Raw genomic sequence first — 51,200 nt, 5'->3', positions numbered from 1 at the left:
CGCCCATCAGAGCACGCCGGGCATTCTTGCCCAGGCCCTTGAAGCCGTCTTCACCGATTCCCACGATCGTCAGCCAGGGTGACATCTATATTCCTCAAAACGTGGCGTTCCGACGGGCAGACTTTTCATGCCGCCGGACAAAGCAGGCATAATACCGCGCCTTCGCCCGCGAAGCGCCTCTGCCACGCAACCGGTCAGCCCCTTGAACGAACGCCCGATGTCCACTGCCTTACGCCCCTCGGCCTGCCCGGGGTTGCTGCGTATCGTCCAGGCACTGGACGGCGGTATCTGTCGGATCAAGCTAGATGGCGGTTCGATCAGTGCCGATCAGGCCGATGCGGTGGCCGCTGCCGCCGAAGCGTTTGCGAGCGGTGCGATCGAAGCGACCAATCGCGGCAACCTGCAGATTCGCGGCATCGGTGCGCAATCGGCGGCGCTGATCGAGCGCTTGCTGGCCGCTGGCCTCGGGCCAAAGAACGCTGCCGGCGACGATGTGCGCAATCTGATGCTCAGCCCGGCCGCCGGCATCGATCGGCAGATGCTGATCGACACGCGCTCGCTCGCAGGGCAAATCCTCGACACCTTGCAAAGCCATCCGCGCTTCCATGAGTTGAGCGCCAAGTTCGCCGTGCAGCTCGATGGCGGCGAAGCGCTGGCGATGCTCGAACATCCGCACGATCTGTGGCTGTCGGCATTCGAGCGTGACGGCGAAGTCCTCTGGGCATTCGGTCTGGCCGGTTGCCCGACCGATCGCCCTCTCGGCGCTGTGACTCAGGACAACGCTCACGCGCTGGTGGTCGCCGCGCTGGAACTGTTCCTCGACCTGGCCCGGCCAGAGCAAACACGGATGCGCCATCTGCTCGATGAGTTGCCCAGGCTCGCGTTTCTGGAATCGTTGCGCGAGCGCGTATCGCTCAAGGCAATCAGCAATTGGCAGCGCCCGGCGTCGGCAGACGCGCTGCACATCGGCGCTCATCAGCAGAACACGCAAGGCCGCTGCTACGTCGTCGCGGTGCCGCCACTGGGCCGTCTCGATCCGGCGATGCTGCGTGGCGCGGCGCAACTGGCCCGACAGTCTGGCGATGGCAGTCTGCGCTTCACGCCGTGGCAGAGCCTGCTGCTGCCGAACGTGAAAGCCACGGATACCGACAACGTGCTTGAGCAGTTGCGGGCGTTGGGCCTGCTGACGACCGACGCCGAACCGCTGACAAGGCTGATCGCCTGCACCGGCGCCGATGGCTGCGGCAAAGGTCTTGCCGACACCAAGCAGGATGCCCGGCAACTGGCACCTTTGCTGCCCGCAGGGCTCAGCGTGCACCTGTCGGGCTGCTCGCGCTCCTGCGCCGCCGCCCACTGCGCGCCAGCCACGCTGCTGGCCGTCGCCCCCGGTCATTACGACCTCTATTTTCGCGATGCAGCACAGCCCGGATTCGGCACGCTGCACGCCTGCAACCTTACTATTGAAGCGGCCGCGACCCTGCTCGACGCCCGCTCCCGGAGCCCCCTTGATGCTTGATTACATCCGCGACGGTCAGGAGATCTATCGCAACTCCTTCGCGATCATTCGCCGCGAGGCCAATCTGGCGCGCATTCCCGCCGATCTGGAAAAACTTGCGGTGCGGGTGATCCACGCCTGCGGCATGGTCGAGGCCATCGACGGTCTGCAATTCTCCGAGGGCGCGGGCAAGGCCGGGCGCGATGCTCTGGCGGCCGGTGCGCCGATTCTCTGCGACGCGCGGATGGTTTCCGAAGGCGTGACCCGCGCGCGCCTGCCGGCCAATAACCAAGTGATCTGCACTTTGCGCGACGACAGTGTGCCGGAGCTCGCCCGTGAGCTGGGCAACACCCGCTCGGCCGCCGCGCTGGAGCTGTGGCGCCCGCACCTCGAAGGCAGTGTGGTGGTGATCGGCAACGCACCAACCGCGCTGTTCTACTTGCTGGAAATGCTCGACGCCGGCGCGCCAAAACCGGCACTGATCCTCGGCTTCCCCGTGGGTTTTGTCGGCGCTGCCGAATCGAAAGCGGCACTGGCCGCCGACAGTCGCGGCGTGCCGTTCGTGATCATGCAAGGCCGCTTGGGCGGCAGCGCCATGGCCGCCGCCGCCGTCAATGCCCTCGCTACGGAGATCGAATGATGCAGGCCAAAGGACGTCTGATCGGCCTCGGTGTCGGCCCCGGTGATCCGGAACTGATCACTGTCAAAGCCTTGCGCCTGTTGCGCGAATCGCCAGTGGTCGCGTATTTCGTGGCCAAGGGCAAGAAGGGCAATGCGTTCGGCATCATCGAGGCGCATCTGGTCGAGGCGCAGAACCTGCTGCCGCTGGTCTATCCAGTGACCACCGAGGCATTGCCGGCACCGCTGTCGTATGAGCAGGTCATCAGCGATTTCTACGACGAAGCCGCTGTGGCGGTCGCCGAGCATCTGGATGCCGGCCGCGACGTGGCGGTGATCTGCGAAGGCGACCCGTTCTTCTACGGCTCCTACATGTACCTGCATGACCGCCTCGCCAGCCGTTATGAGGCTGAAGTCGTGCCCGGCGTGTGCTCGATGCTCGGCGGCGCTTCGGTGCTGGGAGCGCCGCTGGTGTATCGCAATCAGAGCCTGTCGGTGCTTTCCGGCGTACTGCCTCACGAAGAACTGAAGCGGCGTCTGGCCGATGCCGATGCGGCGGTGATCATGAAACTGGGGCGCAACTTTCCCAAGGTGCGTCAGGTGCTGGAAGAACTCGGCCTCGCCGAGCGCGCGCTGTATGTCGAGCGCGCGACCATGGCCAATCAGAAGATCGTGCCGATGGATCAGGTCGAGCCGATGTCCTCGCCGTACTTCTCGCTGATCATCGTCCCGGGCGAACGGTGGCAAGGTTGATGAGCCAAGCGACTCCCGCCATCGTCATTCTCGGCCAGGGCAGCCTCGCCACGGCGCGGCGCATTCAGCAGGTCTATCCGGCGGCGCAGGTCCATGGCCTTGCCGGACGGGTTGAAGGCGCCGACAGCCGCTATGAGGAATTCGGCGCGACCCTGCGCGCGTTGTATCAACAGGACACGCCGATCATCGCCCTGTGCGCAGCCGGCATTGTGATTCGCACGCTGGCGCCGCTGTTGCTGGAGAAAGGCGCCGAACCCGCCGTGCTGGCGGTGGCCGAAGACGGCAGCGCGGTGGTGCCGTTGCTCGGTGGCCTCGGCGGGGTCAACGTCATGGCCCGGGAGATTGCGGCGGCGCTGCAAGTCGCGCCGGCGATCACCACCAGCGGCGAATTGCGCTTTGGCACCTGCCTGCTCAATCCGCCGAGCGGCTATGCACTGGCGGATCTGGAATCGGGCAAACGCTTCGTTTCCGATCTGCTCGCCGGGCACAGCGTGCGCATCGAAGGCGCGGCGCCGTGGCTGGATCAGGCGCAGTTGCCGCAGGATCCGCAGGCGCAGCGGTCGATTCATGTAAGCAGTGCGCAGCGGGTGGCCAACGCCGATGAATTGCTGATTTACCCGCGCAGTGTGGCAGTGGCGGTGAGTGCTGAGGTGGCGGATCTGCCGAACGCCATTCGCGCTGCTTTGCAACAGGCCAGCGTCGCCGTGCCGGCACTGGCGTGTCTGGTGGCAGCGGACGCTGAAATGGCCGCATCGAATCTGCGCGAGGCTGCGCTCGAGTTGGGCGTGCCGCTGCGCTTCGTCGCAGCGCAAAACGATCTTCAGGCGTTGGCCCGAGTTGCAGTGCCTGCGGCGAAGGTGATCAGCGCAGAACATCTGGCGATCGCGATTGCCGAGCAACCGCTGGACGTGTCGCAAATCGGCCGTCCACGCGGTCGCCTCGCGGTCATTGGCCTCGGCCCCGGCGCCGCCGAACTGATGGTGCCCGCGGTGAAAGCCGAACTGGCCCGCGCCACCGATGTACTGGGCTATGAAACCTACGTGCGCATGGCCGGCCCGTTCCGCGACGATCAGGTGCAGCACTGCACCGACAACCGTGAAGAAATGCAGCGTGCCCGCCATGCCTTCAGGCTCGCCGCCGAAGGCCGCTCGGTGATCGTGGTTTCCTCGGGCGACCCGGGGGTATTCGCCATGGCCGCTGCGGTGCTCGAAGCCCTGCACGAATCGGACGATCCGGCGTGGCACAGCGTCGATCTGGAAATCCTCCCGGGCGTCTCCGCCTCGCTGGCCACAGCGGCTCAGGCCGGTGCGCCGCTGGGCCACGACTTCTGCGTGATGTCAATGTCGGACAACCTCAAGCCCTGGGCGATCATTGAGAAACGTCTGGATCTGGCCGCCGAAGCGGATCTGGCCCTGGCGTTCTACAACCCGATTTCCCGGGCGCGCCCGTGGCAACTGGGCCGGGCGCTGGAGATCGTTGCACAGCACCGCTCGCCTGAAACACCGGTGGTGCTCGGTCGGGACATCGGCCGACCGGGGCAGACGCTGCGCACCACGACGCTGGGCGCGTTGACGCCGGAACAGGTGGACATGCGCACGATGGTGCTGATCGGCTCTTCGACCACCTGCACGTTTGCTCGTGCCGGGGGCGGTGATTGGGTTTATACGCCGCGCTGGTACGGGGACAAGCCGCTTTGCTGAACCTGGCGCCGAGGCAAGTTGTAAACAAGTTGCCTCGGCGTGACATCCAGTCAAACATCACTGGCAGGTTCTTCAGTCTTCAACTGAGCGCTGCAAGCGTTGGTCAGGCTGTTGACAGCGTGCGAGTAATAACCCCAGCATGAACTTATATATTTCCGGATCATGCGCATAAGCAACTACATCGTTGGTGTATGTTTCCCGGGAAATTATTTGAGTCTTGTGCTTTTTGAAGTCGCCTCGCCGACAGCATAACTTCATTCGGATTCTTTAATTGAATCAGGTGAAGTCTTATGGGTGTCATGGAACAGTATGTTGGCGAGTCGGGTTTCATTTCCGCTGAAGACTTCTCAACGCTGAAACGAAACTTCAAGGAGTTCTCCGCTTCTGCCGACTATTTACAACTGGTTGAGATATACGAGCGCGGGGGGCAGGCGGCGAGCCTTGCGGAAAAACTGCAGGCAATAACCCTCTTTCTCGCCTGTTTTGATCGCTTGGCCAACCGCAAGTCGGCGCGTGGCTCCACGGCCGTTTACACAGTGGCAAACAGACTGCGCGGTTATGCGGTGCGCTTGACGAAGACTGTGAGCATGCTCAGCGACGCAGCCCCGCCAGTGCCGAAAATCATGCATTTTGTCTGGGTCGGCGGCAGTGAAGTTGGCAGTATCCAGCGTGATTACATGAACATTTGGCGCCAGGTTCTGGCCGCCGAGGATTACCGGTTCAGTCTCTGGTACGACAGTGACGCCTTGCTCGCGTACGAGATGAACCGGGTCATTACCGACAGCGCCAGAGTCGATGCGATGGAATCGGGCGGTGACACAATCAGCAAGCCCGCTGTATTGGCAAAGATGATCGAAGATCGTGCGCGGGTATTGAAGCGCGAGATGTTCGAGTTCCTGCAACAACCGCAATGGCGAGGCGACGCCGATCAGGCCCGTATCGAGCTGATGGTGTGCGCTTACGGTAAAGACCGTGCGACTCTGGAAAACTTTCGCCAACACTGCCTGCAAACCCATCAGCAAATGGCGGGCGACGACTTGCAGTTGCGTGATGTTCGCCGGGAGTTTGCCGGGCATTTTCTGGAAGATATCTATCAGCGTGAAGTGGCCATGCGCGGCAACTTTGCAGCGGCCAGTGATGTTGTGCGCTTGCAGGCTCAATACCAGGAGGGCGGTCGTTACAGTGACATGGATTACTTGCCGCCGTTGGTTGAAAAGCTGGGCGATGTCGATATCAGCAGTTACAACGCAGAACAACGTATTGGCGTGTTGCAGGTGTTGCTCAATAACGATGAAACATTGATGCCGGGTCGCGATCGTCAGCGTTATCTCGACAGAATCGGCACCATTGCCGCTGCGGATCTGGCAGCGTTGCAGACGTTTGCTCGCAATAAACACCGACCTGGCGAAATCTTTGTCGCCCCGCAAGAGCACTCGGCGCCGCTAGATGCGATGCGTCTTGGCACTGCTCATGGTATCCCCGTGGCGGGAGAAATGAATGCGCATATTCTGGCCCACGCGGAAAGTGGCATGACCATGGCGTACATGCAGATGATCCGCCTCAATTATGACTGTCTGCTGGAGGTCGAGCGTCGCGTGATTACCGATAGCATCGATACGACAGACGCAGGGCGGCTGGTCGCGGTTATTCAGAACGTGGTGAATGAAGCACTCGCGCAGCAGAAGTTTCCGGCTTCAACGATCCATTTCGCCGCTGGCAGACTCATCGAAGCTATCCATTCCTATTATCAGGACGGCATCAGAGTCGGCGCTCGCAGCACGATCACTCTTACCGGGCCGGGTGCCGCCGCAGCCGGGTTGACCAAATACATTGAAGAGTATCTGCTGCCTGAGCAGATCGATGGCATTCGCAATCATCTGAAGTTGGTTGACGGCTACAACGTGTTCACCGAAGAGGAAATGATTTCCGGCTGGACGGTTAATGACGATGAGACGCAATGGCTGGCCAATGAGCAGGAGAAATGGCGCAGCGGCAAACTCAAGTCGCGTTATACCGGCCAGCTGGCGGATCTGCTCAAGCCGCAACAGACGCTGACGTTCAAGCAGGGCTGGCCGGTGGTGGGCGGTAAACCGGTGTTGCTGACGGCGGTCTTGCAGCAATGGATCGATGACCTGGGCGAACCTTTTGTCTACGCCATGCGCGAAAAAATCAGCGGTGACATCACCTTCACCGATGCTGTTTCCATCGGCTTCGAAACGCGTCAGTTGATCCGTGCGCAAACGGTAAGCGAGTTGCCGGTTTCCCATGGCGCCGAAACGTCCAGCAATCTCAACGAATTGTTCAGCCGAATCGCCCACGACTCGCTGCCGCTGGAGCAACTGAGTCCGTTGGTGCGGGTCCTGCTCGGGGGGATTTTCGGCGCGGCCAGTCTCGACGAGGCGGGCTTCGCGGCTGCCTGGCAAACTACCCGCGAGCTTGCCGTTGAAACCGACGGCGACGGCACGTTCGCGCGTTTTGACGCCATCGAAAAAGCCATTCGTCAGCGCCAGGGGCCGGCCCTCGAGGCCGCCCTGATGCGCGGCGCGGCGCATCCCTTGCTGACGGCGCGCGAGCTCAAGGTCCAGGCGCTCTTCGAACCGCTGACGGTGCGGCAGTGGGGCATACGTATCGGGCAAATCAATCGCACCGCGCAGCGCGAGTACCGCACCCGGATCCTTGAGCGCAGCGCGCAGGTGCGCGAAGTGTTCGTCGGCGCAGGAGCCCTTTGCGCCAGGCAATTGCCGCAGGATTTGCTGATGCAGACGATCAGCGACCCCGGGCGCCGCTGTTACCCGCTGGCGCTGTTGACGGGCGCGGCGTTGGTGGCAGGCGAGTCAGCCGAGCGCACACTGGTGGGGCGTGCCGCCACGGCAGATATTCACCCTGAACAAACCGGCTCAAGGGCTTTGCTCAGTGCGCTGAATGAACTGCGCAGCTTGCCGACCAGCGCCATCGGCGAGGCGCGCGGCCTGCAAAATCTGGACACGCTGATGCAAACGCTGGAGGCGAAGGATGCGTCTACCGTTCTGCTGCTCGACACCGGTGATCACGCGTTGCTGATGGCCAAAGTGCAGGTGGACGGCCAGTTCGTTTACCGCTTCTATGACCCGAACTTTGCCATCTATGCGTTCGCTGAAGGTGCCCATGCCAAGCTCGCCGTGGAGCGTTATCTGGGCGCAGGCGACAGTGCGCTGGCGAAGCTTTATGGACTGGGCGACATGGCCGGGGCGAAGTTCAACGTGATCGAACTGAACACCGAGGTGATCGCCGCACGCAGGCTCTCGTCGGGGTTGCGCGTGGACACTTTTCTGCACTCGCCTTCGAGCGACTCGCGCCGTGCTTCGGTCTGGGCCAGGCAAGCGCTGGCGCGCCAGCGGTCGCTCAGCGAAAACGCGCGGATGGGCGCAAGCCTGGCGCACGTGGATGCGCGTTACTGGGCACAGGCATTCAGCGATGCCACGCAGCAGTTGCGCAGTGCCCACTCGCTCGGGGGGGAATATCTGCCGCTGCTGGATACCCTCAAGCCCCAGGCGGACGGCACTTTTTCGCTGACCCTGGCCGACGCGCAGAAACCGCATCAGACACGAATGGCAAGCACTGCCGATCCGCGCTTCGAGCAGCTCAAGCAGCATCTGGAACGAATGGTCAAAGCCACAAAAGCCGCTGCTCCTGGCGAATCTGACGGCGGCAGCCGCCTGAGTTTCGCCTTTGCGCTCCAGACCCTGATCACTGAAATGCGTTATCGCGAATACCAGGCCGGCGATCAAGTGCCCGCCTTGTCGATCGCGCTGCAAGTGCAGACCTACGTCAGTTATGCGCAACTGGGTTTCGCCGTGGTCAGCGATAGCGCTCAGGTGATCAATCTGGTGCGACAAGTGGCCGCCAGTGAACAGGCACTGCGCCTGAGCCAGTCAGCGCTGGCCGGCCGGGTACTCGGGGCGGCAGCCACCGGTGTCGGCTTTGCATTTTCGCTGGTCAACATCGGCTTCGACATTTACAACCTTTCGCTGGCGGAGAATTACGAGCAGCGTTCGCGCTTATCTACGTCGCTGGCATTCAATGTCGCGGCGTTGGGGCTGGATATTGTCGCACTGGCCGCCGGTGGAGCAGTGGGCGCAGCGGCGGCTGTCCTGTCCGTGCCGCTGCTGGGTGTCGGCATCGGTGCGACGGCCATTGCCAGCAACCTGGGGCAGATCGCCGACAAGGCCACCGAGGTCGGCAATCATTTGCGTGCCATCCACAACGCTTATCAGCCAGGCGCTTTCAGGTTGACCGACGGGGTGTTGCACTTCCCGGCCGAAGCCGTGATTACCCACCTCGATCTGCAAGACCGACAGGTGCGTTTCGACAGTCAGCGGTTTTATCCGTGGAGCGGTGGCCCATTTGAATTGCCGCAGTACAACGATGATCCGAAACTGGTCCATCTTTCCCTGAACATTCGCCAGGCCTTTGGCCTGCCCGAGCGTGCAGCGCTGAACCTGCAGGCTGATACTGTGCTGTTGCCCTGCACGCCGCTGTGTTACTACGGCTACGAATACCAGTTGGGCGGTGCCGGCCATGTCTACGAGCCCCTGCCGGGCGAACAGGTCGAACCGCGCAGTGCCAGTGAACGTCCCGAGCCGAGCTGGTTTTCGCATTTCAACTCGTTGGGAGCGCTGGGCGATGCGCTGAGGGTAGAGCTGGACGAGCGCATCCACACCCGCTACCCGCAATTGCGCAACCGCCTGGCAGACAAGCTGGAATATGACGAACACGGCAGACAGCACTTTTACCTGCACAGCACGCCGTCGCTCAAACACATTCTCTACAAGCTCCTTCCTGTCTACAAACCGACGACGATCAGCGTGCAACTGGATGATCAGGTTCGCCAGATAGCGGTTGCGACCCTGCCCGATGAATGGCGGCAGAAACTCTCCTACGAAATTTCCGCTCCGCCAGGGCACCGTCAGCTGCGCCTGACTCCTGGTTTGAAGCAGGTGACATTGACCGGTTACGGCAAATGGCGGGTGCATGCGCCTTGGGTCAGTGTCGAGCAGGTCAGTTTCGGCACCACACCTTCACCGGAAGGTGATGGCGCGCGACTTTATCTGGCGGGGCGCCATTTGACGGTCGACGCTATCGTGCTGTCGGCTTTCGAGGGAACGATCGAGCTGGCCGGCGGCGAGTTGTTTGAGCTGGACTGGCAACGCAATGCATTGCGCCTGGTCTGCGTTACTCTCGGCGATACCAACAACTCAGGCGAAGTGATGGCCCGCCTGGGCAAACTGGATCGTGAACAACGTCTCACTGCGGGCTACCTGGCGCTTCAGCGATTCAACGTGCCGTTGCAACCCGCCACCCGCCCGCTGCGCACAACGGCCTACTACGACGTCGCGCAAAAGCGCCTGTTGTACGCGCGGGACGTACCGGTTGACGTCCACGAAGGCTTGTTGCTGGGTGCCGCCACCGCTGATCACGCGTGGTTCTATCACCCCGATCACGCTACGGTCTGGCGCGTCGATGCGATCAGCGGCCTGGTCGTGCGCCGCTATCGTTTACTGAGCGTCAAGTCCGCCACGAAAATCACCGCTTTCAGGCAACTCGCGGACGGCACTTTGCGTGTCTCGCAACAGTTGATTGAACGAAAGGACGTGAACGTACGCACCACGCTTGAATTTCATCTGACCGATCAGGCCGTGACGCTCACAGATATGAAGATGTGGACGGACGATCTGCAAGACTCTTTCCTGAAGCCGGAGCCGGGCACCAGAACAGCGTTTTTGCGCTACCGCCAGAAGACACGTCGCGCCTACGCTGACGGGGCCACGACCATGGCCTCGGCGATCCGCACCTGGACCTGCGCGCCCTATCTGCATGTTCAAGCTTATTGCCTCGATAAACTGCTCGAGCGAGCGTGGATCGGGGTCCGTAACGGTCGATACTTCGGGGCTGACACCGTCAGCGACACAGACCGAGTGCTGCTGATGCCCACATCGTCTGATCCGGGCACCGCGCTGCTGTTCTACAGCAAGCAAAGCCGCATGCTCAGCCACGGCATCGAACTGTCCGACAACGTTTTCTGGCACAAGGCGCTGGCCAGGGACGTGGTCGATCTCAGGCGCATCGGCTACCGCTACCTGGCTACCCTGAACGATGGTCGATTGTTCGAAATCGACCTTAACGCCAGGGACGATAACTGGCTGTCCGAAATCGACGGAAACGTTCTGCAATTCGTTGGCCTCAGCCAGCGTTGGCTGCAACACAATCCCGACTGGCTGGCAGCGCTGCCGCCGCTGGCCAAGGAATACAGCGGTGCAGCGTTTGCGATTGTTGGCCTGCACGCTCAGGCCGGGCAGCCATTTCTGGCCGCCTGGTGCATTGACGAAAAGCTCGTACTGATGGATGCCAGGAGTAGCGGCGAGCTGACCTTGTTGGGGTTGACGCCGGACCGCGAGGCCGTCTGGCTGCTGAATGCGGAAGCCGGAACATTGTGGCGCCAGAGGCTGGTGTCATTCGAAGAAGCCCGCGAGGCGTTCGGTGGCACCAGCGTTGTCCGGCATCGGCAGACGTTGCCACGGGCCGAACCGGTCTGGTCTTCGTGGCTGTTCAGCGAAGTGTTGCCCCACGGCAATGGTTTGCTCGGTCGCACGCGAGACGGCGTGACGCTGCAACTGCAAGATCGGCAACCGGCACGAATTGTCGGCACGGAAAACCACTGGTCGCACGTTCCCGGACAGACCTCTGAACAATTGCGCGAACGCCTGAAGCAACTGCTGGATGGACATGCCCATGCTGCGTTTCTGCCCGTGGAAAATACCGGTGATCGCTATCAGTACTACGCGCCGGCGCTCGACAAGCTTTTTGTGGTGAGCGCAAGGGACGATGGCAAATGGGCGACTTTTCTCGGTACGCACAATGGTGCCGATCCGCTGTTGTTCGACCCGATCGACGGGTTGATCTTCAGCGCCGCAACGGCGGACCGCTTATGGTTGCCGAACAGCTTCGCTCAGCGTGACGACAACGTCATGTCGCTACAGGTAAGCGATGACCTTACCGATGTGCAGCGATTGCTTGTCGACGGCGTGGACACGTTGATCCTGACCTTCGGTTCGAGCACGGAGGGTTATCGTATTTCGACTGAAAGCTGGCAGCGTCTGGATTGCGTTGTTGTCGATGCACGGCGTCCATCGGCAGTGCAGGCGGCGGAGCCGGGCCTGCTGGTGCTGGATCTGGATGAATGCGGGCATTTTCTGATATCGAAGGTCGATGCCGATATGCTGTTTGCCGATCCGGACAGTGGCCACACGCTGATCGTCCGCCACGCCGAAGAGCAGGGTGCCTGTGAGCTGGCGCTCAGGGTGGCCGGTCGCCCCTGCCAGTTCGCCTTGACGCAGTGGATGCGGGCATTCGCAGCAGTGCAGGGCAGCGATGCAACTGTCAGTTTGTCAGCGGTGGTTGAGCAGTTGTCCTGACGGGGCCTTTCACCTGGGCGATAAAAAACGCCGCGGACGTTAACGTCCGCGGCGTTTTGTTTTGCATTCGGCCATACGGTGCTCGCTCAAGGCACCAGATACCCCTTCACGCCGGTAAAAATGATCTGCGCGGCCAGCGCGCAAACAAACAACCCCATCAAGCGGCTGACAATCTGCAAACCCTGATCACCGAGAATCCGCTCGATGCGATTGGACAGGTACAGCACCACACCGACAGTGAAACTGGCCAGGGCGATACTCATGATCGCGGTGAGCTTGTCGTCCCAGTGCGGCTGGCTGACGCCCATCACCAGCAAGGCGCCGATGGTGCCGGGGCCGACCGTCAGCGGAATGGTCAGCGGCACGATGGTCACGTCCTGCTGGACATTGTCGGCCTGCACCGCCGGTTTGCCCTGAGCCATGCCCAGCGCGGAAATGAACAACACGCTGCCGGCGCCAATGCGGAAGGCGTCCACGGTGATGCCGAAGACATCGAAAATCACTCGCCCGAACAGATACAGCAGAACACTGGAAATCAGCGTCGCGAGGGCGACCTTCCAGGCCAGGCGCCGCTGTTCCTTGCGCGAATAGCCGCGGGTCAGGCTGATAAAGCAGGACAACACGAAGAACGGGCTGTAGAGCACCAGCATCTTCAGGTAAACGCTGAACAACACATGGAGCATGATGCAAGCTCACTGGCGATGGAGTCGGGGGGAGTCTATCAGGCACCGGACAATCTGTCGGTTTACGACGGCTGGGTCGTGGCCCGGTTCTGCTGATCGCGTTCGGCGACCCAATGCTCGATCAGTTCACGCAGTTGCGACAGCTCAACCGGTTTCGACATGTGCCCGTCCATGCCGGCCTGGCGGGCACGTTCCTTGTGTTCGGCGAGAATGTGCGCGGTGAGGGCGACGATCGGTGTGCGGATGCGCTGATTGCTGACTTCCCAGGCGCGCAGTTGCTGCGTCGCGGAGAAGCCATCGAGGATCGGCATTTCACAATCCATCAGCACCAGGTCGTAACGCTGGGCCTTCATCGCTTGCAGCGCTTCTTCGCCGTTGCTCGCGGTGTCCGGTTGCAGGTTGAGCTTGCCGAGCATGCCGCGGATCACTTTGGTCGAGATGGTGTTGTCTTCGGCGACGAGGATGCGGAAGTCGCTCGGCACTTTCGCCGCTGTGGCCGCCGTAACCACTTGCGGCTGGAACACCACCTGGCCCTTGTTGCGTTGATTGAGCTCGTCCGCCAGCGTGGTCTTGAGCGTATAACCGGCCACTGGTTTGGCCAGAATCCGTTTGATCCCGGAATTGCGCGCAATGATCTTGCTCGGCGCGTTGCTGATGCCGGTGAGCATGATCAGCAGAATGTCGTGGTTCAGGCTCGGGTCTTCCTTGATCTTCGCCGCCAGTTGCATGCCGGTCATGCCGGGCATGTTCTGGTCGAGCAGGACCACGTCGAAGTAATCGCGCAGGTGCGCCTTGGTGCGCAGCAGCGCCAGCGCTTCCTTGCCCGACGGTACGGCGCTGACATTCAGGCCCCAGGCGCTGCATTGCTGTACCAGCACTTTGCGGCAGGTGTCGTTATCGTCGACCACCAATACCCGCGCGCCTTGCAGCGGGCTGTCCAGATCGGACGTCGGATGTTCGAGGCGATCCGGGTCCAGTGGCAGGGTCAGCCACAAAGTGCTGCCCTGAGTGGCGCCGCTCTTGATGCCGAACTCGCCTTGCATCAGACGAATCAGTTGGCGCGCAATCACCAGGCCAAGATTGCCGCCCAGGCGATTGGCCGAGAGGAAGTGCTTGCTGTGCAATTCGGCGTGCAGCAGCGCCTCGCGCTCTTCCGGCTCCATCGGCACGCCGCTGTCCTGCACGGCGATGCGCAGGCGCGGTTTGCTGCTGCGCTCGTCCAGTGCAACGACGATCAGCACCTCGCCTTCTTCGGTTTTCTTCAGGGCGTTTTCCAGCAGGCTCAGCAATGTCTGGCGCAGGCGCGTCGGATCGCCGCTGATCACCCGTGGCACTTGCGGCTGGATGAAACTGATCAGCTCGACGTTCTGTTGCTCGGCCTTGGCCCGGTAGATGCTCAGGCAATCATCGATCAGGGCGTTGAGGTCGAACTGCACGTCATCGAGTTCGATCTGCCCGGATTCGAGCTTGGAGATGTCGAGGATCTCGTTGATCAGCGTCAGCAGTTCGTTGCCGGCGCTGTGGATGGTTTGCACGTAATCGCGTTGCTTGACCGACAGCGGCGTACCCAGCAGCAGCTCGGTCATGCCCAGTACACCGTTCATCGGCGTGCGGATTTCGTGGCTGATCTTGGCGAGGAATTCGGCTTTGGCGTTGATTTCGGCGTTGCTTGCCGCGAGGTCGCGGCTGATGCTGAAACGGCTTTCGGTGATGCTGCGCTGTCGCTCGCCCAGAGCGATGCTCATCAGCAGGCCGCTGATGCAGATGAACACCATCAGCGTCATGATCAGGCCTTGCGGCGTGACCAGTGTCAGCCCCAGCAGCGCCGGGAGGATAACCAGCGTGCCGATGTTGAACACGACCATGGCGGCGACGAACAGGCGCGCCGGGCGATAGCCTTTTTGCCAGTGATAGAAGCCCACCAGCAACATGCTCAGGCCGGCCAGTGCCACCAGTGCGTAGGTGATGATGTTCAGCGGCAAGGTGTTGACGAACAGCAGCAACAGGCTGCACGTGACGATCAACAGAATGTCGCCCCACAGCAGTTTGTTCAGCGCGTGCTGGCCCAGTGGCGCAAAGAAGCGCAGGGCGAACATCAACCCGGCTGGAGCCGTCAGCAGCAATGCCAGATAAGCGCCCGGCGTCTGAATGGCTTGCCAGTTCGGCAGCCACGGACCGGCGAGGTTGAGCAACAGGAACAGACTCAGCCCCAGCAGGCCCTCACAGATCGCCAGCCACAGACTGCTGCGCGAGCGCGAGTAGGCGTAGCGCACCAGGTTGTGCAGCAGGAGCATGGCGAGGCAGCCGAACAGCAGGCCGAAAATCAGCGTCTGCTTCTGATCGGCTGCACCTTCGATTGCTGCTTGCAGGGTGATGTGCGGGCGCAGTTGATGGCCGGAGACCATGCGCACGTAGACGTCCAGCGGCTTGTCGGCCTGGGGCAGCGGCAGCATGAAATCGCTGCTCGGCAACGGATGTTCGGCCTGGGGCCGTTCGTTGCCGGTATTGCGTTGCTCGATCAGCCGGTCGCCGTCGAGTACGTAGAGATTGAGTTGTGACAGGTCGGGGGCAAAGATGCGTAGCACTTGTTCGTGCTTGCCCGGCGCCAGTTTGAAGCGCAGCCACAGGGCGCCCTCGGGTTCGGCCGCGGTCAGACGGTCAAGCTCGGTGGGGCTGAATTGATTGGTGTAGCGAGCGGAACGGATGTCGCTCAGTTGCAGGATGCCCTGATCGTCAAGCAATACCGACCAGCCACTGCCTTGCGCGGCCTGGGCCGGGAGCATGCAGAGCAAGGTCATCAGCGTGACGGTGAAGCTTATGGCAATCCTGAGCCAGCGCACGGCGAAATCCCTTCGTAGGTTGATGCCAGAATATAACGATGCGCGACGACCGAACAGCCCGGCGAGGAATGGCATCCCGCGCCGGGCCTGATGGATCGCTTACTCCTGGGCTTCGCCGCGTTCACGGGCAATGGCGCGGTAGCCAATGTCCTTGCGGTAGAAGCAGCCTTTCCAGTCGATGGCAGCGGCCAGTTTGTAGGCCTGCTGCTGAGCTTCACCGACGGTCGCGCCCATGGCCGTGGCACACAGTACACGACCACCGGCGGTAACGACCTGACCGTCTTTCAATGCGGTGCCGGCGTGGAAGACTTTGCCTTCAAGACCTGCCGCCGCATCCAGACCATTGATCGCCGCGCCTTTGGTGTAGTCGCCCGGGTAGCCGCCCGCGGCCAGCACGATGCCGACGCTCGGACGCGGATCCCACTGTGCTTCGATCTTGTCCAGCGCTTGCGCCAATGCGGCTTCAACCAGCAGCACCAGGCTCGATTGCAGACGCAGCATCACCGGTTGGGTTTCCGGATCGCCGAAGCGGCAGTTGAACTCGATGACCTTCGGATTGCCGGCCTTGTCGATCATCAACCCGGCATAGAGGAAGCCAGTGTAGACGTTGCCTTCCTCGGCCATGCCGCGCACGGTCGGCCAGATCACCTGATCCATCACGCGTTGATGCACCTCGGCGGTGACCACCGGGGCAGGGGAGTAGGCACCCATGCCACCGGTGTTCGGGCCGCTGTCGCCGTCGCCGACGCGTTTGTGGTCCTGGCTGGTGGCCATCGGCAGCACGTTCTTGCCGTCGACCATGACGATGAACGAAGCTTCTTCGCCGTCGAGGAATTCTTCGATCACTACGCGCGAACCGGCGTCGCCAAACGAGTTGCCGGCGAGCATGTCACGCACGGCGTCTTCGGCTTCGGCCAGGGTCATGGCGACGATCACGCCTTTGCCGGCAGCCAGGCCATCGGCCTTGATCACGATCGGCGCGCCTTTCTCACGCAGATAAGCCAGGGCCGGCTCGATCTCGGTGAAGTTCTGGTAATCGGCGGTCGGGATCTTGTGGCGCGCGAGGAAGTCCTTGGTGAAGGCTTTCGAACCTTCCAGTTGCGCAGCACCGGCAGTCGGACCGAAGCAGTCCAGGCCACGGGAGCGGAACAGATCGACGACGCCAGCCACCAGCGGCACTTCCGGGCCGACGATGGTCAGGGAAACATTCTTTTCCGCGAAATCGGCCAGTTGCTCCAGCGCCAGCACGTCGATGGCGACGTTTTCGCACTTGGCTTCAATGGCGGTGCCAGCGTTGCCCGGTGCAACGAAAACCTTCTGCACACGCGGATCCTGAGCCACTTTCCAGGCCAGAGCGTGTTCACGGCCACCGCTGCCAATGATCAAAACATTCAAAGAGAGACTCCTTCGGAGAAAGCTGCAAGCTACAAGCTGCAAGTAAGAGCGACTGCGTGGCGCTCAATTACAGCTTACGGCTTTGAATTAATAAGGCTGCACCTGCAAGAAGGAGCGACACCTGTCTGCTCTTTCTTGCAGCTTGCAGCTTGAAACTTGCGGCTGCTTCAATGACGGAAGTGGCGCATGCCGGTGAATACCATTGCGATGCCGGCTTCATCAGCAGCAGCAATCACTTCGTTGTCACGCATCGAACCGCCCGGCTGGATCACCGCAGTGATGCCAACCTTGGCCGCGTTGTCGAGGCCGTCGCGGAACGGGAAGAATGCGTCGGACGCCATGACCGAACCGGCCACCTGCAAACCGGCGTGCTCAGCCTTGATCGCGGCGATGCGGGCCGAGTTGACGCGGCTCATCTGGCCGGCGCCGACACCGATGGTCTGGCGATTCTTGGCGTAGACGATGGCGTTGGATTTGACGTACTTGGCGACTTTCCAGGCGAAGATCAGGTCGTGGATTTCCTGTTCGGTCGGTGCGCGTTTGGTCACCACTTTCAGGTCGTCGGCGCTGATCATGCCGATATCGCGGCTCTGCACCAGCAGGCCACCGTTGACGCGCTTGTAATCCCAGGCAGCGGCGCGCTCAGCCGACCACTCGCCGCAGGCCAGCAGGCGTACGTTGGCTTTCGCGGCGACAATGGCACGAGCTTCTTCGCTGACGCTTGGGGCGATGATCACTTCAACGAACTGACGCTCGACGATCGCTTTGGCGGTCTCGGCATCCAGTTCACGGTTGAAGGCGATGATGCCGCCGAACGCCGACTCGGTGTCGGTGGCGTAGGCCAGTTCGTAAGCCTGACGGATGCCGCCTTCAGCGTCCGGGCTGACCGCCACGCCGCACGGGTTGGCGTGCTTGACGATCACGCAGGCTGGCTTGACGAAGCTCTTCACGCATTCCAGCGCAGCGTCGGTGTCGGCGACATTGTTGTACGACAGTTCTTTGCCTTGCAGCTGGGTCGCGGTGGCGATGCCGACTTCGGCAGGCTTGGCTTCCACGTAGAACGCCGCGCTCTGGTGCGGGTTCTCGCCGTAGCGCATTTCCTGGGCCTTGATGAACTGGCTGTTGAAGGTGCGCGGGAATTCGCTGCGACCTTCAGTGCTCAAGGTTTCAGCGGCCTGGTTCACGGTGCCCATGTAGTTGGCGATCATGCCGTCGTAGGCGGCGGTGTGTTCGAAAGCCTTGAGCATCAGGTCGAAACGCTGAGCGTAGGTCAGGCCGCCGGCCTTGAGGCTTTCCAGGACGTTGGCGTAATCGCTGGCATTTACCACGATCGCTACGTCTTTGTGATTTTTCGCTGCCGAACGGACCATGGTCGGCCCGCCGATGTCGATGTTCTCGATGGCGGTCGGCAGGTCGCAGCCTGGCTTGTTGATGGTCGCTTCGAACGGGTACAGGTTGACCGCTACCAGATCGATCGGCTTGATGCCGTGCTCGTTCATGATCGCGTCGTCAGTACCGCGACGACCGAGGATGCCGCCGTGGATTTTCGGGTGCAGGGTTTTCACCCGACCGTCCATCATCTCGGCGAAACCGGTGTAATCCGCGACTTCCACTGCGGCAACGCCGTTGTCACGCAGCAGCTTGAACGTTCCGCCGGTGGAGAGGATCTCGACGCCCAGAGCTTCGAGCTCCTTGGCGAATTCGAGGATCCCGGTCTTGTCGGAAACGCTGATCAAGGCGCGGCGGATCGGCAGGCGGGTAGTCTGGTCGGTCATCTCAATTTCCATCAAAAGCAAAGGAAGTCAGCAAAAAAGGCGACCGTTTTTTACGCGGGCGCCTTTCTGGTTTGATTGAATGCTTACAGCAGATCGTACTGCTTGAGTTTCTTGCGCAGCGTGCCGCGGTTCAGTCCCAGCAGCTCACTGGCCTTGGTCTGGTTGCCCTTGACGTAGTTCATCACGCTTTCGAGCAGGGGCGCCTCGACTTCGGACAGCACCAGGTTGTACACATCCGTGACGGACGCGCCCTCAAGGTGGGCGAAATAATTGTGCAGCGCCTTCTCGACACTCCCGCGAAGGGTCTGGCCTTCTTCGCTCGGCGTGTTGAGGTGCTGTTTCAAATTCACGTTGTCGCTCACGGGTGTTGTTCCACTCACTAAAGTCTCGGTCATCATCGTCATGCGGCCACCCCTTCTTCGTCCCCTGTCAGGCTCTTGTAACGCTCGGCGAAGAACTCCCGAACGTCGGCGCATTGTGTTTCCGTACCATCCAAACGATTGAAACGGGCGCGAAACTCCCTGGCGCCCGGCAAGGTTGCGAGATACCAGCCCACATGCTTGCGGGCAATGCGCACGCCCATCACGTCGCCATAGAAGGCGTGAAGGGCAGCCAGATGCTCCAGCAGGATGCGTTCCACTTCGCTCAGTTCCGGCGCGGGCAATTTCTCGCCGGTGCGCAGGAAGTGATCGATCTCGCGAAAAATCCATGGCCGCCCTTGAGCGGCTCGGCCTATCAGCAGGCCATCGGCACCGGTCGCGTCAAGCACGTATCGGGCCTTTTCCGGCGAATCGATATCGCCATTGGCAAACACCGGGATCGACACCGCCTGCTTGATCGCGGCAATCGTGTCGTACTCGGCTTCCCCTGTGTACAGATCGGCGCGCGTACGGCCATGTACGGCCAGCGCTGTGATCCCGGCCTGTTCGGCGATCTTCGCCACATTCAGACCGTTCTTGTTTTCGCGATCCCAGCCGGTGCGGATCTTCAGGGTGACCGGTACATCAACCGCGGCCACTACGGCCTGCAGGATCTCGGTCACCAGTGCTTCGTCTTTCAGCAACGCGGAGCCGGCGGCCTTGTTGCAGACCTTCTTGGCCGGGCAACCCATGTTGATATCGATAATCTGCGCGCCCAGCTCGACGTTGGCCCGTGCCGCATCGGCCAGCATCTGCGCGTCGCCACCGGCGATCTGCACCGAGCGCGGCTCGGGATCGCCTTCGTGGATCATGCGCATGCGCGACTTGCGGGTATTCCACAGGCTCATGTCGCTGGTGACCATTTCCGAGACTACAAGCCCTGCGCCCAGACGCTTGCACAGCTGACGAAAGGGCTGGTCGGTGACGCCCGCCATTGGGGCGAGAATCAAACCGTTCTGCAATGTATATGGGCCGATGCGTACCGCCGACATAGGACTTCCCTGAAGTGGGGCCGGATCATGAGAGTTCGAAAAAGGGTGGGCATGATACCCGCTCTCGATGACTGGTTAAAGGCTGAATTGAACAAAATCTGAACAGTTATTCTGTTATCGCCAACGGTTTGGTTGGCTGCGATCCAGTCAGAAAAATGCCGTCAATCGGGAAACGCTGAAGCGGTTCATTCCGGTGAATGGAAGTTCAGGCTGTAATTCACCGCTTTCGGCCCCGGATCGAGAATATCCAGGGCGATGTGGATCGGCGTCTGCGGCGGCATTTCCGCGAGGCCTTCGAGATCGCCGCTCAGATACTCGCCAGGTTTGAAGCGACGACTGGCGATCAGGTGACCGTTGAGGTCGGCAAAACGCAGCTCGAGCAAGGGAAACGGCTGGGAAAAGGTCGCGCGGTTGTAAATGATCGCGTCGACCACCAGCGCGCCGCTGAACTCGGGATGACTGCGCACCACCAGGTTGCTGCTCTTGATTTTGCCGATGTCGACTTTGGACGGCACGGTGCAGCCGATCTGCGGGCAGATCTGCTGAAACCATGGGCGGTATTGATCCTGCCGCGCCAGCTCCTCGAAGTGATAGGCAACGTATTGAGCGGCAAGACCGCCGGCCGCCAACACCACCAGCAGCAGCCAGAGCAGGCGCCGGCCCCAGGGTGAACGGCGTTGCTGCCAGTCCAGTTGCAGCGGGTCGTCGGTCAGATCCTGCAAGACCTCGGCGCGCACGCCGGGCTCGGCCCTTTCGCGTTTTTTGCGCGGCGAGGTGATCAATGGCAGATCGTCGTCATCGCTGTCGTCGCTGGCCGAAAATCGCTCACGGCGGGCGTTGGGATCGATCGGATCGTGCAGGCGCAATTGCGGGATCGGCGGCTCGTCATCCAGGTCCACCGGTTCCAGTGACAACGATGGCTCGGTGCGCTCGGGTTCGAGGGCTTCGACGCCTTCGATATACGGCTCGATATCTGGCTCGACATCCGGCGCGGCGCGGCGCTCATCGGCAGGCTCGCTGAACAGGCCATCGGGCCAGGCGCCTTCTTCCGGTTCTGCGCTGTCGCGCCGCGCACTCAAGGATTCTTCGCGGGCCCGGCCGAATTCGGCGACCGGCTGGATTTCGCGCTGTTCGAGGCGGGCGAGTTCTTCGTCCAGATCGAGGCCGTCCAGATCCAGCTCCGACGCGCTCCATTGCTTTTGGCTGATGGCGCGCGGTGCGGGGATCTGTTCGACGACCGCAGAATCGCTGACAGGTGCGGGCGCTTCAGGCAGCGCTGGTGCGGTCGGCGTCACCGTGTCCTTACCAGAATGTTGCTCGAGCAGCTGCTTGGCGGCATTGAACACTTGCAGGCAGGAGCCGCAACGAACCACCCCGCGGGCCACGCTCAACTGAGCATGGTTGACGCGGAAACTGGTCTGGCAATGCGGGCACTGGGTGACGAAACTGTCGGTCATGCGGCGATCCGGTTCAGGCAAGCGGTCATTTTAGCGCCGACGCCCGGTGATGCGCACCCAGCCGTCGCGATTGGCGATCGGGTCGAGCTCGAAGTCCTGCGCATAAGCTGCCGCTACTTCTTCGCCCTGCTCGGCGAGGATGCCCGACAGCGCCAGACGCCCGCCGCTCTTGACCAGGCTGGACAGTTGCGGCGCCAGCGACACCAGCGGGCCGGCGAGAATATTGGCCACCAGCACGTCAGCCTGAACCTGCGGCAGATCCTCGGGCAGATACAGTGGGAACAACTCGTCGGCAATGTTGTTGCGCCCGGCATTGTCGCGCGAGGCCTCCAGTGCCTGCACATCGATGTCGGTGCCCACGGCTTCCTTGGCGCCGAGCAGCAGGGCGGCGATCGCCAGAATCCCCGAGCCACAGCCGAAGTCGAGCACGTGGCAGTCTTTCAGGTCCTGACCGTCGAGCCATTCCAGGCACAGTGCGGTGGTCGGGTGGGTGCCGGTGCCGAACGCCAGGCCCGGGTCCAGCAGCAGGTTGACCGCATCAGGCTCAGGGGCGGCGTGCCAGCTCGGCACGATCCACAGGCGCTGGCCGAACCGCATCGGCTCGAAACCGTCCATCCAGCTGCGTTCCCAGTCCTGGTCCTCGATGACTTCGCTGTGGTGCTCGGGCAGCGGGCTGCCGGTGAGCAGTTCCAGATGGGCGAGGACCGGCTCCGGTTGCGTGCCGCCCTCGAACAAGGCCAGCAAATGGGTGTGCGACCACAGTGGTGTGGTGTTGAGTTCCGGTTCGAAGATCGGCTGGTCTTCGGCGTCCATGAAAGTCACCGACACGGCGCCGACTTCGAGGAATGCGTCCTCGTAGGTTTCGGCTTGTTCCGGGGTGATGGCGAGACGGACTTGCAGCCAAGGCATGGCGGGCACCTTTGAAAATCTGTGGGGCAGCCCGAAGCTGCAAAAGCGCGCAGTTTACGCCAGGTCGCCGGCAAAGTGGACACGCCAGTCGGCTGTAACACATCCGCAGGTGCCATATACATATGTACGGCCTGGGCACGCTGGCCGGGAAATAGAGTGGGGGCTCATTTCCATGCAACAAAAGGCTGGACGATATGGCGGATCAACAAGGGATTGTAGAAGAAAAACTACCTGTAGCTGCGGCGCCTACGGGGTCGGTGCAGGAAATCCTGCTACGCATCACGCGCTGGCAGGTGATGATCGACAAGCGCTTGAGCAGCCAGATGACGCTGCTCGAGGCGCTGGAGCATTACGCGTTGACTGAATTGCGCATTGATTATCCCGAAGGTCATTTCGATCCGGGGTTCGTGGTTGCCCTGCTCGATGCCATTCTGCAAAAGCTTCTCGACGGCAAGCCAGTCACGTTCCTGGCAGTCCAGGACGCTCCATTTCGCTGGCCGGGAGCCGCTGACCTCGGGTTGCCAGCCAGCCGCCGGGAACACGTCGCCCGGACGGTGGATACCGTTTCGCAGCACTTCCTCGACCAGTACAAGAAATACCTGCGCGAACACTGGGCGACAAAAGGGCAGGAGGCGTTGTTTGATCGTTTGATGAAGCGCAAGCTGCGGCGCTATATCAAGGACATCGAGTCGCTGTTGCGTCGTGACCGGCTCGTGGGCGTGACATTGAATCAGTTGCGCCGAAAGATCGATAGAGTCCAGGCCCGAGGCACCCGTCGGTACCGGTTGACTGCATTGGCAACCGGTGCAGAGAAAAAGATTCTCGAGGCGCACTCCTTCGCGCAACTGCCGCAGTGGATGAAGGTGTTGAAGGACCCGGATCGCGCCTTGTTGCGCCATTATCAGGAGCAGACGTCACTGTCCCGGACAGCGCTCGATGAGCTGCTGCAGGGCTACGGCTCCTTGCGCGCCTTTGCCCGGCAGCAGGCCATCGAATACATTCAGCGCAAGCTCGACATGACGGTTGAACCGGATCGGATCGACGTGCGACTCAGATGGCGCTCGGCAGTCGGCGAGCCGACGCGCAATCGCAGCCTGACCGACTTGCTGGCATCCGGGCCGATCGGTCAGGACTTCGCAGCGGTCCTGTATATCGCCAGTACTGCGCCTTTGCGCAACCAGTCACTCAAGCCGACATTCATTGCCGACATGCTGGCGGAACAGGACTATCCGGCAGATTACCTGCGAGTCCTCGCCGAGCAGTACAAGCGCACAGAAGTGCAAAAGGCGCTGATCGACTGGTTCACCGCTCGGCTCCGGCAGAGCGCATACGTCGCGCGTTGTGCAGCTCATCTGTCGGAGTCCGATCATGGACTTCTGGAGCAGACGTGGTCCGGGCAAGCTGCAAGCAAACCCCTGAAAGTGGCCGCACTGACGCTGCCCAACGGCATGCAATGCACCGATCTTCTGGTGTTCTACCATGCAGAGACTGCGCAAGCGGTAAGTAACCTGGTGCTGTACGCGCCCAACAAGCCGAACGGTCAGGAGTGGGTGCGGTTAACGTCTGTTGCGGCGTTGACCGGCGAGGTGTGGAGCTGGACGCAGAGCGAAGCCGGCCGCGAGTACCTGTTGCAGCAGCTTTCGCCGACGGCACATCGTACGGCGCGTGACTATCTTTTGGCCGTGGCGGACAACCCGGCCCTCTGGGGCATGACCAGTGACATTCGACGTGCACCCCTGTCATTCGTGGAATGCGTCGAAGCAGCTGTAAAAATGGGCCTGGCAAAAAACCTGCAGCAGGTCGAGGTGGACAACTCGCTGCGTTGGTACACAACGCTCGGTCTGGATGCGCGCCGGCGCATCAGCAGCCTGAATCAGGAATTGATTGTTCATCAGCAGGTTTTCAACGAGCTGCTGGGCGGCTTTGAAGTGTTTGTCGATTTCGCCAGGCGCACGGTTGCCGCAGCGATTGCGCCCTACATGCGCAGCAAGAACGTGCTGGAACCGGTCGACCCGGCCACTGTGTTGATCGATTACAACCCCGGCGTTGCCGATCGCAGGAAGCAGCAGGTGGCGACACTGCTTGACTTGGCGATTCACGGCTACGACGACAACTCCGGCATCGAGCACCCGAAAAAAGGCGTGCGCTCGTCGGTCGGGCAGGATTTGAGTCTGGTGCGCAGCGCCGATCTGGCGTTGTATCTGCGCCGGGCCTGGCTGGGCGAGAAATACGCCGACGAGATCCGCAGCAAATATCTCGACCCTCGTAATGCCGCCTACGAACCGCGTCGCTTCGCCTACCGCAACGTGCTGCTGTCAAAAATGGATCGTGATTTGCGCGTGGCGAGAAGTCAGGCGCGTCTGAGCGACGCGGTGTATTCAGCGCTGGTCCGCCAGGTCACACTGTTGAGTCAATTGCCAGCGCCGGGTACGCATTATCCGGGCGCCCGTATGGTTGAAAGCGACGGCGTGTTCAGGTTCACCGTGCGCAATCACGTCGTGCTCGGGGTTTACGTTCTGACTTCGTTCGACCCTGAGCCGTCCTGGTGGCTGTACACGCCTGATGCGCCCGACGGTATTGTGGTGCGTGCGTATCAGTCACTTTTCGGCGACATCGCGGGAACCTTGCATGACTATCTGATGGCGCGTACGCCGGTTGCTGCACGCAGCATCGTGTCGCGCACCCTGTACGCGATTGCGGCGAAAAAACAGCGCGTCGATGTGCTCTACGAAGCGGAGCGCCTGGTTGACGCCCGCAGCGAGTTCAATGCGTACATCGAGCGCGCGGTCACGGATGTGCAAGACATCACCACCAGCCGCGCGCAAATGATCGAGCGCCAGGTGGTCAAGGGGCTGATGTTCGCCGCCGCACCGTTTTGTATGGTGTTTCCTCCCTTTGCCTTGCTGCTCGATGTCGTGTTCATTGCCATCAGCGCTGGTCAGGCTGTCGCTGCGCATCTGGAAGGCGATGTCGATGGCGCTCTCGGACACTGGCTGGAGGCCTCGTGGGGTGCGCTGTTTGCCATGGTCGGTGCCGGCAGTGCGATCAAGTTGCTGGGCGGTGCGGCCAGAAGTCTGAAACACACGATGAGGCCCGTCTCATTGTTGTCAGAGCACCTGAGTACCGTGGCTCCGGTGCACAAGGAAGCGCTGCCGGCGATCCGGGAAGTCCGCTTCCATGCCAGGCAGGCCGTCAGCAAGAGGCCCGAACGCTTGCAAAAGGTGACTGACGACGGTGTGTTTTCCGGCACTTGGCGCAGTCCGCCCAGTGCTGAACAGCCGCAACCGGCCTATTACATCCGTAACAGAGGCAAGTATTTCCTGGTCAGGGAGAATCCGCATTTCGGTGGTCTGAGCCTGGTCGATGCCCGCCGCCCGACAGCTATCTATCAGCAACCGATACGTCTTGCCCCTGGCGGCAGGTGGACACATGACCGGGTCGGGCTCAGAGGCGGCAACGTCCGCAACCTTGGGCGCGTGAACAATTTGCGTGATGCATTTCCGGCCCGTGTCGAACCATTGCTCAACCGCGGTGCGATGCAGGGCGAAGCGGTGGTGGGGCGTGCCGTTCCCGGATCGCGAGACAACTACCTGTTTTCGCTGAATGCGCAGAGTTGCGTCATTGCCTCGCTGTACAACCCGACGACGAGAACAGGGGCGGTGATTCATTTCGATCACAATATCCGCCCCCTGATCCAGCGCAGTGTAAGCGGCGTGTTGGAGCGTCTGGGGTACGCCGGCCAGGATATTCGCGCCACGCTGGTGGGAGGTGACTGGGTGTCGATGGGCGCTGACATCGGCGGCCCGGTCAGGCGTGTCCTGCGCGAACATGGCCTGCAACCGACGTGGGATTACTGGTCGTACTCCTCGTGCCTGGGCAACACTTACGGGGTAGTGTTGAATCTGAACAATGGAGTCTCGAAAGTGTTCAAGCATTCCGCTGGTCAGGTTGGTGACGTGTACAAAGCGCTTATCGACAGAGCGCCATATTCAACCGACCGACTCTCGATACGTGCCCAGAACTTCATGGACCGTGTCCGCAGTGAAGCGTTGCACGAGAATGCCGTCGGCAGCGTGGTCGATAGGGCCGGCAGCCGGGCGACCGCGGCGATGGTAGAGGACCAGGCGTTCTCGATGGTGCTGATGAACTGACGCGTCGTTCAGGCATAAAAAAACCCGATCCTCGGGGATCGGGTTTTTCCACGCCGGATCAGTCTTACGACTGCTTGGCCAGCTTGTGCTCGAGGTAGTGAATGTTCACACCGCCCTTGCAGAAGCCTTCGTCACGAACCAGGTCACGGTGCAGCGGGATGTTGGTCTTGATCCCGTCGACCACGATTTCGTCCAGGGCATTACGCATGCGTGCCATGGCTTCGTCGCGGGTTGCGCCGTAAGTGATCAGCTTGCCGATCAGCGAGTCGTAGTTCGGTGGCACGGCATAACCGCTGTACAGGTGCGAATCGACGCGAACGCCGTTGCCGCCTGGGGCGTGGAAATGCTTGACCGTGCCCGGGCTCGGCATGAAGGTCTTCGGATCTTCAGCGTTGATCCGGCACTCCAGCGAGTGACCACGAATGACCACGTCATCCTGAGTGAACGACAGCTTGTTGCCGGCGGCGATGCTGAGCATCTCCTTGACGATGTCGATACCGGTGACCATCTCCGAAACCGGGTGCTCCACCTGAACACGGGTGTTCATTTCGATGAAGTAAAAACGACCGTTTTCGTAGAGGAACTCGAAAGTACCAGCACCACGGTAGCCGATGTCGATGCACGCCTTGACGCAGCGAGCCAATACTTCCTGGCGCGCCTTCTCGTCGATGCCCGGTGCCGGCGCTTCTTCGAGAACCTTCTGGTGACGACGCTGCAGCGAGCAGTCGCGGTCGCCCAGGTGGATGGCGTGGCCCTGGCCGTCGGACAGTACCTGCACTTCGACGTGGCGCGGGTTGGTGAGGAATTTTTCCAGATAGACCATCGGGTTGCCGAACGCCGCGCCTGCTTCGGAGCGGGTCAGTTTCGCCGAGGCGATCAGGTCTTCTTCCTTGTGCACCACGCGCATGCCACGACCACCACCGCCACCGGCGGCCTTGATGATCACCGGGTAGCCGACTTCACGACCGATGCGCAGCGCCGTTTCTTCGTCTTCCGGCAGCGGGCCGTCGGAACCTGGAACGGTCGGTACGCCTGCTTCGATCATCGCGTGCTTGGCCGATACCTTGTCGCCCATCAGGCGAATGGTGTCGGCTTTCGGGCCGATGAAGGCGAAGCCGGAGTTCTCGACCTGCTCGGCGAAATCGGCGTTTTCCGCGAGGAAACCGTAGCCTGGGTGAATGGCGGTAGCGCCGGTCACTTCAGCGGCAGCGATGATGGCCGGGATGTGCAGGTAAGACTGAGCGGCGGACGCCGGGCCGATGCAGACGGATTCGTCTGCCAGACCCAGGTGCATCAGCTCTTTGTCGGCCTTGGAGTAAACGGCGACGGTCTTGATGCCCATCTCTTTGCAGGCACGCAGAATCCGCAGGGCGATCTCACCGCGGTTAGCGATCAGAACTTTTTCCAACTTCGCAGTCATCAAAGGCTCTCCGCGGTTCAAACGATGGTGAACAGCGGTTGGTCGTACTCAACCGGCTGGCCGTCTTCGACGAGGATGGATTCGATCACACCGCTGGTTTCAGCTTCGATGTGGTTCATCATCTTCATGGCTTCGACGATGCACAGGGTGTCGCCTTTCTTCACGGTCTGGCCGACTTCAACGAAGGCTGGCGAGGTTGGCGAAGATTTACGGTAGAAAGTGCCGACCATCGGCGAACGGGCAACGGTGCCGTTCAGCGCGGGTGCAGCAGCGGCAGCCGGAGCAGCGGCAGCGACTGGCGCGGCAGCAGGGGCAGCGGCCGGAGCCTGCATCGGGGCTGGCGCGTAGTACTGCTGCGCCGGGGTCTTGCTGTGACGGCTGATGCGTACGGACTCTTCGCCTTCCTTGATCTCGAGCTCGTCGATGCCGGACTCTTCCAGCAATTCGATCAGTTTCTTAACTTTACGGATATCCATGAATCATCAACTCCCAAGGGTCGGTCAGGGGCGTATAGCTTGGTGTTCAAGCTGCTCTAGTGCGGCCTCCAGGGCCAGTCGGTAACCGCTGGCGCCAAGGCCGCAGATCACTCCTACCGCTACATCGGAGAAGTAGGAGTGATGGCGGAAAGGTTCGCGCTTGTGCACGTTGGACAAATGCACTTCGATGAATGGGATGCTCACTCCCAGCAGCGCGTCACGTAATGCGACACTTGTGTGCGTAAAAGCCGCCGGATTGATCAGAATGAAGTCCACGCCTTCACCGCGCGCAGCGTGGATGCGATCGATCAATTCGTACTCGGCGTTGCTTTGCAGATGCAGCAGATGATGGCCGGCTTCGCGGGCGCGCCGCTCCAGATCCTGATTGATCTGCGCCAGGGTCGTCGACCCGTAGGTCCCCGGTTCCCGGGTGCCGAGCAGGTTCAGGTTGGGGCCATGCAGCACCAGTAGCGTCGCCATCTGCGTTGTCCTTGTTATCAATGAGCAGTCGTCAGAACCCGGCGACTATGCCGCAAAGCCTTTGTGACTGTCCAGTTCCATGCAATAGCCGGCACGATGGGCGATGTTTGCGCGAAATTTGTGACCAAGGATCAGGATCCGGTCACTTGTAATGACAGGGCCGCCGCCTTCGCGAGCAGGCTCGCTCCCACAGGGGTATGCATTCCATTGTGGGAGCGAGCCTGCTCGCGAAGGTGGTATGTCAGACGCGGAAGGCCTGAACGGCCGTATGCAATTGGCCGCCGAGAACCAACAGGTTCTCGCCCTGTTCGCGCCCCTGGCCGATGCGCAACAGGTTATCCCCACCCAATTGATGAATGCGCTCGCTGTGATCGCGGATTTCGCTGACCGCGCCACTTTGCTGCGCCGTGACATCGGCGATGCGCACGGCGGTGTCGGCGATGGTCTGGATCGCGCCGACGATCTTGTCCAATGCACCGTCGGCCGCTTGCGCCTGACTGGCCGTGGCTTCGGCGTGTTCGACCTGCGCGCGCATGCCTTCGACCGATTGCCGCGCGGCGGTCTGCAGGCCGGCGATCAGTGTCTGGATTTCTGCCGTGGCCCCGGCGGTACGTTGTGCCAGCGAGCGCACTTCCTCGGCGACTACGGCGAAACCACGGCCCATCTCCCCGGCGCGGGCCGCCTCGATCGCGGCATTCAGGGCGAGCAGATTGGTCTGATCCGCAATCGAACGAATCACCGTCAGCACGCCGCCGATGGTTGCCGACTCTTCCGCCAGGTGTTCGATCATCTGCGCATTGCCTTGAACTTCACCGACCAAAGCATGCAGCCCGGTGAGGCTCTGGCCGATCACCGTCTGGCCATGCTCGACGGCCAGTCCGGCATGACGGCTGGCGTCCGCAGCCTGCCGGGCATCGCCGGCCACTTGCTGAATGGTCGCCTCGAGTTCACCCAGCGAGTCGCGAATCAGCGCAGTGTCACCGGCCTGATGCTCGGCGCCGCTGTGCAGGTCATTGCTCAGTTCGGCGAGGGTGCGGCTGCTGCCTGCGACCTGCTCGGCGTTACCGCGAATCGTGCCGACCAGATCCACCAGATAAGCGCGCAAGCGATTGAGCGACGCTTCTATGTCGTGCAGTTCACGATTGGTCTTGCCCAATTGAATGTCGCGACTGAAATCGCCCTCGGCCCAGGTCGACAGCGCCGGGGCGAGGTTGGTCAGGGTGCGGGCCAGGCGCCGCTGCAAGGTATCGATGAGCAGGGCGATCAGCAGAATCAGGCCAATCATCACACCTTGCATCAGGCGCACTTCGCCCTGGATCTGCCCGTGCTGCGCGCGTACTACGGGTTCGAGGCCGGCGATGGCGTGTTGCACGCTGGCGATTTTTTCGTGGGTGGCGGCGCTGAGATCGGCGCGTTTCTGGATCTGCTCGCGGGTGCGCGCCAGTTCTGCCGGATAGCGGCCGAGCAAGCTGTTCAGTTCGCGCTTGAGCCCGACCCCGGCATCCTCTGCGGCGGCTTTGTCGGCGTTTTCGATGCCCATCAGCGCGGCGAAATCGTCACTGCTCGATTCGTTGCTGGCGACCACACCGAGCAAGGGCAGGGCATCGATGGCTTCGGCCTGGGCGCGCATGTTGCTCACTTCGCGCTCGACATCGGCCGCCAGTTCACTGCGCCCGCTGCTCACCAGTTTGTCCCGCGCCAGCGACAGTTTGCCCAGATGCTGCGATGCGGCGAGCAGTGGTGCGAGGTAGGCGGCGTTGCCACTGGCGTAGGTGTTGAGCTGGTCGAGGCTGGCGCTGAGTTCGCGTTCGGCCTGCAACAGCAGCGCCTGCGGATCGCCGGCCAGTTTGCCGGCGGCGAGCAGGTCGGTTTTGCTGAATTCATCAAGGCTCGACAGGCTTGGCTGCACGGTGTCGGCCAGCGTCGGGGGCAGCTCACCCAGTTGCTTGTGCACGCTGTCGATGGCCTGAGCGGCACTGCTCAGGCGCAGCGCGTCACCGCTGGCGAGGTAATCCTCAACGTTGCGCGCCACTTCATTCTGAAATTGTTGCGACAGCCCCAGGTAACGCTCCATCAACAGATAGGGGCGTTCGAGGGCTTTTTGCGACCACCACAGCGTGGCGCCAAGGGCCACGCAGACGGCGACCAACAGCAGAGTGTTGAGATTGGTGAGCAACTTCAGGCGCATGACGGCTACCAACGGCAGAAATGGTAAGCGCCTGAATTTATTGCTGTTCTATTACAGGGTTATGACCGAATCAGTGGATTCCGATGAAAAAGTGGCACTTTGCTTTGACTGCCGCGCGGTCTGCACCCGATTGCGTCCGGCACCCTTGGCGCGGTACAGCGCCTCGTCGGCCTGGCTAGCCATCATCAGGCTGTCGGAGTCATCGCACATTTCCACCACGCCGGCGCTGAACGTGCACCACAGGTCCTGCGGCTGCGCAGGGTAATGAATCTCGGCAAAGCGCTGACGAATTTCGTCGAGGACTTTGTGCGCGGCGTCGATATCGGTATCGGGCATGACGATGGCGAATTCTTCGCCGCCGTAACGGCCTATGAAATCGGTCTTGCGCAAACGCTGTTTGAGAAACAGCGCCAGGCTCTTGATCACCCGGTCGCCCATCGGGTGGCCGTGGCTGTCGTTGACCCGTTTGAAGTGATCGATGTCGAGCATGGCAAAGCTCAGCGGCTTGTTCTCGCGGCGCGCACGGAACGAGCAATCTTCGAGCAATTGCAGAATGTGCGTGTGGTTGTACAGGCCGGTAAGACTGTCGCGGACCATCCGCGCTTTCAGATTGCGCGCCCGAGCGGCGCGGTTGCGCACAGTGGTGATCAGGTGCCGCGGTTTGATCGGCTTGGTCAGGAAGTCATCGCCGCCCTCGCTCATGGCGTCGAGCTGCTTGTCCAGATCATCCTCGGCCGACAGGTAAATGATCGGCACGCTGACGTAGCGGTCGTTGTGACGGATGACCTTGGCCAGCTCGGTGCCGGTGCAGGCCGGCATATACATGTCGAGGATGATCAGGTCCGGCTGGAAGTCCGCCAGTTCGGCCATTGCCTGAATCGGTTCGATCAGGGTGCGTGTGACAATCCCGGCGCTGTTGAGCAGGCGCTCGGTGTGCAAGGCCTGGGCGCGCGAGTCGTCGATGATCAGCACTTTATAAGGCTCGTACTGGGCGACGCAGGTCAGCACTTCGATTTTTTCCAGCAGGCTCGAGGCTTCGAGCGTGCCGGTGAGGAATTCCTGGCCACCGGCGCGCACGGCGGCGAGGCGGGTCGGGGTGTCGGTTTCGTGCAGGCTGAAGAACAGCAGCGGCAGGGGTTCTTCGAGGCCGACCTGAGCTTCGGCGGCGAGTTTCAGGCCGATGCCGGGGCCACTGAAATCCACGTCCATGACAATCGCCGCGGGCAAGCGCTCGACCATCGACGAGCGAAACGCCGCCACGCTGTCCAGTGCCTGTGCGCTCAGGCCAAAGAATTCGAGCTGCTTGGCCAGGCGTTCGGCGCGGTCGTGATCCTGCAACATTACGTAGATCGGCTTGCGCAGCGGCGGCAGGAAGGTCTGATCGAGTTGGTCACCATGGCGCAGGCCGGTGCGCGACAAGCGCTGCATCAACCGATTGAGATCGGTGATCAGGCCGCTGCTGAGACGGCCACGGTTGGCATCCACCGCTTGCAGCGACTGGCTGATGTGATGCGCCAACTGAGTGTGTTCCGGCTGTTCGAAACGCTCGGCAAAACGCAGCAGACGCAGATTCGCCTCGCTCAGTTCGGCGAGATCGACGGTGGACCACTCACTGCGTTGCAGGCGCTGCCATATCTCAAGAATCTGACGTGCCTGATGAATTACCCGCTGGGCAAAGTGGTGCTTGAGACGCTCACGGCTGGGGTCTTCTGGCTCGGTCATATCCTGACTACTAGTTAGGGTGCATGCTGAGATCGACTGGTGGCTCTATGCTAGCACCTCTTTTCCCTTAGACGAGTGTCGTACGTCAATAATCTGCTGGACGACACGATTCAGTTTCTGACCGGGTGGTTTTGTTTTTGTATCCGATTTTGGCCAAGTGCCCGCATGCTGGGGTTTTGCGAGCAATCCTGCCAGCGCTGTCGACATTTCACCGGCCTTGATGGGCGGCGTCTGACAGCGCTTTCTGATTTTTCTTCTGCGCGCTTTCACCGGCCCGGTTGGCTGGTACGGTTCAGGGATTCCCCTAGTTGCCGTCCATCCGCCATGAGCCAATGTTTCACCGAACTCGGCAGTGATGCCCAGCGCCTCAATCACAACATCACGCCCATCGACGACTGCGCCTGCGGCGAAGAGTTGTTGTATGGCGAGCGGGTGCAAGTGACAGAGGTGCCAGTGCTGACCTGCACTGGTCTATGGCGTATCTATCAGCGCGAAGCCGAAAATATCGTTGCGCCAGACGGCGTTCTGATTGCCGATCCTGTGGAGCGTAATCAGGTAATTAATGCGGCCTATGCCCGATTGTGGTTGCAGGATTCTCGTTTTCAATGGGCAGGTTTAGCGGCGTTTGCCTCAAAACAGGTCGGTTGTGGATTGCTGCATGCTTCAAACACTGTCGATCTCATAGGGCAGCAGCGGGACCGCTCGAAGGGCTGGACCAGCTGCGCGCAGGCTTGATGATCAATCTGGACAGCGAAGTCCTGGCGCAGATCAAACAGGGTGAATGGTGCCTGATCAAAGCCGAAGCCGACTACGGCTACTGGCAGGGCGCCGAAGCGGTGTTCCAACAGGCCGTGCTCGAGCTTATGAACAACCCTCCCGAGCAGCCAACCCGCACTGCGCGAATCTTTCGTCTGGTCGACAGCGTGACCGGCGAGCCTTTGCCTGGGCAGGCCTACATCGCCACGATCGATGGAATACCCAGTCAGCGCCGAACTGACGCCCAAGGCATTGCACATCTGTTTACCGACGACCAAGTGCGGCAGCTTTCGCTGCGCATCTTCAACGTCTGAAAGCTGCGTCTATCCTTTCGTTCGCGACGTCCTTCGCTTGTTTTGCGCCAGTGCCGCGATAGCGGGTGCCCGGCCTTGGCACGTTGTTGTATGGTTGTGGTCGAACCGTTGAACCCAAGTGATTGAAAGGATATCGCCATGCTGGACTGGAAAAACCGCGCGGGCAGCGCGCCTGAACGTGCCGCCGAGCCCAAGTCGGCCACCCGCAGCTATGTCGGCGGGCTGCTGTTCAGCCGGGCGCTGGCCACAGTGGTCGGTCTGTATTTGCTGGTCACCATCGCGCTGGGCTGGTACTGGAGCCAGGAACCGGAGCTGTTTCCGGTGGCGCAGAACGCCCAGGTCGCTGCCGAGAAAGAAGGCAAGCAAATGGTGGTCGGCTACACCACGGTCGAAACCCTGAAGACCGTTGCCGGTACCTTGCTCAACAAGCCGGGCGGTTACATTTCCAATGATCGTTTCCCGCCGGGCCTGTGGATGGACAACACGCCGAGCTGGGAATACGGCGTGCTGGTGCAGGTGCGTGACCTGACCCGCGCCCTGCGCAAGGATTTCGCCCGTTCGCAATCGCAGTCGGCCGAAGACGCCGATCTGGCCAAGGCCGAACCGCGCTTCAACTTCGACAACAAGAGCTGGGTGCTGCCATCCAGCGAGTCGGAATACCAGGAAGGCATCAACTCCCTGAGCCGCTATCAGTCGCGCTTGTCGGATCCGAACCAGAAAAACGCGCTGTTCTACGCGCGCGCCGACAACCTCAACAACTGGCTGGGCGATGTCGGAACCCGTCTCGGTTCGCTGTCGCAACGCCTGTCGGCCAGTGTCGGTCGGGTCAAGCTCAATACTGCGCTGAAGACCGAAGTTCCGGCGGTCGGCGAAGTGCCGCAGGTTGACGAAGAAGTCGTGGAAACCCCGTGGATGCAGATCGACAACGTGTTCTACGAAGCACGCGGTCAGGCCTGGGCGCTGTCGCATCTGCTGCGTGCCATCGAGGTCGACTTCGCCGATGTGCTGGCGAAGAAGAACGCCACCGTCAGCGTGCGCCAGATCATCCGTGAACTGGAGGCTTCGCAAGAGCCGGTGTGGAGCCCGATGATCCTCAATGGCAGCGGTTTCGGCGTGTTGGCCAACCACTCGCTGGTCATGGCCAACTACATTTCCCGGGCCAACGCTGCGGTGATCGACTTGCGTCAACTGCTCAATCAGGGCTGATACGTGAGCCAGAGCACAAGAGAGGCGGCCCATCGCGCCGCCTCGGACGCCGAACAGATCGCCTGGGTCGACGAGCAGGACAACCTGCTCGGCGCGCTGGTGCGCTCCGATCTGCGCGAGCGCGGGCTGATTGGCCGTGGCACCTACATCATGCTGTTCAATTCCGCCGGTGAGCTGTGCGTGCACCGGCGCACGTTGAGCAAGGCGATTTACCCCGGCTACTGGGATGTTGCCGCAGGCGGCATGGTCCAGGCTGACGAAAGCTACGCCGAGTCGGCGGCGCGCGAGCTTGCGGAAGAGTTGGGCGTCAGCGGCGTCGAACTCACCGCTCACGATCACTTCTACTTCGAAGACACCGGCAACCGCCTGTGGTGTTCGGCGTTTTCCGCCGTGTGGGACGGGCCGCTGAAACTGCAGCCGGAAGAAGTCCTCGAAGCGCGATTCATCCCCGTCGAACAGGTCATGCGCGAAATCAGCGAAAAGCCTTATTGCCCGGACTCTCTGGCCGCGCTGAAGCGCTATCTCAAGGCGCAGCAAAGCGACGTCGCAAAGAACACATGAATTGGCGCCGATTGGCACTTAGCAATCGCGATTTTTGCCGTTACACTGCGCGACCTTTTCAAACTGCACCGGATAGCTTGAGGTTGGCCTGCAGATTTTGTAGGAGCTGACGAGTGCAACGAGGCTGCGATCTCTTGATCCTGATCTTTTAAAAAACAAGATCAAAAGATCGCAGCCTTGTTGCACTCGTCAGCTCCTACAGATTCAGTCCAGCGTTCAAAGTTTCCGATGCAGTAGCGCTGCCCCTGCCTGAGTGGGGCTTCGCGGTCGCTGACCTTGCCCAAGGTTGCGATCAGTCTTTGTCCTCCCGAGAGGATTGCCGGTGGCCAAGAAAGCCGCATCCTTCGCCGCCCTGGGCGGCCTGGTATTTTCCACCGACGCAGGTCGTCATTGCCCGGAATGCAGCAAGCCGGTGGACGCCTGTATCTGCAAACAAACCGTGATCCCGGCCGGTGACGGCATTGCCCGCGTGCGTCGCGAAAGCAAAGGGCGTGGCGGCAAGACGGTGACCACCATCACCGGCGTGCCCCTGGCCGAAGACGCGCTCAAGGAGCTGGCGACGACGTTGAAGAAACGTTGTGGCACCGGCGGGGCGTTGAAGGACGGCATCATCGAAATCCAGGGCGATCACGTCGAGCTACTCTTGGCAGAGCTGGTCAAGCACGGTTTCAAAGCGAAGAAGTCCGGCGGCTAGCAGCCTCTGTGAAACCCTCCGGCGGCTTGATCCGGCTTCGAGTGTTCTCGGATCCGGCGTCGTCGCCATGGTTTTCACAGAGCCTGTTCATGACCGGTTTCTAAACTCCACGCAGTCAGTGCGGTCTACCGCCGCACTGACGAACCGTCATTTTCATTCTTTAGACTGCGCCGGCCTGAACGTCAGGCGACGCACTCTGACTTCTTTATAGGGGACTTCGATGTCCGTACGACGCACACGTAAAGACGATGGCAGCCAATGGACAGTTGCGGACAGCCGCAGCGTTTACGGGATTCGCCATTGGGGGGCCGGGTATTTCGCGATCAATGAAGCCGGTCGCGTCGAAGTACGTCCGAACGGCCCGAGCAGCTCGCCTATCGACCTGTTCGAACAAGTCGACCAACTGCGCAAGAGCGGTTTGTCCTTGCCGCTGCTGGTGCGGTTCCCCGACATCCTGCAAGACCGTGTCCGTCAGTTGACCGGCGCTTTCGATTCGAACATCGAGCGCCTGGAATACCAGAGCAAATACACCGCGCTGTACCCGATCAAGGTCAACCAGCAGGAAGCGGTGATCGAGAACATCATCGCCACCCAGAACGTCTCCATCGGTCTGGAAGCCGGCTCCAAGCCTGAGCTGCTGGCGGTGCTGGCGCTGGCGCCGAAGGGCGGCACCATCGTCTGCAACGGTTACAAGGACCGCGAGTTCATCCGCCTGGCGCTGATGGGGCAGAAGCTCGGCCACAACGTGTTCATCGTCATCGAGAAAGAATCCGAAGTCGGCCTGGTGATCGAAGAAGCCGCCTCGCTGAAGGTCAAGCCGCAGGTGGGGCTGCGCGTGCGCCTGTCGTCGCTGGCCTCGTCGAAATGGGCGGACACCGGTGGCGAGAAATCCAAATTCGGTCTGTCGGCGGCGCAACTGCTGTCGGTGGTCGAGCGTTTCCGTGGCGCCGGCCTCGATCAGGGCATCCGCCTGCTGCACTTCCACATGGGTTCGCAGATCGCCAACCTCGCTGACTATCAGCACGGTTTCAAGGAAGCGATCCGTTACTACGGCGAATTGCGCAACCTCGGTCTGCCGGTGGATCACATCGACGTCGGCGGCGGCCTCGGTGTCGACTACGACGGTACCCACTCGCGCAACGCCAGTTCGATCAACTACGACATGGACGATTACGCCGGTGTCGTGGTCGGCATGCTCAAGGAATTCTGCGACGCGCAGAGCCTGCCGCATCCGCACATCTTCTCCGAAAGCGGCCGCTCGCTGACCGCGCACCACGCAATGCTGGTGGTGCAGGTCACCGACGTCGAGAAACACAATGACGAAATCCCGCTGATCGAGAACAAGGAAAGCCTGCCGGAAACCGTGCAGTGGCTGGTCGATCTGCTCGGCCCGACCGACATCGAAATGGTCACCGAAACCTACTGGCGCGCCACCCACTACATGAGCGACGTGGCCGCGCAGTATGCCGATGGCAAGCTGACCCTGGCGGAAAAAGCCCTGGCCGAGCAATGCTACTTCGCCGTGTGCCGTCGCCTGCACAACTCGCTGAAGGCGCGTCAGCGTTCGCACCGCCAGGTGCTCGACGAACTCAACGACAAGCTGGCCGACAAGTACATCTGCAACTTCTCGGTGTTCCAGAGCCTGCCGGACACCTGGGCGATCGATCAGGTGCTGCCGATCATCCCGCTGCATCGCCTCGACGAAGAGCCGCTGCGCCGTGCGGTGCTGCAGGATCTGACCTGCGACTCCGACGGCAAGATCAACCAGTACGTCGACGAGCAGAGCATCGAAACCAGCCTGCCGGTGCACGCGTTGAATGAAGGCGAAGATTACCTGCTGGGCGTGTTCCTGGTCGGCGCCTATCAGGAAATCCTCGGCGACATGCACAACCTGTTCGGTGACACCGACTCGGTGAACATCTACCAGAACGCCGATGGCAGCGTGTACCACGCCGGTATCGAGACCCACGACACCATCGAAGACATGCTGCGTTACGTGCACTTGTCGCCGGAAGAACTGATGACTCACTACCGCGACAAGTGCGCCAGTGCCCGCATCAGTGCCAGCGAGCGCACGCAGTTCCTCGATGCCTTGCGTCTGGGCTTGACCCGCTCTTCCTATCTGTCTTCCTGAGACTCGATAGCGTTCCGGCCGGGTTGTCTGATTTTTTTCCGCAAGCTGTGGAAAAATCGGACAACCCGGTGGGACATCTCCTGAATTTTTCACGAAAACCTGTGCTGTCACGGTCAGCAAACTCCTCTGGTCTGCTTTTCGCGTAGGTCATTTCCTAAGTTGTACTTCGCCTCTCTACTCGGCCATGCCTCTCGGCGAGAATCCCCGGCCGCCCCTCCTGTAGAGATCCGCCCATGTTCGATCCAGTCAACGAGCCGTCGTTTCGTCTCGATGTAGCGGGCCTGTCCGACCCCTTCGAAGTTCTCGCCTTTACCGGAAGGGAAGCGCTCAGCGAACCCTTCGCCTTCGAGATCGATGTGGTGATCGACGATCCGCATCTGGATCTTGCCGGCCTGCTGCATCGTTCTGCGTTCCTGTGCTTCGGCCCGCCCGGCCAGGGTGTGCACGGGCAATTGCACAGCCTTGTCCAGCATGAACACAGCCTTGGCCTGCGCTTGAGTCGAGTGCGTCTCGCGCCGAAGCTCGGCTGCCTTGATCTGCGTTTGAGCCAGCGCATTTTCAGCGGCCGCTCTGTGCCGCAGATCATCGAACAGGTGCTGCGCGAACATGGCATTGTCGGCCTGCAACGACGTTACGAGCTGCACAGCGACTACCCGCCCCGCACCTTCTGCACGCAATATCGCGAGTCCGATATGCAACTGCTCCAGCGCCTGTGCGCAGAGGCACGCATTCACTATTACTTCGAACATCACCCCGACAGGCACTGCCTGGTGTTCGGCGACGATCCGACGCGGTTGCCGCAGGCAGAGGTGGCGCGTTATGAAACCGAACAGCAGGGCGATTGCGTCGCACCGGCCGTACGCCAATGGCAACTGCACGAAGACTCGCAGGCCAGCCAGCGAGGCCCCAATGCCGAAGGCCACAGCGATCTGCCCGCCCTGCGCAGTGGTCAGTGGTTGCCGCTGGACGACCATCCCTTCATCGAATGCAACCGCCCATGGTTGCTGACCCGCATCGAACACCGTGGCGATCAATCACTCGAGCCGCCCTATGGCAATCGCCTGTTCGCGGCCACGCGCTTGCCAGCCTGTGCGCCTGCCGAGACGCAACCCAAGCAACGCATGCACAGCCTGCAGCGTGCCTGGGTGGTTTCGGTCGACGAAGCGCAACCTGATCGCTCGCGGCCGGTGGCGGTGCAATTCGACTGGCTCTATCAAGGCGAGGGCGCAGCGCCCAGCCATTGCTGGCTGCCGCTCGCGCCGACCCTGAACGATTTGCCTTCGGCGGCGCTGGCCGATGGCGTGGAGGTCGTGGTGAGTTTCCTTGAAGGCGATCCTGATCAGCCAATGGTCAGTGGCGTTCTGCAACTCCCGGCGCTGGCAGAGGATGCGATCGAGGATGACCCGCCGTCACCGCTGCCCGAGCCGCTGGTCAGTGATGGCCTGCTGCAACTGTTGCAGTCTGGCGAGCCGTTGCTGCTGCTGTGCCTGATGCCGGGCGGTGGCAGCTTCAACCACTGCGCCGAGTCCGTGTGCAGTTGCCGGCTGCTCACCGCGCTCGATCAGAGCAGCGCACGATGAGCGGCGCGGCGCTTGAGCCCATGGCGCAATGGCTGTTGCTCGATACCCCGGACGCGGCACGCGCCCTGCTGACCTTGCGCCAGGGCTTTGCCGATGTGCAGCGGCACCGGTTGTTCGACGGCACCGAATTTCAACCGGTCAGTGAGCACGGACCGGTTCTCGTCGATTTGCGCGAGAGCCCGGCATTGACCGCCTTGTGTCTACGCGACCCGGACACCTGGCGCGGCCTGTTGCTGAGCTGCGAAATACCGGCGCAGCAACTGCTCAGCCACTTGCAGCGCATGCTTACCGTCTCGTTCGGTTTGAATCATCGGGCCTTGCTCAGCTATTACAATCGCCAGACCGCCAGTTATTTCTTCGACGCCTGTGACGCCACGCAGCTGAGTCGCTGGCTCGGGCCGATCCGCCAGTTGCGCTGGTTTGGCGGCACCTGGGCCGACCGCGCCATCGGCAGTCAGGGCTGGCAACAGCTGCGCAATCCCGGCCTGCTCGTCGAGCCGCTGGGCATTGAAGAAAGCCTGACCCGGCGCCAGCGCGAGCGCTTGCAAACCTGTCTGCTGGAGCAGCACATCTGGCGCTGGTGCCAGTCTCTGAGCGTTGATTACCAGACGATCGCTGTGCACGTACAACAAGGCCTGGCGCTGGGTTTCAGTGATCGCGCTGTGCTGGATGGCTGGCTGTGGCTGCGCCTGCTCAATCCGCGCGCCGTGCTGGTCGTGCCGCCGGCTGGTCTGACCCAGCCGGAACGGCTCGACTTTCTGCGTCGGCAATGGGGCGCGGCGGAGTGACTGATGCCGTCAGTGAGCCTTGCCGCTGAACCAGCCATCGCTGCGTTTCAGCCACAGGGCTTGCGCGCCAAGGGTTAAGCTGCGCAAGACCATGAACAGCAGAAAAGATATCCACAGGCCGTGATTGCCCAAGGTCTGCAAAAACCAGGCGAACGGCAGCAACAGCAGCACCGTCAGCAGCATGCCGTTGCGCATTTCCCGCGCACGGGTGGCGCCGATGAACAGGCCGTCGAGCAGGTAACTCCACACCGCAATCAGCGGCAGCACGGCGAGGTAGGGCAGGTAGTCGAATGCGGTGTCGCGCACGCTCTGAATGTCGGTCTGCATCTCGATGAACAGGTGCCCGGCGAGCAGAAACAGCACAGCGAATCCGAGGCTGGCGATCAGCGACCAGCCGCCGGCCACCACAAGCGATCGACGCAAGGCCAGGCGATCCCGGGCGCCGATGGCATGCCCGCACAAGGCTTCAACGGCGTGCGCCAGTCCGTCCAGTGCATGGGCCGTTAGCAGCAGGCCGTTGAGCAGCAGCGCATTGGCCGCCACAGTCGCATCGCCGAGCCGCGCGCCCTGTACGGTGATCAGGAAGAACACCGATTGCAGGGCGAGGCTGCGGATGAAAATGTCACGGTTGACCGCCAGCAGCGGGCGCCAACTCTGCCAGACTTTCAACGCCGACCAGATGATCTGCCCCGGATAGGCGCGCAACGCCGTGCGTGTCAGCCATAGGCCGAGCAGGGCGCCGCTCCATTCGGCGATTACCGAAGCGCGCGCCGAGCCGACCACGCCCCAGTCAAGGCCGATGACAAACCACAGATTGAGCACAATGTTGATCAGGTTGGTGCTCAGCAGAATCGCCAGCGGCGCCCGCGCGTTCTGCGTGCCAAGGAACCAGCCGACCAGCGCATACGTCGCCAGCGCTGCGGGCAGGCCAAACAGACGCGTGTGGAAAAACTCCCGGGTCAGCTGATCCAGTTCAGCCGACGGTTGCATGAAGTGCAGGGCTACGCCGCTGAGCGGCACGCCAAGAGTGCCGAGCACGACGGCCAGCCCCATCGCCAGCAGCAGGCCCTGCAAGAGAATCTGCCGCAACGCCGCGCCATCGCTGCGCCCGGCAGCCTGCGCGGCAAAACCGGTGGTGCCCATGCGCAGAAAACCCATCGCCCAGGCGAGAAAGGTGTACAGACTGGCGCCGACCGCCACCGCGCCGAGTTGATGGGCATGCGGCAGATGGCCGATGACAGTGCTGTCGACCAGCGCCACCAGCGGCACGGAGATATTGGAAAGAATCATCGGCGCGGCGAGCGCCCAGACCTTGCGGTGAGTCGGGCGGTCGCGCCAGTCGGTAATCAGAGAGGACATGCAGGCTCCTTGGGGGAGCGGGGATTGTAGCGGCAGAAACACCCTCATCGGAACGCCGCCCGCCCAGCCCTCTCCCAGAGGGAGAGGGGGCCGATCTTCGTCGCTCTCAAGCGTGAGTTCGACTCGATATTCCAGGTCGGTGGAGAATTTCAAAGCAACGCGGTCAGCTCCCTCTCCCTCTGGGAGAGGGCTGGGGTGAGGGGCTTTTGAAGCGCTAGTGAATAATCCAGCTCAACAACCACAACCCCAGCAGCAACCAGATGATCCCGGCAATGATCGACGCGTTCATGAACGCCCTGATCGCCGACCACAGCAGCATCAGGCCAACAATCAGGGCGATGATGCTGATGATCGAAGTGTCCATCCCCAGCGTCTGCGCCAGGCCGTCGACAAAGTTGCTGCCGGCATTGCTGAGCATGTTGAACAGGCCACTGAGGCCATCGACGATAAAACGGATGACCGAACCGAGTGCCTGGCCGAGCCATTCGAAAAAGCTTTCTACGCGCATGTGTGCATCCCGATGAAAGAGCTGAGCCTTGGGCCACACCGAGGGCGGCCGAGTTCCCTGCATGATAGAGGTTTGCCCGGATCCTGTGTGGGAGCGAGCCTGCTCGCGAAGGGGGCGTGTCAGGCAAATCCGGTCTGGATGATCCATCGCTTTCGCGAGCAGGCTCGCTCCCACAATAGATCATCTGCGCTGCTTGCCTTCAGCCCGCATCCCCCCGAAGCTATGCGTCTTCAGGAGAGCCCGATGAACCTTGTAGAACTGACCGAACGCCTGCACGCCATTCGTGACCGCAATGACTGGCGGCAATTTCACAGCCCGAAAAACCTCGCCATGGCCGCCAGCGTGGAAATGGCCGAGCTGGTGGAAATCTTCCAGTGGCTGACAGAAGACCAGTCGCGCAAGTTGTCGGCGGAAAAACTCGCGCATGCCGGGCAGGAAGTCGGCGACATCGTCTTGTACTTGTTGCTGCTGTGCAGCGAACTGGGTCTGGACATGAATGAAGTGGTGCGCGCCAAGCTCGCCGACAGCGAACGGCGGTTCAGCTGATGAGCGACCGTCATTTCGATCAGTTGGCCACGCGCTTCGCCGAAAAAATCTACGGCGGCGCCAAAGGCGCGATTCGCCTCGCGGTATTGCAGGCCGATCTGACCGAGGCTTTGCCGGATCGTCCGCTGCGCGTGCTGGATATCGGCGGGGGCCTTGGGCACATGTCGCTGTGGCTGGCCGAGCGCGGCCATGACGTCACCTTCACCGAGCCGGCCGAACCGATGCTCGAGGGTGCGCGCCAGCGTTTTGCCGAGGCCGGACACTTCGCGACATTCATTCAGGCGCCGTGGCAGGAACTGCCCGGTCAGCTCACCGAGCCCTACGATCTGGTGATCTGCCACGCCGTGCTGGAATGGCTCGCCGAGCCCCACGCGATCCTGCCGGTGCTGCATCAACTGACCAAGCCCGGCGGCTGCCTGTCACTGGCGTTCTACAACCGTGATGCGCTGATTTATCGCAATCTGCTCAAGGGCCACTTCAAGAAAATGCGCAAGAACGTCATGGCCGGCGAGAAGCAGAGCCTGACCCCGCAACAGCCCCTCGACCCACGGGAATTGGCAACGCAACTCGCCGGAATGTGGCAGGTCGAAAGTCAGAGCGGCGTACGGGTATTTCACGATTACATGCCGGTGGAATTCCAGGCCCGCGCCGAACTGGCGGACTTGCTGGAAATGGAACTCGCGCACCGTCGTCACCCAGGCTTCGCCGGGCTTGGGCGTTACTTGCACTGGATCTGCCGGCCGATCTGAGCGGAGCGCGACATGAAAGCTCGATGCGGGTTATTGCTGATAAGTCTGGGGTTGGCCGCTTGCCAGGGCAGCAACCCCTACGTTGCCCAGTCACGGCCGTTGCCGCCGGCACCGCCGCAAGCCGCCACCACCTTCGACCGCAGCGCCTACCCGGCGCCGCCGCGGGATTACGGGCGCTACCGCAATTGGGCCTGGCGCGACGGACAGTTGCCGCCGGGCACGGCGTGGGCTGACTCGGCGCAAGTGGCCGAGGCGGTCAGCAACGCCCTCGACCAACGCGGCTTGCGGCCGATGCGCGACAACCGCCCGGCTGACCTGCTGGTCAGCGCCGACCTGCGTCTGGAAACCCGTCTGCGCCAGGTCCGCGACGACTACGGCTACTACGGCGGATACGGCGGCTATGATCGTTATGGTCGCGGTTACGGCATGTACAACAGCGTGCCGGTCATGCGCACTTATCAGGAGCAGGTCGTGGTGGTGCGGGTCGATCTGTTCGATGCCGGCAACGGCCAGCCGGTGTGGAGCGCCAGCGCCGAAACCGGCACCCAGGGCAATCAGATCGAACGCGCCGATGCGATCCGCGAGGCTGTGGAAAAAGCCATGGCGGCGTATCCTCCCAGCTGACGTCGTGTCAGCAGGTTCATGTCTTCACCCGGAGAAAAATCATGTTCCGCCGTCTCGCTCTACTCGCTGTTGCCGCGCTGCTCAGTGCCTGCGCCGCCAATCAGGTCAACCACGATTTCGACGCCAGCCGCGACTTTGCCGCTTATCGCAGCTGGAGCTGGAAAGACCCGGCCCTGCAATATCGCCCCGATGATCCGCGCATCAAGAGCGACCTCACCGAACAGCGCATCCGCCAGGCGGTGTCCGATCAACTCGATCAGCGCGGTTTGCGCCCGGCTGCCGGCGGCGGCAAAGGTGATCTGAGCGTGCAGACCTACCTGATCGTCGAGGACCGGCAGCAGCAGGTGACGACCAATTACGGCGGCGGTTGGGGCGGCCCGTGGAACGGCTACTGGGGCGCACCGATGTACAACGAAACGCGCAACATCACCTACAAGGTCGCGACCATTCAGATCGACCTGCTTGACGGCAAGGACGGCAAACTGGTCTGGCGTGGCAGCGATGAACAGATGCTCAGTAACCGCCCGAACCCGGCCGATCGCAGCAATGCCATTCGCGAAACCGTCGCAAGGATTCTGGCCAACTATCCACCGCGTTGAACCGCTCTGAACCGTCCCTGTGGGAGCGAGCCTGCTCGCGAAGGCGGTGTGTCATAGAGCATTGAATCCTCTGGCACGACGCTTTCGCGAGCAGGCTCGCTCCCACAGTGGCGGTGGTGACAGGAATGGCGCGACGCCAGCACTCTCGACCGACCGCGTCTACACTCTTTTTCATTAACGGAGGTAGCGCTCGGCACTGCGCCGGCAAAGGAGTGCGCCATGTCGCCAGGATCGCAAGGCAACGGCCCGGCCCGGCAACGCGGGGCGATCGGCTTGATGGCGGCCGCCACCCTGAGTCTGGCGCTGGTGATGATGTTGCTGGTGGTCGACAGCGGTCGCTTGTACATGGAACAGCGCAAATTGCAGCGGGTGGTGGATACCGCCGCCCTCGAAGCGGTCAGTCGCGGCGGCAACTGCCTGCCCGGGCTGACCGCCGCCAGTTATGCCGGGCAAAGTGCGCTGCGCAATGGCTACGTGGTGGATGCCGCCAATACGCTCGCGACCACCTGCGGCACACTGGCCACCGCTGCCAGCGGTTTGCGCAGTTTCACTGTCGATGCCACGCAATCAAGCGCAGTCAAAGTCGCTGCCAGTCGTACGGTCACCAGCAGTTTTGCTGGCGGTGTGCAGGCGCTGTTCAGCGCCACGCCGGTCAGCCTCAACACCACACTCAATGCTTCGGCAGTCGCGGCCAAACCGCAGCCGACCGTCGCCCAACTGAATATTCACAGCACCCTCGCCAGCATCGACACGGCGCAGTCGAACATCCTCAATCCGCTGTTTTCCGGGTTGCTCGGCGGCAACGTCAACCTCACGGCGGTGGGCTGGGACGGCTTGCTGCACACCGATATCAACCTGCTCAAATACCTCGATCAACTGGCCATCGACCTCAACGTCGGTGCCGGCAACTACACGCAATTGCTCAACACCCAAGCGACCGTGACGCAGTTGATTCAGGCCGCCGCGACGGTAGTGCAACTCAACGGTGCGACCGCGCAAGTGGTCACCGCGCTGGGCCAGTTGCAGGCCGCCGCCATCAATGCGGCGCCGGTCAGACTCGGCGAGATCCTGCAGCTGCAAACCGGCACCACGGCGGCGGGGCTGGATGCCAATCTGCAATTGCTGCAACTGGTGCAAGGCGTGGTGCAACTGGCCAACAGCAAAAGCGCGGTGGCGGCGACCTTGCCGGTCAACGTGCTGGGGCTGGCCGGTGTCACGGTGCGGGTCAAGGTGATCGAGCCGCCACAGTTCTCGGCGATCGGCGACCCGGCGCGGGCCAAGGCCGATCCTTTGGGACCGGACCGGATATATGTGCGCACTGCGCAGATTCGCACGATGTTATCCGTCAACCTGCCAGTGTTGTCGGGAGTGACAGGGCTAACGAACGCGGTGCTGGGATTGGTCGGTACGCTGACGCCGACGCTCAATGCGCTGTTGAGCCTGAATCTGGTGGACACGCTCAATTCAGTGTTCTGCCTGCTGGGTGCCGGCTGCCAACAGCTCGATCCGAAGCTGCTGCCCTCACCGCAGATCGACATCGCGCTGGATGCCGGCGGGGCGAAAAGCTATGTCACCGATTACCGCTGCCCGACCGACGACAACGGCAGCAAAAGCCTTACCGCCGCCACCACAACCTCGCTGGCTGATCTCAAGCTCGGCAAGATCGATCCTGTCGCAGCGTTCTCTTCAGTCGCCGAACCAACGGTGGCGCCCTTGCCGCTGGTCGATCTCGGCATCATCACTTGCCACAGGATTCTCGGCATCGGCAGTTGCGATGCCGCCTCCCACGTGCAATACGGCGCCGGCGGCATCGCCATCAAACTCGACACCAGCGTCGCGCAGACCACGCAGAATCTGCTGTTCTCCAGCACCACACCCTTCGCCACCCCGGCCAATCTGAAACTGCCGCCGAGCCTGCTACCGGCCGCGCCGACCAGCAACATCGTCGGCAGCCTGGCGAACACCCTGTCGGGCATCAACCTGATCGTCTACAAACCCGTGGGCAGCAACCCGCTGGGCGCTGTCGTCACCGGTGTGGCTTCGTTGATCAGCGACGTCAGCAACCGCTTGTTGCCAGTGGTCACCGGTTTGATCAGCCCATTGCTCGACCCGTTGTTGAACAATTTGCTCAAAGGCCTGGGCATCAATCTGATGAACACCGAGGTGGGCGCCAACATGACCTGCGGGCAGACCGGCAAGGCCTATCTGGTGATCTGATCATCCGTGGCAATCGGCAATTCGATGCAGAACCGCGCGCCCTCCGTGGAGTTGCGCACGCTCAACTGGCCGCCCATGTTGGCGATGATGCCGTAGCTCACCGACAGGCCCAGACCGGTGCCGACGCCAATCGGCTTGGTGGTGAAGAACGGCTCGAAAATCCGCTCGAGCAAACGCGGATCGATACCGCCGCCATTGTCCTCGACCCACAGCCGCACGCTTTCCTCGTCGCGCTCGGCGTAGATCGAAATCCACGGTTTGAACGCTGTGTCGTTGTCGCGTTTGCCAAGCAGGGCGTCGCGGGCGTTGACCATCAGATTGATCAGCACCTGCTCCAACTGATCGACGTAGCCGCGCACCTGCGCCTCGAAACCGGTCTCGCTGATGCGCAGATCGACACCTTTGCCGCGCATGCCTTCGGCCAGTAGCGACAGGGTGCCTTCGATGGCCTGGGCCGGGTTGAACAACTGTTGTTCGATTTCCGAGCGCCGGCCGAATACACGCATGTGGTCGACCACCTTCGCTGCGCGTTGAACCTGAGCGTCGATGCGGTTGAGTTTGTCGGTCAGATAATCGACCTGCACATCACCGTTGCCGAGGCGCTTGAGCACGTTGACGATGGCCATGCGCATGACGTTCAGCGGCTGGTTGATTTCGTGGGCAAGGCCGGTGGCCATTTCGCCGAGGGTGGCCATTTTCGCGCTTTGGGTGAGTTGCTGTTGCGAGCGGCGCACCTCGGTGTTGTCGCGGCCAACCGCTTGCACTTCGATCAACTGTCCCTGCTCATCGAACACGCCGCGATCCGACCAGACCCACCAGGCGTGTTCGCGTCCGGGCAATTGCAGGCTGATTTCCGCTGTACTCACTGGCTGTTGCGGCGTCAGTTGGCTCAAGCGCTGAACGAACGCTGCGCGCTGTTCATCGGACATCCAGCCACCCAGATCAACCCCGGGCAGTTGTTCCGGGGTGCATTCCAGATAAGTCGCCAACGGTCGGTTGCCAAAGATCAGCGTCAGGTCAGGGCGATAACGGCAGATCATCGCCGGCGAGTCCTCGACCAGAATCCGGTAGCGCTCTTCGCTTTGCCGCACCTGCTCGGCGGCAAGCGTCGCGTCGGTGACGTCCAGCCACAGGCCCACCGCCTCGACCGGCAACCCGAGATCATTGCGCAGCAGTTTTGCCTCATCGAGCAGCCAGTGGTACTCGCCACGGTTGTCGCGCAGGCGATAACGCGCACGCACCGAACCTTCGCGCAGCAACTGGCGGTTGCGCTGGAAATACAGTTCACGGTCGTCGGGATGGACGTGCTCGACCAGTGTTGCTGCATCGCAATCTTCCAGCGTCCAGCCCAGCAAGGGTTGCAGGCTGGCGCTGAAAAACGCCGGGATCAGTGCACCTTCTGCATAGCGCTGCACGTAGATCACTGCCGGCGAACTGGCAATCAGATTGTCCAGCCGCGCATGGGCGGCAGCGGCGCGCTGTTGTTGATTCTGGATGTCGCTGATATCGAGCATGAACCCGACCAGACGCCGATGCTCACCGGTGCCGCTGACCTGGCCCTGAATCCGGTACCACGTCGCTGCTGCGCCGGCCTCCGCGCGGTGCAAACGCACGCTCAGGGTCAGCGCTTCTCCTTGCAGTTGCAGGGCGCGCAAACGGCTGCGCAACTCGTCGCGGTCGGCGGGATGAAACAGCGACAGCCAGTCTTCTACCGGCAGCAGGCGATCGCTGAGATTCAGTGCCGAGGCCAGCGTCGGCGCCAGCGTAATCTGCTCTTCGGCACTGATTTCCCACCAGCCGGTGCCGAGCAGGTTTTGCAGGGAATCAAGACGCTCCATCGATTGCACATGGCGCTGCTCGCGCAAGCGGCTGAGCAGCGGTCCGGCCAGCGCGCCGGCCAGGGTCAGCCAGTCACGATCGGTCAGCCATGGCGCCACGTTGTCGACCGTATAAAACCCACAGAGCAGCCACGCGACCACGCCTTGATCATTGCTGTAGGGCACAGCGAACCCGTTGGCGTTGCCGAAGGTGGCCTGCAATCGCGAGTGTTCATAGCGGCCCTGCGGGCCGGCGAGGCGTTGCGGCGCGCTGCCGTTGAGGCTGTCCAGCGGCGTGCCCAGCGGCTGGCCGTCCTCCCACAATTGTGGAGCGTCATGGCCACGAAACTGTTGATGAATCTGCCAGCCCTGGGCCTGTTCATCCAGCAACGCCACGGCGAGGCAGGGGATATGCCAGCGCTGGGCGATGGCCTGCAATTGTTCGCCGAGTACCGTCGGCAGACGCGTCAGGCTGCACGTGCGCAGACGATCGCTGACCTGCGCGGCGAGGGTCTGGCAGGCGTCGCGATCGCGCGCTTGCTGACGTTCGAGCAACAGGTCGGCGATGTCGAGCATCTGCAACCGCCAGCCATCCTCCAGCGGCTGCACCCAGCCGCGCAGGTGCAGCGGCTGATCATTCAGGCCTCTGAAATCCAGATCGAGCAATTGCCCTTGCCAGTCTCGCGGCTGACCTTCGATGGTCAGCAGACTGTGCGGCAGCAGGTAGGCGCTGAGCGGCAGCGGCTGACCCTGAGGTTTGTGCTGGGCGAGCAAATGCCGCAGCGGGCCGGCGATTTGCAACACATCGCCGTTGCCATCCAGATAAAAATGCAGGCCGATCGGCGGCGCGCCGAGGTGGTCCGGCAAGTCGTGGGCTGCGACGGGGGCGCGCTTGAGCAAGCGCCCGAAAAGCTTATCGCCGGCGGTCAAAATTGCAGGCTCGAGCTGGCGGTCAGGTGCGTGGGCAGATTGGGCACCGTGCCAATGCCCGGGAGCACCAGAAACGGCATGATCTGATTGAGCTTGCTTACCGGGTAATTGACGCTGACGGTGAGGGTTCCGGTACCCGCGTCGTACGCTGAGCTGGTGTCCGTTCCGACGACCAGATTGAGTGCCGAGGGCAGCCATTGCAGTTGCTGGGTCAGCGCGGCATTGGCGGTGTTGACCACCACCGTCGAATAGTTCGGCGTGGTCGGGTCGACCGCAACGCTGCGGCGCACCGCCTCGGCAGTGGCCTGGTTGAACGATTGCATCATCACGAAGGGCAGGCCGTAGCTGACCAGCCCGTAAAACACTGCGAAAAAGATGATGAACACCAAGGCGAATTCGATCGCCACCGCACCTTTTTGCGACCTGCGAAAGCCGTTTTTCATGCGTGCGTCTACCCTGACAGTCACTGCGTAGTATCAGCATAGAATCAATCAGGCAAAACGGACGGCTTTCAGCGGATGCAGATTTCTCTCGTTCTGATCTGGCTGGCGATCTGCGCCGCGCAGGATGCCCGACAGCGGCGCATTTCCAACCTGTTGACCTTGGGCGCGGGCGCGCTGGCGCTGGTCTGGTTGCTGGCGACCGGCAGCACTTGGCTGGGCGCCGATGCGGGGCAGGGCGGCTGGGCTTGTCTGATCGCTTTGCTATTGACGCTGCCGGGTTATTTCCTCGGCCGCATGGGCGCTGGTGATGTGAAATTAATGACAGCCCTGGGTCTTGCGACGAACGGCGTGTTTGTTCTTGGTGCGTTTATCGGCGCGGGTGTGGCCAGCGTACTTTGGCTGCTGCTCGCGCCAAAAGTCTGGCCCCATATGGGTCAATGGCTTAGAGAGC

At 61.7% G+C, this 51,200-nt stretch carries 37 protein-coding genes and 1 pseudogene; 20 read left to right on the top strand and 18 right to left on the bottom strand.

The genetic code is table 11. The features are described from left to right. The coding region (locus D6877_RS29870; protein WP_241662878.1) for a hypothetical protein at nt 1–85 on the bottom strand (85 nt) is incomplete at its 3' end. A gap of 132 nt (nt 86–217) precedes the next feature. Between D6877_RS29870 and cobG the strand changes: the two genes are divergently transcribed. The 5 genes from cobG to D6877_RS09580 all read left to right on the top strand — a co-directional run bounded on the left by cobG (nt 218) and on the right by D6877_RS09580 (nt 12,017). After that, nucleotides 218–1,516 (top strand): precorrin-3B synthase, encoded by a 1,299-nt coding sequence (gene cobG, locus D6877_RS09600; protein WP_277751480.1) that lies wholly within the window; start codon nt 218–220, stop codon nt 1,514–1,516. Further along, nucleotides 1,509–2,135, top strand: a complete 627-nt coding sequence (locus tag D6877_RS09595) for a precorrin-8X methylmutase (protein ID WP_130910593.1) — start codon at nt 1,509–1,511, stop codon at nt 2,133–2,135. Before cobG ends, D6877_RS09595 begins: the two co-directional genes overlap by 8 nt. Continuing rightward, on the top strand, nt 2,135–2,866 hold the full coding sequence (locus D6877_RS09590) for a precorrin-2 C(20)-methyltransferase (RefSeq protein WP_039757046.1): 732 nt from the start codon (nt 2,135–2,137) through the stop codon (nt 2,864–2,866). The genes D6877_RS09595 and D6877_RS09590 overlap by 1 nt, the downstream gene beginning before the upstream one ends. Further along, nucleotides 2,866–4,566, top strand: a complete 1,701-nt coding sequence (gene cobJ / locus D6877_RS09585) for a precorrin-3B C(17)-methyltransferase (RefSeq protein ID WP_130910592.1) — start codon at nt 2,866–2,868, stop codon at nt 4,564–4,566. Before D6877_RS09590 ends, cobJ begins: the two co-directional genes overlap by 1 nt. A 290-nt stretch (nt 4,567–4,856) precedes the next feature. Beyond that, the gene (locus D6877_RS09580) at nt 4,857–12,017 is read left to right on the top strand and encodes a TcdA/TcdB pore-forming domain-containing protein (protein WP_130910591.1); all 7,161 of its coding nucleotides are present in this window, start codon (nt 4,857–4,859) and stop codon (nt 12,015–12,017) included. Between the two features lie 86 nt (nt 12,018–12,103). Here D6877_RS09580 and D6877_RS09575 read toward each other — a convergent pair whose 3' ends face one another. From D6877_RS09575 to prmA, 8 genes are all read right to left on the bottom strand, one after another. After that, the gene (locus tag D6877_RS09575; RefSeq protein ID WP_016771870.1) at nt 12,104–12,700 is read right to left on the bottom strand and encodes a MarC family protein; all 597 of its coding nucleotides are present in this window, start codon (nt 12,698–12,700) and stop codon (nt 12,104–12,106) included. A gap of 62 nt (nt 12,701–12,762) precedes the next feature. Further along, entirely contained in the window at nt 12,763–15,540 is a 2,778-nt protein-coding gene (locus D6877_RS09570; RefSeq protein WP_130910590.1) for a hybrid sensor histidine kinase/response regulator, read from the bottom strand. A 99-nt stretch (nt 15,541–15,639) separates the two neighbouring features. Further along, nucleotides 15,640–16,935, bottom strand: coding sequence for a phosphoribosylamine--glycine ligase (purD, locus tag D6877_RS09565; protein ID WP_130910589.1), 1,296 nt, complete (start codon nt 16,933–16,935; stop codon nt 15,640–15,642). Nucleotides 16,936–17,102: 167 nt separating this feature from the next. Then, nucleotides 17,103–18,710, bottom strand: coding sequence for a bifunctional phosphoribosylaminoimidazolecarboxamide formyltransferase/IMP cyclohydrolase (gene purH, locus D6877_RS09560; RefSeq protein WP_130910588.1), 1,608 nt, complete (start codon nt 18,708–18,710; stop codon nt 17,103–17,105). Nucleotides 18,711–18,793: 83 nt separating this feature from the next. Continuing rightward, on the bottom strand, nt 18,794–19,114 hold the full coding sequence (gene fis / locus D6877_RS09555; RefSeq protein ID WP_002555375.1) for a DNA-binding transcriptional regulator Fis: 321 nt from the start codon (nt 19,112–19,114) through the stop codon (nt 18,794–18,796). Further along, complete coding sequence (gene dusB, locus D6877_RS09550) at nt 19,111–20,121, bottom strand: tRNA dihydrouridine synthase DusB (RefSeq protein ID WP_016771866.1); 1,011 nt, start codon at nt 20,119–20,121, stop codon at nt 19,111–19,113. Before dusB ends, fis begins: the two co-directional genes overlap by 4 nt. Nucleotides 20,122–20,306: 185 nt before the next feature. Further along, nucleotides 20,307–21,578, bottom strand: a complete 1,272-nt coding sequence (locus tag D6877_RS09545; protein WP_130910587.1) for a DUF3426 domain-containing protein — start codon at nt 21,576–21,578, stop codon at nt 20,307–20,309. Nucleotides 21,579–21,608: 30 nt separating this feature from the next. Then, nucleotides 21,609–22,487, bottom strand: coding sequence for a 50S ribosomal protein L11 methyltransferase (prmA, locus tag D6877_RS09540; protein ID WP_041480670.1), 879 nt, complete (start codon nt 22,485–22,487; stop codon nt 21,609–21,611). A gap of 194 nt (nt 22,488–22,681) precedes the next feature. Between prmA and D6877_RS09535 the strand changes: the two genes are divergently transcribed. Next, on the top strand, nt 22,682–26,638 hold the full coding sequence (locus tag D6877_RS09535) for a DUF6543 domain-containing protein (RefSeq protein ID WP_130910586.1): 3,957 nt from the start codon (nt 22,682–22,684) through the stop codon (nt 26,636–26,638). Nucleotides 26,639–26,702: 64 nt separating this feature from the next. Here D6877_RS09535 and accC read toward each other — a convergent pair whose 3' ends face one another. The 5 genes from accC to gcbA all read right to left on the bottom strand — a co-directional run bounded on the left by accC (nt 26,703) and on the right by gcbA (nt 32,924). After that, nucleotides 26,703–28,058: an acetyl-CoA carboxylase biotin carboxylase subunit gene (gene accC / locus D6877_RS09530; protein WP_024011424.1), complete on the bottom strand. Its 1,356-nt coding sequence runs from the start codon at nt 28,056–28,058 to the stop codon at nt 26,703–26,705. Between the two features lie 17 nt (nt 28,059–28,075). After that, nucleotides 28,076–28,534, bottom strand: coding sequence for an acetyl-CoA carboxylase biotin carboxyl carrier protein (accB, locus tag D6877_RS09525; protein WP_016771862.1), 459 nt, complete (start codon nt 28,532–28,534; stop codon nt 28,076–28,078). Nucleotides 28,535–28,558: 24 nt separating this feature from the next. Further along, the gene (gene aroQ / locus D6877_RS09520; protein ID WP_016771861.1) at nt 28,559–29,014 is read right to left on the bottom strand and encodes a type II 3-dehydroquinate dehydratase; all 456 of its coding nucleotides are present in this window, start codon (nt 29,012–29,014) and stop codon (nt 28,559–28,561) included. A gap of 241 nt (nt 29,015–29,255) precedes the next feature. Continuing rightward, a complete protein-coding gene (locus tag D6877_RS09515; protein WP_130910585.1) occupies nt 29,256–31,202 on the bottom strand; it encodes a methyl-accepting chemotaxis protein in 1,947 nt (648 codons plus the stop codon). Nucleotides 31,203–31,253: 51 nt separating this feature from the next. Then, on the bottom strand, nt 31,254–32,924 hold the full coding sequence (gene gcbA / locus D6877_RS09510) for a diguanylate cyclase GcbA (protein ID WP_016771860.1): 1,671 nt from the start codon (nt 32,922–32,924) through the stop codon (nt 31,254–31,256). 324 nt (nt 32,925–33,248) lie between these two features. On the opposite strand from gcbA, the pseudogene D6877_RS09505 reads away from it, so the two are divergent. From D6877_RS09505 to D6877_RS09470, 8 genes and pseudogenes are all read left to right on the top strand, one after another. Next, nucleotides 33,249–33,599, top strand: a pseudogene (locus D6877_RS09505) (hypothetical protein); the annotation flags it as partial. 59 nt (nt 33,600–33,658) lie between these two features. Further along, nucleotides 33,659–33,994, top strand: coding sequence for a hypothetical protein (locus D6877_RS09500; RefSeq protein ID WP_178083659.1), 336 nt, complete (start codon nt 33,659–33,661; stop codon nt 33,992–33,994). A gap of 138 nt (nt 33,995–34,132) precedes the next feature. Continuing rightward, nucleotides 34,133–35,200 (top strand): DUF2333 family protein, encoded by a 1,068-nt coding sequence (locus tag D6877_RS09495; protein WP_016771859.1) that lies wholly within the window; start codon nt 34,133–34,135, stop codon nt 35,198–35,200. A 3-nt stretch (nt 35,201–35,203) separates the two neighbouring features. After that, nucleotides 35,204–35,761, top strand: coding sequence for an NUDIX hydrolase (locus tag D6877_RS09490; RefSeq protein ID WP_130910584.1), 558 nt, complete (start codon nt 35,204–35,206; stop codon nt 35,759–35,761). Between the two features lie 322 nt (nt 35,762–36,083). After that, on the top strand, nt 36,084–36,455 hold the full coding sequence (locus D6877_RS09485) for a translation initiation factor Sui1 (protein ID WP_007951016.1): 372 nt from the start codon (nt 36,084–36,086) through the stop codon (nt 36,453–36,455). Between the two features lie 220 nt (nt 36,456–36,675). After that, entirely contained in the window at nt 36,676–38,589 is a 1,914-nt protein-coding gene (speA, locus tag D6877_RS09480; RefSeq protein WP_016771856.1) for an arginine decarboxylase, read from the top strand. 233 nt (nt 38,590–38,822) lie between these two features. Beyond that, nucleotides 38,823–40,169 carry a contractile injection system protein, VgrG/Pvc8 family gene (locus D6877_RS09475; RefSeq protein WP_130910583.1) on the top strand — a complete coding sequence of 449 codons (1,347 nt, stop codon included), beginning with the start codon at nt 38,823–38,825 and terminating at the stop codon, nt 40,167–40,169. Next, nucleotides 40,166–40,957, top strand: coding sequence for a DUF4123 domain-containing protein (locus D6877_RS09470; protein WP_130910582.1), 792 nt, complete (start codon nt 40,166–40,168; stop codon nt 40,955–40,957). Before D6877_RS09475 ends, D6877_RS09470 begins: the two co-directional genes overlap by 4 nt. 9 nt (nt 40,958–40,966) lie before the next feature. Here D6877_RS09470 and D6877_RS09465 read toward each other — a convergent pair whose 3' ends face one another. Together D6877_RS09465 and D6877_RS09460 are read right to left on the bottom strand one after the other, a co-directional pair. Continuing rightward, nucleotides 40,967–42,316, bottom strand: a complete 1,350-nt coding sequence (locus D6877_RS09465; RefSeq protein WP_130910581.1) for an MATE family efflux transporter — start codon at nt 42,314–42,316, stop codon at nt 40,967–40,969. 214 nt (nt 42,317–42,530) lie between these two features. Continuing rightward, nucleotides 42,531–42,824: a hypothetical protein gene (locus D6877_RS09460; protein ID WP_016771853.1), complete on the bottom strand. Its 294-nt coding sequence runs from the start codon at nt 42,822–42,824 to the stop codon at nt 42,531–42,533. Between the two features lie 243 nt (nt 42,825–43,067). Between D6877_RS09460 and D6877_RS09455 the strand changes: the two genes are divergently transcribed. From D6877_RS09455 to D6877_RS09435, 5 genes are all read left to right on the top strand, one after another. Next, nucleotides 43,068–43,370 carry a MazG-like family protein gene (locus D6877_RS09455; RefSeq protein WP_241662877.1) on the top strand — a complete coding sequence of 101 codons (303 nt, stop codon included), beginning with the start codon at nt 43,068–43,070 and terminating at the stop codon, nt 43,368–43,370. Further along, complete coding sequence (locus tag D6877_RS09450) at nt 43,370–44,119, top strand: methyltransferase (protein ID WP_130910579.1); 750 nt, start codon at nt 43,370–43,372, stop codon at nt 44,117–44,119. Before D6877_RS09455 ends, D6877_RS09450 begins: the two co-directional genes overlap by 1 nt. Nucleotides 44,120–44,131: 12 nt before the next feature. After that, on the top strand, nt 44,132–44,743 hold the full coding sequence (locus D6877_RS09445; protein ID WP_073471800.1) for a DUF4136 domain-containing protein: 612 nt from the start codon (nt 44,132–44,134) through the stop codon (nt 44,741–44,743). A 41-nt stretch (nt 44,744–44,784) separates the two neighbouring features. After that, nucleotides 44,785–45,342 (top strand): DUF4136 domain-containing protein, encoded by a 558-nt coding sequence (locus D6877_RS09440; RefSeq protein ID WP_041480657.1) that lies wholly within the window; start codon nt 44,785–44,787, stop codon nt 45,340–45,342. A 219-nt stretch (nt 45,343–45,561) separates the two neighbouring features. After that, nucleotides 45,562–47,559 (top strand): pilus assembly protein TadG-related protein, encoded by a 1,998-nt coding sequence (locus D6877_RS09435; protein ID WP_130910578.1) that lies wholly within the window; start codon nt 45,562–45,564, stop codon nt 47,557–47,559. Here D6877_RS09435 and D6877_RS09430 read toward each other — a convergent pair. Together D6877_RS09430 and D6877_RS09425 are read right to left on the bottom strand one after the other, a co-directional pair. Continuing rightward, nucleotides 47,544–50,306, bottom strand: coding sequence for an ATP-binding protein (locus D6877_RS09430; protein ID WP_130910577.1), 2,763 nt, complete (start codon nt 50,304–50,306; stop codon nt 47,544–47,546). The genes D6877_RS09435 and D6877_RS09430 overlap by 16 nt on opposite strands. Next, a complete protein-coding gene (locus D6877_RS09425) occupies nt 50,303–50,749 on the bottom strand; it encodes a TadE/TadG family type IV pilus assembly protein (RefSeq protein WP_130910576.1) in 447 nt (148 codons plus the stop codon). Before D6877_RS09425 ends, D6877_RS09430 begins: the two co-directional genes overlap by 4 nt. A 75-nt stretch (nt 50,750–50,824) precedes the next feature. Here D6877_RS09425 and D6877_RS09420 point away from each other — a divergent pair. After that, nucleotides 50,825–51,200: prepilin peptidase (locus D6877_RS09420; protein ID WP_130910575.1), on the top strand; the 376-nt coding region annotated here is incomplete at its 3' end.

It is taken from the genome of Pseudomonas sp. Sample_9 (assembly GCF_004307535.1).
Classification (GTDB): Bacteria; Pseudomonadota; Gammaproteobacteria; order Pseudomonadales; family Pseudomonadaceae; genus Aquipseudomonas; species Aquipseudomonas mercuritolerans.
Note: the sequence above shows the minus strand (reverse complement) of the source record. Positions and strands in the feature narration are given on the sequence as shown.

Excerpts from the sequence above, each read along its gene's own strand:
- cobG (WP_277751480.1), top strand. The coding sequence starts at position 218 with ATGTCCACTGCCTTACGCCCCTCGGCCTGCCCGGGGTTGCTGCGTATC.
- D6877_RS09595 (WP_130910593.1), top strand. The coding sequence starts at position 1,509 with ATGCTTGATTACATCCGCGACGGTCAGGAGATCTATCGCAACTCCTTC.
- D6877_RS09590 (WP_039757046.1), top strand. The coding sequence starts at position 2,135 with ATGCAGGCCAAAGGACGTCTGATCGGCCTCGGTGTCGGCCCCGGTGAT.
- cobJ (WP_130910592.1), top strand. The coding sequence starts at position 2,866 with ATGAGCCAAGCGACTCCCGCCATCGTCATTCTCGGCCAGGGCAGCCTC.
- D6877_RS09580 (WP_130910591.1), top strand. The coding sequence starts at position 4,857 with ATGGGTGTCATGGAACAGTATGTTGGCGAGTCGGGTTTCATTTCCGCT.
- D6877_RS09575 (WP_016771870.1), bottom strand. The coding sequence starts at position 12,700 with ATGCTCCATGTGTTGTTCAGCGTTTACCTGAAGATGCTGGTGCTCTAC.
- purH (WP_130910588.1), bottom strand. The coding sequence starts at position 18,710 with ATGACCGACCAGACTACCCGCCTGCCGATCCGCCGCGCCTTGATCAGC.
- fis (WP_002555375.1), bottom strand. The coding sequence starts at position 19,114 with ATGACGATGATGACCGAGACTTTAGTGAGTGGAACAACACCCGTGAGC.
- dusB (WP_016771866.1), bottom strand. The coding sequence starts at position 20,121 with ATGTCGGCGGTACGCATCGGCCCATATACATTGCAGAACGGTTTGATT.
- D6877_RS09545 (WP_130910587.1), bottom strand. The coding sequence starts at position 21,578 with ATGACCGACAGTTTCGTCACCCAGTGCCCGCATTGCCAGACCAGTTTC.
- prmA (WP_041480670.1), bottom strand. The coding sequence starts at position 22,487 with ATGCCTTGGCTGCAAGTCCGTCTCGCCATCACCCCGGAACAAGCCGAA.
- D6877_RS09535 (WP_130910586.1), top strand. The coding sequence starts at position 22,682 with ATGGCGGATCAACAAGGGATTGTAGAAGAAAAACTACCTGTAGCTGCG.
- accC (WP_024011424.1), bottom strand. The coding sequence starts at position 28,058 with ATGACTGCGAAGTTGGAAAAAGTTCTGATCGCTAACCGCGGTGAGATC.
- accB (WP_016771862.1), bottom strand. The coding sequence starts at position 28,534 with ATGGATATCCGTAAAGTTAAGAAACTGATCGAATTGCTGGAAGAGTCC.
- aroQ (WP_016771861.1), bottom strand. The coding sequence starts at position 29,014 with ATGGCGACGCTACTGGTGCTGCATGGCCCCAACCTGAACCTGCTCGGC.
- D6877_RS09515 (WP_130910585.1), bottom strand. The coding sequence starts at position 31,202 with ATGCGCCTGAAGTTGCTCACCAATCTCAACACTCTGCTGTTGGTCGCC.
- gcbA (WP_016771860.1), bottom strand. The coding sequence starts at position 32,924 with ATGACCGAGCCAGAAGACCCCAGCCGTGAGCGTCTCAAGCACCACTTT.
- D6877_RS09500 (WP_178083659.1), top strand. The coding sequence starts at position 33,659 with ATGATCAATCTGGACAGCGAAGTCCTGGCGCAGATCAAACAGGGTGAA.
- D6877_RS09495 (WP_016771859.1), top strand. The coding sequence starts at position 34,133 with ATGCTGGACTGGAAAAACCGCGCGGGCAGCGCGCCTGAACGTGCCGCC.
- speA (WP_016771856.1), top strand. The coding sequence starts at position 36,676 with ATGTCCGTACGACGCACACGTAAAGACGATGGCAGCCAATGGACAGTT.
- D6877_RS09475 (WP_130910583.1), top strand. The coding sequence starts at position 38,823 with ATGTTCGATCCAGTCAACGAGCCGTCGTTTCGTCTCGATGTAGCGGGC.
- D6877_RS09470 (WP_130910582.1), top strand. The coding sequence starts at position 40,166 with ATGAGCGGCGCGGCGCTTGAGCCCATGGCGCAATGGCTGTTGCTCGAT.
- D6877_RS09465 (WP_130910581.1), bottom strand. The coding sequence starts at position 42,316 with ATGTCCTCTCTGATTACCGACTGGCGCGACCGCCCGACTCACCGCAAG.
- D6877_RS09460 (WP_016771853.1), bottom strand. The coding sequence starts at position 42,824 with ATGCGCGTAGAAAGCTTTTTCGAATGGCTCGGCCAGGCACTCGGTTCG.
- D6877_RS09455 (WP_241662877.1), top strand. The coding sequence starts at position 43,068 with ATGAACCTTGTAGAACTGACCGAACGCCTGCACGCCATTCGTGACCGC.
- D6877_RS09450 (WP_130910579.1), top strand. The coding sequence starts at position 43,370 with ATGAGCGACCGTCATTTCGATCAGTTGGCCACGCGCTTCGCCGAAAAA.
- D6877_RS09445 (WP_073471800.1), top strand. The coding sequence starts at position 44,132 with ATGAAAGCTCGATGCGGGTTATTGCTGATAAGTCTGGGGTTGGCCGCT.
- D6877_RS09440 (WP_041480657.1), top strand. The coding sequence starts at position 44,785 with ATGTTCCGCCGTCTCGCTCTACTCGCTGTTGCCGCGCTGCTCAGTGCC.
- D6877_RS09435 (WP_130910578.1), top strand. The coding sequence starts at position 45,562 with ATGTCGCCAGGATCGCAAGGCAACGGCCCGGCCCGGCAACGCGGGGCG.
- D6877_RS09425 (WP_130910576.1), bottom strand. The coding sequence starts at position 50,749 with ATGAAAAACGGCTTTCGCAGGTCGCAAAAAGGTGCGGTGGCGATCGAA.